Annotated in this window: 53 protein-coding genes (1 of these 53 cut by a window edge); 35 read left to right on the forward strand and 18 right to left on the reverse strand. The window is 71.6% G+C overall.

Annotation, left to right across the window (positions count from 1 at the left end; genetic code table 11):
• Positions 1 to 117 precede the first annotated feature (117 nt).
• Together ADK66_RS25475 and ADK66_RS25480 are read left to right on the forward strand one after the other, a co-directional pair.
• Entirely contained in the window at positions 118 to 1971 is a 1854-nt protein-coding gene (locus ADK66_RS25475; protein ID WP_053659613.1) for a hypothetical protein, read from the forward strand.
• Positions 1972 to 2158: 187 nt separating this feature from the next.
• Complete coding sequence (locus ADK66_RS25480) at positions 2159 to 3850, forward strand: discoidin domain-containing protein (RefSeq protein WP_053659615.1); 1692 nt, start codon at positions 2159 to 2161, stop codon at positions 3848 to 3850.
• A gap of 51 nt (positions 3851 to 3901) precedes the next feature.
• Here the strand turns inward: ADK66_RS25480 and ADK66_RS25485 are convergent, their stop codons facing one another.
• Positions 3902 to 4768, reverse strand: a complete 867-nt coding sequence (locus tag ADK66_RS25485; protein ID WP_053659617.1) for a metallophosphoesterase — start codon at positions 4766 to 4768, stop codon at positions 3902 to 3904.
• A 139-nt stretch (positions 4769 to 4907) separates the two neighbouring features.
• Here ADK66_RS25485 and ADK66_RS25490 point away from each other — a divergent pair, with 139 nt between their 5' ends.
• Positions 4908 to 5759, forward strand: a complete 852-nt coding sequence (locus ADK66_RS25490; protein ID WP_053659619.1) for an alpha/beta fold hydrolase — start codon at positions 4908 to 4910, stop codon at positions 5757 to 5759.
• Between the two features lie 106 nt (positions 5760 to 5865).
• Here the strand turns inward: ADK66_RS25490 and ADK66_RS25495 are convergent, their stop codons facing one another.
• The 5 genes from ADK66_RS25495 to ADK66_RS25515 are packed head-to-tail and all read right to left on the reverse strand — an operon-like array spanning position 5866 to position 10428.
• On the reverse strand, positions 5866 to 6495 hold the full coding sequence (locus ADK66_RS25495) for a hypothetical protein (protein ID WP_053659621.1): 630 nt from the start codon (positions 6493 to 6495) through the stop codon (positions 5866 to 5868).
• Positions 6492 to 7898: a selenium-binding family protein gene (locus tag ADK66_RS25500; RefSeq protein ID WP_053659623.1), complete on the reverse strand. Its 1407-nt coding sequence runs from the start codon at positions 7896 to 7898 to the stop codon at positions 6492 to 6494. The genes ADK66_RS25495 and ADK66_RS25500 overlap by 4 nt, the downstream gene beginning before the upstream one ends.
• Before the next feature lie 15 nt (positions 7899 to 7913).
• Positions 7914 to 8645, reverse strand: a complete 732-nt coding sequence (locus tag ADK66_RS25505) for an ABC transporter ATP-binding protein (protein ID WP_053659625.1) — start codon at positions 8643 to 8645, stop codon at positions 7914 to 7916.
• Positions 8618 to 9451 (reverse strand): ABC transporter permease, encoded by an 834-nt coding sequence (locus tag ADK66_RS25510; RefSeq protein WP_053659627.1) that lies wholly within the window; start codon positions 9449 to 9451, stop codon positions 8618 to 8620. Before ADK66_RS25510 ends, ADK66_RS25505 begins: the two co-directional genes overlap by 28 nt.
• On the reverse strand, positions 9448 to 10428 hold the full coding sequence (locus tag ADK66_RS25515; protein WP_053660027.1) for an aliphatic sulfonate ABC transporter substrate-binding protein: 981 nt from the start codon (positions 10426 to 10428) through the stop codon (positions 9448 to 9450). The genes ADK66_RS25510 and ADK66_RS25515 overlap by 4 nt, the downstream gene beginning before the upstream one ends.
• 180 nt (positions 10429 to 10608) lie before the next feature.
• On the opposite strand from ADK66_RS25515, the gene ADK66_RS25520 reads away from it, so the two are divergent.
• Positions 10609 to 11793: an LLM class flavin-dependent oxidoreductase gene (locus ADK66_RS25520; protein WP_053659629.1), complete on the forward strand. Its 1185-nt coding sequence runs from the start codon at positions 10609 to 10611 to the stop codon at positions 11791 to 11793.
• 111 nt (positions 11794 to 11904) lie between these two features.
• Here ADK66_RS25520 and ADK66_RS25525 read toward each other — a convergent pair whose 3' ends face one another.
• Complete coding sequence (locus tag ADK66_RS25525) at positions 11905 to 12300, reverse strand: hypothetical protein (RefSeq protein WP_053659631.1); 396 nt, start codon at positions 12298 to 12300, stop codon at positions 11905 to 11907.
• Positions 12301 to 12634: 334 nt separating this feature from the next.
• On the opposite strand from ADK66_RS25525, the gene ADK66_RS25530 reads away from it, so the two are divergent.
• Genes ADK66_RS25530 through ADK66_RS25555 form a run of 6 tightly spaced genes read left to right on the forward strand, consistent with a single transcriptional unit; the run spans position 12635 to position 17185 of the window.
• Positions 12635 to 12937: an urease subunit gamma gene (locus ADK66_RS25530; RefSeq protein ID WP_053659633.1), complete on the forward strand. Its 303-nt coding sequence runs from the start codon at positions 12635 to 12637 to the stop codon at positions 12935 to 12937.
• Positions 12934 to 13275 (forward strand): urease subunit beta, encoded by a 342-nt coding sequence (locus tag ADK66_RS25535; protein ID WP_053659635.1) that lies wholly within the window; start codon positions 12934 to 12936, stop codon positions 13273 to 13275. The genes ADK66_RS25530 and ADK66_RS25535 overlap by 4 nt, the downstream gene beginning before the upstream one ends.
• Positions 13272 to 14975 (forward strand): urease subunit alpha, encoded by a 1704-nt coding sequence (locus ADK66_RS25540; protein ID WP_053660030.1) that lies wholly within the window; start codon positions 13272 to 13274, stop codon positions 14973 to 14975. The genes ADK66_RS25535 and ADK66_RS25540 overlap by 4 nt, the downstream gene beginning before the upstream one ends.
• Positions 14975 to 15676 (forward strand): urease accessory protein UreF, encoded by a 702-nt coding sequence (locus ADK66_RS25545; protein ID WP_053659637.1) that lies wholly within the window; start codon positions 14975 to 14977, stop codon positions 15674 to 15676. Before ADK66_RS25540 ends, ADK66_RS25545 begins: the two co-directional genes overlap by 1 nt.
• On the forward strand, positions 15666 to 16430 hold the full coding sequence (gene ureG / locus ADK66_RS25550) for an urease accessory protein UreG (RefSeq protein ID WP_082377661.1): 765 nt from the start codon (positions 15666 to 15668) through the stop codon (positions 16428 to 16430). The genes ADK66_RS25545 and ureG overlap by 11 nt, the downstream gene beginning before the upstream one ends.
• Entirely contained in the window at positions 16430 to 17185 is a 756-nt protein-coding gene (locus ADK66_RS25555) for an urease accessory protein UreD (RefSeq protein WP_053659640.1), read from the forward strand. The genes ureG and ADK66_RS25555 overlap by 1 nt, the downstream gene beginning before the upstream one ends.
• Before the next feature lie 696 nt (positions 17186 to 17881).
• Here ADK66_RS25555 and ADK66_RS25560 read toward each other — a convergent pair.
• On the reverse strand, positions 17882 to 18385 hold the full coding sequence (locus ADK66_RS25560; protein ID WP_082377662.1) for a MarR family winged helix-turn-helix transcriptional regulator: 504 nt from the start codon (positions 18383 to 18385) through the stop codon (positions 17882 to 17884).
• Positions 18386 to 18481: 96 nt separating this feature from the next.
• On the opposite strand from ADK66_RS25560, the gene ADK66_RS25565 reads away from it, so the two are divergent.
• The 7 genes from ADK66_RS25565 to ADK66_RS25595 all read left to right on the forward strand — a co-directional run bounded on the left by ADK66_RS25565 (position 18482) and on the right by ADK66_RS25595 (position 25642).
• Positions 18482 to 19564 (forward strand): substrate-binding domain-containing protein, encoded by a 1083-nt coding sequence (locus ADK66_RS25565; protein ID WP_053660032.1) that lies wholly within the window; start codon positions 18482 to 18484, stop codon positions 19562 to 19564.
• A gap of 505 nt (positions 19565 to 20069) precedes the next feature.
• Positions 20070 to 21314 (forward strand): urea ABC transporter substrate-binding protein, encoded by a 1245-nt coding sequence (gene urtA / locus ADK66_RS25570; RefSeq protein WP_082377684.1) that lies wholly within the window; start codon positions 20070 to 20072, stop codon positions 21312 to 21314.
• 75 nt (positions 21315 to 21389) lie between these two features.
• On the forward strand, positions 21390 to 22277 hold the full coding sequence (urtB, locus tag ADK66_RS25575) for an urea ABC transporter permease subunit UrtB (protein WP_053660036.1): 888 nt from the start codon (positions 21390 to 21392) through the stop codon (positions 22275 to 22277).
• Positions 22274 to 23461 (forward strand): urea ABC transporter permease subunit UrtC, encoded by a 1188-nt coding sequence (gene urtC / locus ADK66_RS25580; RefSeq protein WP_053659642.1) that lies wholly within the window; start codon positions 22274 to 22276, stop codon positions 23459 to 23461. Before urtB ends, urtC begins: the two co-directional genes overlap by 4 nt.
• Complete coding sequence (gene urtD / locus ADK66_RS25585) at positions 23458 to 24405, forward strand: urea ABC transporter ATP-binding protein UrtD (RefSeq protein WP_231640191.1); 948 nt, start codon at positions 23458 to 23460, stop codon at positions 24403 to 24405. Before urtC ends, urtD begins: the two co-directional genes overlap by 4 nt.
• The gene (urtE, locus tag ADK66_RS25590; protein WP_053659644.1) at positions 24405 to 25097 is read left to right on the forward strand and encodes an urea ABC transporter ATP-binding subunit UrtE; all 693 of its coding nucleotides are present in this window, start codon (positions 24405 to 24407) and stop codon (positions 25095 to 25097) included. Before urtD ends, urtE begins: the two co-directional genes overlap by 1 nt.
• Before the next feature lie 59 nt (positions 25098 to 25156).
• A complete protein-coding gene (locus ADK66_RS25595; protein WP_053660040.1) occupies positions 25157 to 25642 on the forward strand; it encodes a molybdenum cofactor biosysynthesis protein in 486 nt (161 codons plus the stop codon).
• A 21-nt stretch (positions 25643 to 25663) separates the two neighbouring features.
• On the opposite strand, the gene ADK66_RS25600 is transcribed toward ADK66_RS25595, so the two are convergent.
• The 3 genes from ADK66_RS25600 to ADK66_RS25610 form a co-directional block, all read right to left on the reverse strand.
• Entirely contained in the window at positions 25664 to 26041 is a 378-nt protein-coding gene (locus tag ADK66_RS25600; RefSeq protein WP_053659646.1) for a nuclear transport factor 2 family protein, read from the reverse strand.
• A gap of 139 nt (positions 26042 to 26180) precedes the next feature.
• Positions 26181 to 26612 carry an ATP-binding protein gene (locus ADK66_RS25605; protein WP_082377663.1) on the reverse strand — a complete coding sequence of 144 codons (432 nt, stop codon included), beginning with the start codon at positions 26610 to 26612 and terminating at the stop codon, positions 26181 to 26183.
• 108 nt (positions 26613 to 26720) lie between these two features.
• Complete coding sequence (locus ADK66_RS25610; protein WP_082377664.1) at positions 26721 to 27563, reverse strand: copper resistance protein CopC; 843 nt, start codon at positions 27561 to 27563, stop codon at positions 26721 to 26723.
• A 99-nt stretch (positions 27564 to 27662) separates the two neighbouring features.
• Here ADK66_RS25610 and ADK66_RS31650 point away from each other — a divergent pair, with 99 nt between their 5' ends.
• The 4 genes from ADK66_RS31650 (at position 27663) to ADK66_RS25630 (ending at position 32227) form a co-directional block, all read left to right on the forward strand.
• Positions 27663 to 28130, forward strand: a complete 468-nt coding sequence (locus ADK66_RS31650; protein WP_053659650.1) for a hypothetical protein — start codon at positions 27663 to 27665, stop codon at positions 28128 to 28130.
• 5 nt (positions 28131 to 28135) lie between these two features.
• On the forward strand, positions 28136 to 29524 hold the full coding sequence (locus tag ADK66_RS25620) for a hypothetical protein (protein WP_053659651.1): 1389 nt from the start codon (positions 28136 to 28138) through the stop codon (positions 29522 to 29524).
• 493 nt (positions 29525 to 30017) lie between these two features.
• Positions 30018 to 31787, forward strand: a complete 1770-nt coding sequence (locus ADK66_RS25625) for a hypothetical protein (protein ID WP_053659653.1) — start codon at positions 30018 to 30020, stop codon at positions 31785 to 31787.
• Positions 31778 to 32227 (forward strand): hypothetical protein, encoded by a 450-nt coding sequence (locus ADK66_RS25630; protein ID WP_157552919.1) that lies wholly within the window; start codon positions 31778 to 31780, stop codon positions 32225 to 32227. The genes ADK66_RS25625 and ADK66_RS25630 overlap by 10 nt, the downstream gene beginning before the upstream one ends.
• Before the next feature lie 475 nt (positions 32228 to 32702).
• On the opposite strand, the gene ADK66_RS25640 is transcribed toward ADK66_RS25630, so the two are convergent.
• Together ADK66_RS25640 and ADK66_RS25645 are read right to left on the reverse strand one after the other, a co-directional pair.
• Entirely contained in the window at positions 32703 to 34343 is a 1641-nt protein-coding gene (locus ADK66_RS25640; RefSeq protein WP_053659659.1) for a hypothetical protein, read from the reverse strand.
• Between the two features lie 150 nt (positions 34344 to 34493).
• A complete protein-coding gene (locus tag ADK66_RS25645; protein ID WP_053659661.1) occupies positions 34494 to 36059 on the reverse strand; it encodes a bifunctional NAD(P)/FAD-dependent oxidoreductase/class I SAM-dependent methyltransferase in 1566 nt (521 codons plus the stop codon).
• A 75-nt stretch (positions 36060 to 36134) separates the two neighbouring features.
• Between ADK66_RS25645 and ADK66_RS25650 the strand changes: the two genes are divergently transcribed.
• A complete protein-coding gene (locus ADK66_RS25650; protein WP_053659663.1) occupies positions 36135 to 36728 on the forward strand; it encodes a helix-turn-helix transcriptional regulator in 594 nt (197 codons plus the stop codon).
• 64 nt (positions 36729 to 36792) lie between these two features.
• Here ADK66_RS25650 and ADK66_RS32785 read toward each other — a convergent pair whose 3' ends face one another.
• The 4 genes from ADK66_RS32785 to ADK66_RS25670 all read right to left on the reverse strand — a co-directional run bounded on the left by ADK66_RS32785 (position 36793) and on the right by ADK66_RS25670 (position 43302).
• Positions 36793 to 39492 (reverse strand): collagen-binding domain-containing protein, encoded by a 2700-nt coding sequence (locus ADK66_RS32785; RefSeq protein ID WP_157552922.1) that lies wholly within the window; start codon positions 39490 to 39492, stop codon positions 36793 to 36795.
• 104 nt (positions 39493 to 39596) lie between these two features.
• On the reverse strand, positions 39597 to 40499 hold the full coding sequence (locus tag ADK66_RS25660; protein WP_053659665.1) for an RNA polymerase sigma-70 factor: 903 nt from the start codon (positions 40497 to 40499) through the stop codon (positions 39597 to 39599).
• A 131-nt stretch (positions 40500 to 40630) separates the two neighbouring features.
• Entirely contained in the window at positions 40631 to 42376 is a 1746-nt protein-coding gene (locus tag ADK66_RS25665) for a sulfatase-like hydrolase/transferase (RefSeq protein ID WP_053659667.1), read from the reverse strand.
• Entirely contained in the window at positions 42376 to 43302 is a 927-nt protein-coding gene (locus ADK66_RS25670) for a CDP-alcohol phosphatidyltransferase family protein (protein WP_082377667.1), read from the reverse strand. The genes ADK66_RS25665 and ADK66_RS25670 overlap by 1 nt, the downstream gene beginning before the upstream one ends.
• Before the next feature lie 93 nt (positions 43303 to 43395).
• Here ADK66_RS25670 and ADK66_RS25675 point away from each other — a divergent pair, with 93 nt between their 5' ends.
• From ADK66_RS25675 to ADK66_RS25710, 8 genes are all read left to right on the forward strand, one after another.
• Complete coding sequence (locus ADK66_RS25675; RefSeq protein ID WP_053659668.1) at positions 43396 to 44379, forward strand: zinc-binding alcohol dehydrogenase; 984 nt, start codon at positions 43396 to 43398, stop codon at positions 44377 to 44379.
• Between the two features lie 2 nt (positions 44380 to 44381).
• Positions 44382 to 44780, forward strand: a complete 399-nt coding sequence (locus tag ADK66_RS25680; RefSeq protein WP_053659670.1) for a 6-carboxytetrahydropterin synthase — start codon at positions 44382 to 44384, stop codon at positions 44778 to 44780.
• A gap of 56 nt (positions 44781 to 44836) precedes the next feature.
• Positions 44837 to 45883, forward strand: coding sequence for a glycosyltransferase family 4 protein (locus tag ADK66_RS25685; protein WP_053660045.1), 1047 nt, complete (start codon positions 44837 to 44839; stop codon positions 45881 to 45883).
• Positions 45880 to 46695 carry a class I SAM-dependent methyltransferase gene (locus ADK66_RS25690; protein ID WP_053659672.1) on the forward strand — a complete coding sequence of 272 codons (816 nt, stop codon included), beginning with the start codon at positions 45880 to 45882 and terminating at the stop codon, positions 46693 to 46695. The genes ADK66_RS25685 and ADK66_RS25690 overlap by 4 nt, the downstream gene beginning before the upstream one ends.
• 64 nt (positions 46696 to 46759) lie before the next feature.
• Positions 46760 to 47698, forward strand: coding sequence for a lysylphosphatidylglycerol synthase transmembrane domain-containing protein (locus tag ADK66_RS25695; protein ID WP_053659674.1), 939 nt, complete (start codon positions 46760 to 46762; stop codon positions 47696 to 47698).
• Between the two features lie 58 nt (positions 47699 to 47756).
• Positions 47757 to 48449: a GTP cyclohydrolase II gene (gene ribA, locus ADK66_RS25700; protein ID WP_053659677.1), complete on the forward strand. Its 693-nt coding sequence runs from the start codon at positions 47757 to 47759 to the stop codon at positions 48447 to 48449.
• On the forward strand, positions 48446 to 49159 hold the full coding sequence (locus ADK66_RS25705) for a dihydrofolate reductase family protein (protein WP_053659679.1): 714 nt from the start codon (positions 48446 to 48448) through the stop codon (positions 49157 to 49159). The genes ribA and ADK66_RS25705 overlap by 4 nt, the downstream gene beginning before the upstream one ends.
• Before the next feature lie 254 nt (positions 49160 to 49413).
• On the forward strand, positions 49414 to 52212 hold the full coding sequence (locus ADK66_RS25710) for an Hsp70 family protein (RefSeq protein WP_053659682.1): 2799 nt from the start codon (positions 49414 to 49416) through the stop codon (positions 52210 to 52212).
• A 19-nt stretch (positions 52213 to 52231) separates the two neighbouring features.
• Here the strand turns inward: ADK66_RS25710 and ADK66_RS31040 are convergent, their stop codons facing one another.
• A complete protein-coding gene (locus ADK66_RS31040; protein WP_231640193.1) occupies positions 52232 to 52699 on the reverse strand; it encodes a Rieske (2Fe-2S) protein in 468 nt (155 codons plus the stop codon).
• Between the two features lie 147 nt (positions 52700 to 52846).
• On the opposite strand from ADK66_RS31040, the gene ADK66_RS25720 reads away from it, so the two are divergent.
• The 5 genes from ADK66_RS25720 to ADK66_RS25740 form a co-directional block, all read left to right on the forward strand.
• Positions 52847 to 53419, forward strand: coding sequence for a nucleosidase (locus tag ADK66_RS25720; protein ID WP_082377668.1), 573 nt, complete (start codon positions 52847 to 52849; stop codon positions 53417 to 53419).
• A gap of 204 nt (positions 53420 to 53623) precedes the next feature.
• Positions 53624 to 54490 (forward strand): S1 family peptidase, encoded by an 867-nt coding sequence (locus ADK66_RS25725; RefSeq protein WP_053659686.1) that lies wholly within the window; start codon positions 53624 to 53626, stop codon positions 54488 to 54490.
• 94 nt (positions 54491 to 54584) lie between these two features.
• The gene (locus ADK66_RS25730) at positions 54585 to 55601 is read left to right on the forward strand and encodes a sugar kinase (protein ID WP_053659688.1); all 1017 of its coding nucleotides are present in this window, start codon (positions 54585 to 54587) and stop codon (positions 55599 to 55601) included.
• A 3-nt stretch (positions 55602 to 55604) separates the two neighbouring features.
• Positions 55605 to 56348: an IclR family transcriptional regulator gene (locus ADK66_RS25735; RefSeq protein ID WP_053659690.1), complete on the forward strand. Its 744-nt coding sequence runs from the start codon at positions 55605 to 55607 to the stop codon at positions 56346 to 56348.
• Positions 56345 to 56899, forward strand: partial view of a bifunctional 4-hydroxy-2-oxoglutarate aldolase/2-dehydro-3-deoxy-phosphogluconate aldolase gene (locus ADK66_RS25740; protein WP_053659693.1) — the 5' portion only. The gene runs 54 nt beyond the window's last position; 555 of the gene's 609 nt are visible here — the first part of the coding sequence; its start codon is at positions 56345 to 56347; its stop codon lies beyond the right edge, outside the window. The genes ADK66_RS25735 and ADK66_RS25740 overlap by 4 nt, the downstream gene beginning before the upstream one ends.

The raw sequence follows: 56899 nt of genomic DNA on the forward strand, positions 1-56899 counted from the left end.
GGCGATGGGGTGGGTGGGCTTGTGGGATGGCGTGACGGCTTGGGGGCGGGTAGAAACGGGGGCAAGAGAGCGCTCTCTTGCTGGGCGCCCGTCTGGCCAGTGGATTGGACGAACCGCATGACAAGCCCGTCCCGACGTACCCTCCTTCTCGCTCTGCTGGTGACAGCCGCCGTCACCATGACCAGCACCGCCGCCACCGCCGGTCGCCCCACGGGCGGCGCTCCCGACTTCGGACCCAACGTGACGATCTTCGACCCGGCCATGCCGGTCAGCGAGATCCAGCGGACCCTCGACGCGGCCCACGCCCGCCAGGTCGACAACGAGATGGGCACCGAGCGGCACGCGTACCTGTTCAAGCCCGGCACCTACGGCACTGCCGAGCGGCCGTTGCAGGCCAAGGTCGGCTACTACACCGAAGTGTCCGGCCTCGGGGCCTCGCCCACCGACGTCACAGTCAACGGCAAGCTGGAGGTCTACAACCGCTGCCTCGCCGACGGCGGCACCGGCAACTGCCTCGCGCTCGTCAACTTCTGGCGCACGCTGTCCAACCTGTCGCTCACCATCAACGCCGCGGGCCAGGACGACTGCCGGTCGACTGCGAACTTCTGGGCGGTGTCCCAGGCGGTGTCGATGCGCCGGCTCAACATCAACGGCGGCGGGCTGTCGTTGATGGACTACTGCACCGCCGGCCCGCAGTACGCAAGCGGCGGCTTCATCGCCGACTCGCGGCTGCCGGCCACCACGAACGGGTCCCAGCAGCAGTGGCTGACCCGCAACAGCGAGGTCGCCAGCTGGTCCAACGCCGTGTGGAACCAGGTCTTCGCGGGCGTGGAGGGCGCGCCCGACGACGCCACGTTCCCCGACCCGCCGTACACCACCCTCGACACCACGCCGCTGAGCCGGGAGAAGCCCTACCTGTTCGTCGACGGCAGGGGTCGCTACAACGTGCGGGTGCCCGCCGCGCAGCGCGACAGCCGTGGTGTCTCCTGGGCCGACGGCATCACGCCGGGCCGGACCATCGGCATCGGCGACTTCTTCATCGCGAAGCCGTCCGACCCGGTGCACGTGATCAACAGCCAGTTGGCGCGCGGTAAGCACCTGCTGCTCACCCCCGGCGTGTACGACATCGCCCGCAGCATCGAGATCCGCCGCGCCAACACAGTGGTGCTCGGCATCGGGCACGCCACGCTCACCGCCGTCAACGGCGCCGTCCCGCTGGACGTCGCAGGTGTCCCCGGCGTGATCGTCGCCGGTGTCACCGTCGACGCCGGCACCGTCGAGTCACCGGTCCTGCTGCGGGTCGGCCGTCAGCACGGTCACCAGGCCAGCAGCCGCACCAACCCGACCACGCTGTCCGACGTGTACTTCCGTGTCGGCGGCCCGCACATCGGCCGGACCAACACCGCGCTGGAGGTCAACAGCGACAACGTGCTCATCGACCACACCTGGGTGTGGCGCGGCGACCACGGGGTCGAGGGCTTCACCGAGGGTGTCAACGGCGACACCGACCGCTGGCGCACCAACACCGGTCGCTACGGCGCCGTCATCAACGGCGACCACGTGACCGCCACCGGCCTGTTCGTCGAGCACTTCCAGCGCTACAACACGGTCTGGAACGGCGAGCACGGCACCACGATCCTCTACCAGAACGAGCTGCCGTACGACCCGCCGACGCAGGCTGACTGGATGAACGGCCGGGTCAAGGGGTGGGCCGGCTACAAGGTCGGCGACCGGGTACGCCACCACACCCTGTACGGCGGCGGGGTCTACGTCTTCAACCAGAACAACCCGTCGATCCGCACCGAGAACGGCTTCGAGGTGCCGAGGCGGCCGGGCGTGAAGCTGCACCACATCATGACCGTCAACCTCAGCGCCGGCACGATCGACCACGTGGTCAACGGAGTCGGCGAGGCTGCCGACATGACGAAGGTCGGTGCGCCGGTCTACATCGCGGAGTACCCCACCCCGTAACGGGTCCGCGTGCCGGAACGGGGGTCGGAGCCGCGGTGGCTCCGACCCCCGCCCCCGTCCGGCAGCTCGATTGAATCTTCCGCTTCACTGGCCGCAAATTGCAACGCCCAGTCAAACTCTTGCGGGTCGACATCCGTTGCTGCCACGATGACCGTCAATGCCTTCCGTCCCGAAGGAGTGGTCACCCATGGCGGTCTCCCGCCGCGGATTCGTCGGATCGGTGCTGGCCGGGTCCGCCCTCGCCGCCACCTCCACCACCGAACTGCTCGGCGCCCTGGCCCGACCCGCGTACGCCGCCAGCCCGGTGGGCGACGTCGTCGGCAAGGTGTCGGTCGGCTACCAGGGCTGGTTCAGCGCCCCCGGCGACTCCGCACCCATCGGCGGCTGGTGGCACTGGGGCCGGGACCGGTTCCAGCCCCCGTCACCTGCCAACACCACGATCGTGTCCTGGCCGGACATGCGCGAGTACACGCGTGGCTACCCCACCGCCTACCCGAACCTCGGCAACGGCTCGCCCGCCACCCTCTTCTCCTCCTACGACCAGCAGACAGTGGACACCCACTTCCGCTGGATGCAGGAGCACGGCTGCGACACCGCCGCGCTGCAACGGTTCAACCCGTTCGGCGACGAGGGCCCGACCCGCGACGCGATGACGCAGAAGGTCCGCTCCGCCGCCGAACGCCACGGCCGGAAGTTCTACATCATGTACGACGTCACCAGCTGGACGAACATGCAGTCGGAACTCAAGACCGACTGGACCACGAAGATGTCAGCGCACACCGCCTCCCCGGCGTACGCCCGGCAGAACGGCAGGCCGGTCGTCTGCATCTGGGGCTTCGGCTTCGACGACCCCGGGCGACCCTTCGCCCCGGCACCCTGCCTGGAGGTCGTCAACTGGTTCAAGGCGCAGGGCTGCTACGTCATCGGCGGAGTGCCGACCTACTGGCGGCAGGGCGTCAACGACTCGCGCGCCGGCTTCCTCGACGTCTACCACGCCTTCAACATGCTCTCGCCGTGGATGGTGGGCCGGACCGGCACCCTGGAAGGGCTCGACTGGTTCCACACCAACGTCAACGTGCCTGACCTCGCGGACTGCGCGGCGCGGGGCATCGACTACCAACCGTGCGTGATGCCCGGCGACCTCTCCTCGGGGCACCGCCGCCACGGGGACTTCTACTGGCGGCACCTCTACAACATGATCCGACTCGGTGCCCAGGGCCTCTACGTGTCCATGTTCGACGAGTACAACGAGGGCAACCAGATCGCCAAGACCTCCGAGACGCAGGCGACGACCCCCGCCGGGGCGGGCATCCGGTCACTGGACGAGGACGGCGTCGCCTGCTCCGCCGACTACTACCTGCGGATCACCGCCGACGGTGGCCGCATGCTCAAGGGCCAGATCGCGCTCACCCCCGTACGCCCGACGCCGCCGGTGCTCGGCGGCACGCCCCCGCCGCCCGGCGGTGACCTGGCCGCCGGCCGACCCACCGCCGAGAGCAGCCACACCCAGATCTACGGCTCCGGCAACGTGGTCGACGGTGACCCGAACAGCTACTGGGAGAGCGTCAACGGCGTCTTTCCGCAGTGGGTCCAGGTCGACCTGGGCGCGACGCGTACCGTCGGTCGGGTGGTGCTCAGGCTGCCGCCGTCGGCGGCCTGGGGCACCCGGACGCAGACCCTCGCTGCGCACGGCAGCACCGACGGAACCAGCTTCGGCACGCTCGTCGCCGCGGCGGGCCGCACCTTCGACCCGGCCACCGGCAACCAGGTGACGCTCACCGTCGCCGCCGCGCAGACCCGCTACGTGCGGATCACCGTCACCGGCAACACCGGCTGGCCGGCCGGTCAACTCTCGGCTCTGGAGGTCTACGCCAGCTGAACCGTCGCAGGGGTGGCCACCGGCTCCGGCCGTTGGCCACCCGATGGCCCGTCAGCCTGTCGTCTGCCGCATCCGGCGCATGTCCTCCGCCGGGTCGATGGTGCGTACCGGGCGGGGCGTGGACCCGCGCCGACGCCACTCGCGCGGATAGCCCAACGAGACCTCCTCGAAACGCACACCGTCGTGGAAGGTCGTACGCGGAATGTGCAGGTGCCCGTAAACCATCGTGGACGCGCCGAAGCGCAGGTGCCAGTCGCGGGTGCGGACCGTGCCGCACCACTGGGCGAACTGCGGGTACCACAGCACGTCGGTGGGCTCGCGGACCAGGGGGTAGTGGTTGACAAGCACTGTCGGCAGCTCCGGGTCGAGCTCGGCTAACCGGCGTTCGGTCTCGGTGACCCGGGCGTCGCACCACGCCTCCCGACTCGGGTACGGGTCGGGGTGCAGCAGCGCCTCGTCGGTGCACACCACCCCGGCCGCGTACGCAAGGTCCAGTGACTCCTGCTTGGTGCGCGCCTCGGGCATCCGGAACGTGTAGTCGTACAGCGTGAAGAGCGGGGCGATGGTGGCCGGACCGCCCGCGCCGTCCCACACCGGGTACGGGTCCTCCGGCGTGCTGACCCCCAGCCGCCGGCACAGCCGCACCAGCTCCTGGTAGCGGGCCTCGCCGCGCAACTGCACCGGGTCGTTGGGAGGCGTCCACAACTCGTGGTTGCCCGGCGCCCAGATCACCTTCGCGAAACGGCTGCTCAGCAGCCCGAGGGCCCACTCGATGTCGGCGTACCGCTCGGCCACGTCGCCGGCGACGATCAGCCAGTCGCCGTCGTGCTCCGGGCGTAGCTGCTGGACGAACTCCCGATTTTCCGGATAGCCGATGTGCAGGTCGCTGACAGCCCGTAGCCGAGGGGGAGGAGTCACCCCCCAACGCTAGGCCGCCCGGCGGGATCGGAAAACCCCTGTTCCTGCGACGTTGGGCGATCCATCGGTCCGCATATCCGGCGGCCTGACGGGAAAGCGCGGACGTCCGACAGCCCCGATCCGGAGCAGGAGACACAACATGCCTTTCATCACCGTAGGGACCGAAAACTCCGCGCCCATCGACCTGTACTACGAGGACCACGGATCCGGTCAGCCGGTGGTGCTGATCCACGGCTTCCCGTTCAACGGGGCGACGTGGGAAAAGGAGGTCACTCCGCTGCTCAACGCCGGATACCGGACCATCACCTACGACCGGCGCGGCTTCGGCAATTCGGCCCAACCGGCGTTCGGGTACGACTACAACACTTTCGCGGCGGACCTCGACGTGTTGATGACCGAACTGGACCTGCGGGACGCGATCCTTGTGGGCCACTCGATGGGCACCGGCGAGGTCGTCCGCTACCTGGGCAACTACGGCTCGCAGCGGGTGAGCAAGGCCGTGCTGCTGAGCCCGCTGCAACCGATGCTGGCCAAGGCCAAGGACAATCCGGAGGGCGTGGACACAAGCCTCTTCAAGGGCTTCCAGGACGCCATCATCAAGGACCGCTTCGCCTACCTCACCCAGTTCTGCGACGCGTTCTTCAACTACAGCGAGAACAAGGGCAAGCTGGTCAGCGACGAGGCGTACCGGGCGCACTGGCAGATCGGCGCGATGGGCTCGGCCAAGGCCACCCACGACAGCGTCGACGCCTGGCAGGAGGACTTCCGCGGCGACCTGCCGAAGATCGACGTGCCGGTGCTGATCGTCCAGGGCGACAAGGACAACGTGCTGCCGTACCCGGTCACCGGTCAGCGGCTCGCCCCGATGATGCCGACGGCCCAGCTCGTCACCCTCAAGGGCGCACCGCACGGTATCCCGTGGACGAACGCGGACGACGTCAACAAGGCGATCATGGCCTTCCTGAAGCAGCCGGCGAAGGCCCGCGCCTGACCGCTCCGGCTCGCTGACACCACGGCGGCGACGCAGCCGCCACGCCCGACCCGTGCTGGCCTCCGGCCGGCGCGGGTCGGGCCGCTTCGCGCCCAGAGGCTGGAGCTCACGCTCGAATCAGCGTGACCACCCCGGCTGCAACGAGCACACCGGCCCAGAGCCGGTCGACGTTGAACCACGCCCGGCGCAGCACCCCCACCCCGAACACCTGGTAGACAAGCACCGCGACGACCAGTGCGGTGCCGAGCATTGCCACTGTGTGCACCCCGGCCGCCGCCAGCCCGGGCAGCGCGCCCATCGGCGCGGCGGACAGGTGCCCGGCGTGGCCCCCGGCCGTGGGCTCGTGCACAAGCACCGGCAGCAGCATCAACCCCGCGCCGTGCGCCGACGACATGAGAAACGACCAGCCGGCGAGCTGCGCCGCTGACATCCGCATCCCCGCCCAGCGGAAGTGCCGCTCGGACAGCAACCGCCACAACCCGAAACCCACAAGGAGTACGCCGCCGGCAACCGCCAGGATGGTGCTCGCCGTCACCGAACGGGTCGCGGTGACCAGCGCGGCGACGATCCCCACCGAGGCCAGATGCCCCGCCGCGATGGGCGGCAGCGAGCGCAGCAGGGCCGTCCTGCTGCGCTCCTGCAGGCCGCGGGCCACCGCGAACAGCCAACCCATCGCCGGATTCAGGCCGTGGAACGCGCCGAGGGCGGCGAGCGTCACCCAGGTGCCGACGGTCACGGGAAGCAGTACGAGTCGGAGGATGCGTCCCCGCCCTGCAACCGCGTCTGGTGCACGCGCAGGCCACGGAACTCGTCGCCGTGCGGGAAGAACCTGACGTCCGGGGTGAGACCGCCGGCTTCCACGTCGACGTCCAGCTTGGCCAGCCAGGCGCCCACCCCGTCCGGATAGAACTGGTCGTCCCAGGCGCCGTAGAGGGAGTTGCTGACGTAGACCCGCCGGCCGTCCCGGCTCACCTCGACCATCTGCGGGCCGCCGGCCAACGCCTCGTCCGGCGCGGACGGGTGCGCAGTGCGGCGGACGATCCCGCCGAGGTGCACCGAGCCCGTCAGCACCGGGTGCAGCGGGTCGCTGACGTCGTACTGGCGCAGCTCCCCGGTGCCCCAGCAGGAGACGTACAGGAAACGGTCGTCGACGGACAGGTCGATGTCGGTCACCAGCGGCGGCACCGCGCCGAACGGCTTGAGCAGGTCGGGCAGGTCCGCGGGCTCGGCCGGTTCCGCCGGAATGTCGATCACCTTGGTGACCGCCCAGGCGTCGCCGTCGCGGTGCCACAGCCAGATCGAGGCGGACAGGTCCTCGACGCTGATCACCACCCCGACGAACCCGTACGACTTCGTCGGGTCGTGCGCCGGGCGTAGCTCCAGTGGCATCTGATACTGGTCGCCCAGGTCGACCCGCTGCACGTGCCGGCGCTTCGCGAGATCCCAGAAGTGGATGGCGTGACCGTAGCGCCGGCCCAGCAGCAGCTCACCGATGATGCCGTCCTCGATCATCGACGGGGTGCCCCACTCGCTTGTGACAAGCACGTCCTGGGTGAGGTGCCACCACATGTCGTACGCCAGGAACTGTGGCCCCCGGTCGACCTCCCACGCCCCGCGTACCTCGAATGTGGTGTGGTCCAGGATGGCGATGCCGCCCGGACCCTCCGCGCCGTCCGCGCCGCCGAGAGCCGAGACGTAGATGCCGTCCGGGCCACAGTGCACCGTGTGCGGGCGGGAGTAGCCGGCGCGCTTGGCCAGCTCCTCCGGCCCGATCACCTTCACCACCTGGGGTTGGCGCTGGTCGGGCTGGGTGTCGATGACGTGGATCCGCGACGAGCGCAGGCCGGGCACGATCAGGTAGCGCCGCTCGACGTGCGGGTGCGGGGCGGTCGGGCAGAGCGCACTGCTGCACGCGTTCCAACCGAAGTGGTGCAACTCGTCGCCCAGGTGCGGCAGGTCGGTCCAGCCGACGACCCGGCCGTAGTCGGGGGAGTCGGGGTCGGTGTCCAGCACCACTATCGCGTCAGGCCGGGTGGCTGTCCGGTCGAACGCCGCCACGTAGGCGAGCTTCTCCGCGGGCGCGTTCACCGCCTCACCGGGGGAGGGATAGAAGGTGGGGTCGGGGGTCCAGCGAGCCATCGAGGTCTCCGCTCGTCAGATGGTGGGAACGCCGAGTTGGTCGAGCAGGTGCCGGCGCAGCGCGCCGAAGGCCGGGTCGTCCGGCGTACGGGTGGGTGCCAGGTCGACAGGCAGGTCCGCAGCGATGCGGCCCGTGTCCAGGAGCAGGATCCGGTCGGCGAGCAGCAGGGCCTCCTCCACGTCGTGGGTGACAAGCAGGGCAGCGAAACCGTGCTCGGCGCGCAGCCGGCGCAGCAGCATCTGCATCCGCAGGCGGGTCAGCGCGTCAAGGGCGCCGAACGGCTCGTCGAGCAGCAGCAGGTCCGGTTCGCGGACCAGCGCACGTGCGACGGCCACCCGCTGTGCCTGCCCACCGGACAACTCGGCAGGCCAGGCCCGGTGCCTGTCGGCCAGCCCGACCTCGGCGAGCGCCCGCTGGATGCGGCCGGCCGGATCGGGGCCGGACAAACCGAGCCCGACGTTCGCCGCGACCCGCTTCCACGGCAGCAGCCGGTGTTCCTGGAAGACCACTGCGGCGGTGCCGTGCACGGCGATCTCGCCGCCGGCCGCGCCGTCCAGCCCGGCGAGGATGCGCAGCAGCGTGCTCTTGCCCGAACCGCTGCCGCCCAGCAGGGCCACTACCTCGCCCCGCGCGATGCTCATATCGACCCCGGCCAGTACTGTCGTCGGCCCGAACGCGCGGCGGACCGCCCGGGCGGTGAGCACGGGCGCCGCACCGGTCAGGTGGCCCGCAGTCCGCGACGCCATGTCAACATCTTCCTCTCCGCAACACGCAGGGCAAGGTCGGATATCAGTCCGAGCAGGGCGTAGACGAGCAGGCCGAGCACCACCACATCGGTCTGGCTGAACTCGCGGGCCTCCATCATCAGGAAGCCGATTCCGGTCTGGGCGTTGACCTGTTCGCCGACGACGAGGCTGAGCCAGGCCGCGCCGATGGCCAGCCGCAGGCCGAGGAACAGCGCGGGCAACGCACCGGGCAGCACGACGTGGCGCAGTCGGGCGGCCTGGCCGAGCCCACAGGTACGGGCCGCCTCGACAAGCCGTTCGTCGATGTCCCGGATGCCGGCGTAGGTGTTGAAGTAGATCGGGAAGAACGCACCCAGGGCGACCAGACTGATCTTGAGCGGTTCGCCGATGCCGACCCAGATGATCAGCAGCGGGACCAGCCCCAGGTGCGGCAGCATTCGGCCCATCTGCACAGGCGGGTCCACAAGGTCGTCGCCGAGCCGCAGCAACCCCGCCACCGTGCCCAGGATCAACGCCAGCACGCCGCCGATCAGCAGCCCGACTCCGGCGCGGGTGAGCGAGTCGACCAGGTGTACGGCGAGCGTCCCGTCACGGGTCAGCCGCCAGCCGGTGGCCAGCACCTCGCTCGGCGCGGGCAGCTTCTCCGGCGCCAGCAACCCGACCCGGGCCGCTGCCTCCCAGCCCAGCACCAGCACGACCGGGCTCACCAGCCGTCGCCACCGCCGGGCCGGCCGCTCACGGCGAGCCGCGACCGGCGCGGCGGCGGGGACCTCGGCGGGGGCCTCGACGAGAGTCGTACGGCTCACCGGAACACCTCGCTGAACCGGTCGTCGATCCGGGACCGCATGTCGACAGGGCCCGGGATGAGGCCCAGCGAGATGAAGCTGTCGGTGATCGCCTGGAGTTCGTCGCCGATGTCCGGGCCGACCGGGGCGAGCGGCTTGGCGCTGCGGGCGAGGGCGCGGCTGGTGACGTCCTCGGGGATCTTCAGCTCCGGCGCGAGGATGCGGGCCCGTTCCTGCGGGTTGGCGATGCCCCAGTCGGTCACCTCGCGGTACCGCTTGAGGAACGTGCGGATCTCGTCGGAGCGGTGTTCGACGGCGTCCGGTGCGGCCAGGACGTACTCGCGGTTGCTGGCCAGCCCCGTCGCGTCCGCGAGCACGCGGACCCCCGGCTGCTCGGCCAGGGCGAAGTACGGATCCCAGATCACCCAGGCGTCGACCTGCCCGTTGTCGAACGCGGGTCGGCCCTCGGCGGGTTTGAGGTACTTGACGTCGATGTCCTGCAACGTCATGTTGTTGGCCTCCAGCAGCCGGACCAGCAGCCAGTGCACGTTGGAGCCCTTGTTCAGGGCGACCCGCTTGCCCTTCAGGTCGGCGAAGGTGCGGTAGCCGCTGTCGGCCTTGACCAGCACGGCCTCACCCTGCGGGATCGGCGCGGAGGTGCCGATGACGGAGAACGGGATCTTGCCGGCCGCGGCGAAGACCGGTGGGGCCTCGCCGACCTGTCCGATGTCGATGGATCCGGCCTTGAGTGCCTCGGTGAGCGCCGGTCCGCTCTCGAACAGCGACCACTGCACTCCGGGGGTGGCGTCGCGCGCCTTGACCAGGCTCAGCCCGCCGAAGCGCTGGTAGCCGATGCGGAGCGTACCGGCGTCGTCCTTGGCGTCGGCGGACCCGCCGCAGGCGCTCAGGGCGGTCGTGGCGATCAGGGCCGCAGCCGTCAGGGCGGCCGTGACCAGCCTGCGGCGATGCAGGTGGCGGCTCGTCGAGGGGGTACGCATGGCGACTCCTTGGGTCGGGCAGGTGAACCGGGCCACGTCGACCGGTAGGGGTCGGGGCGGTCGGTAGCCTACTAACCCGATAGGTTTTATGGGTAGAGTGGCGGCGGGATCGTCCCAACCCTCAGGAGCGGCCCTCCCACCGCAGTGCCTACCGACCACGCACCGAAGGAAAGAGCCGAGATGACCCTCACCTTCCACTGGTTCCTGCCGACAAACGGCGACAGCAGGGACATCGTCGGCGGCGGACACGGCATGCCGTCCGGCACTGCCGGTCGTGCCCGACCAGCAAGCGTCGCCTACCTCGGGCAGATCGCCCGCACCGCCGAGCAGCTCGGCTTCGTCGGCGCGCTCACCCCGACCGGCGCGTGGTGCGAGGACGCCTGGCTGAGCACCGCGATGCTCACCGAGGTGACGGAACGGCTCAAGTTCCTTGTCGCCTTCCGACCGGGTCTGCTGGCACCCACCCTGGCCGCCCAGATGGCGTCCACCTTCCAGCGGCTGTCCCGGGGTCGGCTACTGCTCAACGTGGTCACCGGAGGCGAGTCCCAGGAGCAGCGGGCGTTCGGCGACTTCCTGGACAAGGACGCCCGGTACGCGCGGGCCGACGAGTTCCTGCACATCGTGCGCGGGCTGTGGCGAGGTGAGACAGTCGACCACACGGGCACCCACCTGCGCGTCGAGCAGGCGCGGCTGCACCGGCTGCCCGACCCGACGCCACCTGTCTACTTCGGTGGCTCGTCCGCCGCCGCACTGCCGGTGGCGGTACGGCACAGCGACGTCTACCTCACCTGGGGCGAACCGCCGGCCCAGGTCGCCGAGAAGCTCGACCGGGTACGGTCGCTCGCTGCCGCCGCTGGCCGTGAACTGCGCTTCGGCATCCGGCTGCACGTCATCGCCCGGGACACCGCGGACGAGGCGTGGGCGCAGGCCCGTCGCCTGCTCGACGGCATCGACGAGGCTGACATTCTGGCAGTGCAGAACGGGCTACGCCGCAGCGAATCCGAGGGGCAACGCCGGATGCTCGACCTGCACGGCGGCTCCCGCGACGGACTGGAGGTCGCACCCAACCTGTGGGCCGGCGTCGGGCTGGTCCGTGGCGGCGCCGGCACCGCGCTCGTGGGCAGCCACACCGAGATCGCCGATCGGATCGCCGAATACCACGCGCTCGGCATCGACGAGTTCATCCTCTCCGGTTATCCGCACCTGGAGGAGGCGTACTGGTTCGGCGAAGGTGTGCTGCCGATCCTGCACGAGCGCGGGCTGTGGCGGCACCCCGATGGTCAGCCGGCGACCGAGCACGTCGACGTCCCGTTCGCGGGAGCGCCCGGGCCGCGCCGCGAGCCGGAGCCCGCCGCGGCCCACTGATCCCATCGCGCTCTCGACTGCGGGTCAGGAGTCGTGGCCAGCAGACCCTGACGACGGGCATCCCAACGTCACGCCCGGCCGGGGCGACCCACGTCCCGGCCGGGCCGTGCCCTAGCGGTTCCGGCTGGCCAGCGCCCTGCCGATGCGCCGTCCCGCGAGGCTCACCACAGTGCTGCCGGCGGCCATGCCGACAAGCACCAGGAATCCACCGACCGCCCACAACCCGCTGTCGTCGGTCGACGCGGCCTGCCACGACCAGGCCACAGTGAAGGCGATCGTCATCACCGGCGCCACCAGCCACGGGCTCAGCCGCGTACCGGCCAGGGCGGCGAGCAGCACGAGCGTCAACACGCAGCCGATCACCTGCCACGGCTCGTACGGACCGCTCGTCGAGCTGGTCTCCGGGTCGACCGTGTACTCGGTGTCCCAGCCCAGCCAGAGCAGCCACACCCCGACCGTCGCCACCGCCAGGAACGCAGCGCCGAACAGTTTCTGATTACCCCTCATCGCCGTCACCGGGTGATCATCCCCTGCGCGTCTCCGGACACCCTGAGCACCCGTACCCACCGTCGCGGGCACGGCTGTGATCCCGAACGGACTGTTGCCCCGGCCCGTGGCGGTCCTCTACGGTCTGATCAAGCGGTGGGCGGTGCGGTCCGCATCCGACCGGAAGCCGCCGGGTGCTCGTCGCGCGGGCCGGGATGGTGGAGTCCCGGGTCACCCCGTCGGCAGCGGGCCAGGCGGTCGTGTGACTCCAGCTCGTACCCCGGGATGTTGCTGTCCCGGTGCGGCTCCCTGCGGAGCCGGCGAGCCGGGCACGCCGATCCCACCGGGAGATCCCGTGTTCCTCAGCCCGCACGAGCAGGACCGCCTGCTCGTCCACGTCGCGGCCGATGTCGCCCACCGCCGCCGAGAGCGCGGCCTGCGACTCAACTACCCCGAGGCCGTCGCGCTCATCACCGCGTTCCTGCTCGAAGGCGCCCGCGACGGCCGGTCGGTGGTCGACCTCATGTCGGCCGGCCGGACCGTGCTCACCCGCGACGACGTCCAGGACGGCATCCCCGAGCTGCTGAGGGAGGTGCAGGTGGAGGCGACGTTCCCGGACGGCACCAAGCTCGTGACAGTGCACCACCCGATCCCGTGATCCCCGGGGAGATCCTGCCGGCCGATGGCCCGGTCGAGATCAACGCCGGCCGTCCGGTGACCACGCTGCTCGTGGTCAACACCGCCGACCGCCCGGTGCAGGTGGGCTCGCACTACCACTTCGCCGAGACCAACCCGGCGCTGACATTCGACCGGGACGCCGCCTGGGGGCAGCGGCTCGCCGTACCGGCAGGCACGTCGGTACGGTTCGAGCCGGGCGTCAGCCGCAGCGTGGACCTGGTGCCCCTCGGCGGCCTGCGCATCGTGCCGGGCCTGCGCGGGGAGTGCGCCGGGCCGCTGGACCAGGCCGCACCGACGGCCGACGGGCCGGCGCGGTGAGCGCCGTGCGGCGGGACCGCTACATCGACCTGTACGGCCCCACCACCGGCGACCGCATCCGTCTCGCCGACACGAACCTGCTCATCGAGGTGGAGACCGACCACTGTGTCGGCGGCGACGAGGTGGTCTTCGGCGGAGGCAAGGTGATCCGCGAGTCGATGGGACAGTCCCGGACCACCCGCGCCGAGGGCGCCCTCGACACCGTCATCACCGGCGCCGTGGTGCTCGACCACTGGGGAGTCGTCAAGGCCGACGTCGGGCTGCGCGACGGCCGGATCGTCGCCCTCGGCCGTGCGGGCAACCCGGACACCATGCCCGGCGTCCATCCCGACCTGGTCATCGGTCCGGCCACCGAGGTGATCGCCGGCAACGGGCGGATCCTCACCGCCGGCGCCGTCGACACCCACGTGCACTTCATCTGCCCGCAGATCGTCACCGAGGCGCTGGCCAGCGGCATCACCACGCTCGTCGGCGGTGGTACGGGCCCCGCCGAGGGAACCCGGGCCACCACCGTCACCCCGAACGCGTGGCACCTGGCCCGGATGCACGAGGCGCTGGACACGCTGCCGGTGAACATTCTGCTGCTCGGCAAGGGCAACACCGTCTCCACCGAGGCGCTCTGGGAACAGTTGCGGGCCGGCGCGGGCGGTTTCAAGCTGCACGAGGACTGGGGCACCACTCCGGCAGCGATCGACGCCTGCCTACGGGTGGCCGACGCCTCCGGTGTCCAGGTGTCGATCCACACCGACACCCTCAACGAGGCCGGTTTCGTGGCCGACACCCTGCGTGCCATCGGCGGGCGGGCCATCCACTCGTACCACACCGAAGGTGCCGGAGGCGGGCACGCGCCGGACATCATCACCGTGGCCGGCGAGCCGAACGTGCTGCCGTCCTCGACGAACCCGACCCGGCCGTACACCCGTAACACCCTCGCCGAGCACCTGGACATGCTGATGGTCTGCCACCACCTCAATCCGTCGGTGCCGGAGGACCTGGCTTTCGCCGAGAGCCGGATCCGACCGTCCACGATGGCCGCCGAGGACCTGCTGCACGACCTCGGGGCGATCTCGATCATCGGCTCTGACGCCCAGGCAATGGGCCGGGTCGGCGAGGTGATCCTGCGGACCTGGCAGAGCGCGCACGTGATGAAGGAACGGGTGGGCGCCCTGCCCGGCGACGGCGCGGCCGACAATCACCGCGCCCGGCGGTACGTCGCGAAATACACGATCTGCGCGGCCATGGCCAACGGGCTGGAACGGGAGATCGGCTCCGTCGAGCCGGGCAAGCTCGCCGACCTGGTGCTCTGGGACCCGGCCTTCTTCGGGGTACGCCCACACCTGGTGATCAAAGGAGGCATGATCGCGTACGCACAGATGGGTGACGCCAACGCGTCGATCCCCACCCCGCAGCCCATGCTTCCGCGCCCGATGTTCGGGGCGTACGGGGCTGCCGCGGCGGCCACCAGCCTCACCTTCGTGGCCCCGGCCGCGCTCGACGCCGGGCTCCGCCTCGATGTGCGGCGGAGGGTGGTGCCCGTCGCCGACGTACGGTCCCGGGGCAAGGCCGACCTGCCGGAGAACAACGCGATGCCCCGGATCGAGGTGGAGCCGGACACGTTCACGGTCCGGATCGACGGTCAGGTGGTGGAACCGGACCCGGTGCCCCAACTGCCGATGGCCCAGCGGTACTTCCTGTTCTGATGGCGACGTCCAGCCTGCTCCTGCTGCTTGCCGACGGGCGCTTTCCGGCCGGCGCGCACGCGCACTCCGGCGGCCTGGAGGCGGCCGTCGCGGCGGGCCGGGTCGACGACCTGGCCTCGTTGGAGGCGTTCCTGATCGGCCGGCTGGCCACCGCCGGACTGGTCGGTGCGGCGTTCGCGGCGGCGGCGCACCGGGCGGCAGCGCCAGACGGCACCGGGGCGAATGAGCACGCCGGGGCCGCCCTGGCGCGGCTCGACGCCGAGCTGGACGCGCGGACCGCCTCCCCGGCGCTGCGCGCCGTGTCCCGCCGGCAGGGCCGGGCGCTGCTGCGCGCCGGGCGGGCGATCTGGCCGGACGCCGCGTTCGCCGACCTGCCCACCACCCCCGGCGGAGCGCACCAGCCGCTCGTCCTGGGGCTGCTCTGCGCCGCCGCCGGCCTCAGCCGCACCGAAACCGCGACCGTCGCCGCGTACGGCACGGTGACCGGTGCGGCGAGCGCTGGCGTACGCCTGCTCGGCCTCGACCCGTACCAGGTCCAGGCCCTGCTGGTCGGCCTCGCCGACGCCTGCGACGGCATCGCCGCCGACGCGGCGCGGGTCGCCGACGACCCACCGGAGCGGCTGCCGGCCGCGGCCGCTCCACTCGCCGACATCTCAGCCGAAGTCCATGCCACCTGGGAGGTGCGTCTCTTTGCGTCCTGACACCGCTGTACCCGCGTCCGCCGCCGAGCCGACCGCTGTGCCGCACGACGAGTCCGTTCCGCATACCCACCCGGAACCGGGGGTGGACCCGCACCCGCCGCTGGCGCGGGCCGGCCGGGCGCTGCGCGTCGGCATCGGTGGGCCGGTCGGCTCCGGCAAGACCGCCCTGGTGGCGGCGCTCTGCCGAGCCTTCGCCGGAGAGTTGCGACTCGGCGTGGTGACAAACGACATCTACACGACCGAGGACGCCGACTTTCTCAAGCGGGCCGGCGTGCTCGATCCGGAGCGCATCCGCGCCGTGGAGACCGGTTGCTGCCCCCACACGGCCATCCGCGACGACATCGGCGCCAACCTCGACGCCGTGGACGAACTGGCCGAGACCGTCGGCCCGCTGGACCTCGTGCTTGTGGAGAGCGGTGGCGACAACCTCACCGCCACCTTCAGCCGGGGCCTTGTCGACCGGCAGATCTTCGTGGTCGACGTGGCCGGCGGGGACAAGGTGCCGCGCAAGGGCGGACCGGGGGTCACCGCCGCCGACCTCCTGGTGATCAACAAGACCGACCTTGCGCAAATGGTGGGTGCCGACCTGGGGGTGATGGACCGGGACGCCCGCGCCCGACGCGGTGACCTGCCAACCCTGTTCCTGTCCATCGTGGCCGATCCAACGGCGGGCCGGGTCGCCGACTGGATCCGGCACGAACTGGCCCACCACGCGGCTCTGTACCCACTCGCCGTGTCGCCCGGCACGACCTGATGCGGGCGTCCGCCCGGCTGGTGGCCCGGGCCGACGGGCGGGGTGGCACGACCCTTGTCGAGGTGCACGGCGAGACGCCGCTGCTGCTGCGTCAGACCCCGGCCCGAAACGGCACCCCCACGGTGTACGTCGTGGGAGGCGCCGCCGGCCCGCTGGCCGGCGACGACCTCCGGTTGGACATCGAGGTGGGGGCCGAGGCGGCGGTACGGGTGCACTCGGTCGCCGCGTCGGTCGCCCTGCCCGGCCGTCCCGGTGCCGTGTCCCGGATGGTCGTGCGGGCGGCGGTGCACGCCGGCGCCACGCTGCACTGGTTGCCGGAGCAACTGGTCGCGGCGGCCGGTTGCGCGCACCTCGCCGAAGCCCACATCGACCTGGCCGCAGGGGCAAGCCTGCGCTGGCGCGATGAGTTGATCTGTGGCCGTTTCGGTGAGGCGCCCGGCAGCGCCGTCGTCCATACCCACGTCGACCACGACGGCCAGCCGCTGCTGCGGCAGTCGCTGGCCGTCGGGCCGCACGCGCCCGGCTGGGCCGGCCCGGCAGTGCTCGGCGGAGCGCAGGCCACCGGCTCGCTGCTGGTGGTCGACCCGTCGCGACCCGCCGAACCACCCCAGGTGCTTGCCGACGGAGCCGTCGTGCGACTGCCCCTCGCAGACGGGCCGGCAACACTGTGGACCGCGACCGCCCCGGACGCACACACCCTGCGCGCCCACCTGACCGTTGAGGCTCGCGCGCACGCGGCCGGGTGGGCTTGCTGAGGGCTGGTGCCACGGCGGCGGCAGAGACGGCATGGCGGCTGGGCGGCACGGGCCTCCCGGAGGGCGGCGTCCACCTCGTTGCGCCTCGGCGTCGGCGTGCGCGGCCCGCGGCGGACCTGTCGGCAGCGGCTTTGTCGCCGTCGGTCCCGTCGGCAGCGGTCCTGTCGCGGTGCCCGTCGAGGGCCGCCGGCTGTGACCGCGTGCCGGCAGGCATTGAGCGTGGCACGACGCCGGCGCGCCCGCGGCACTGACGGCAACGACCAGGGAACCACTGACGGCCGCGACCAAGGGGTGCAGTCGTCTCTGCTCGGGCAGGTTGGTCCGAAGCGTGATACCTGTGAGTCATCAAGGTGACTCACAGGTATCACGCTCTAGAACCGTCCCGCCGAGGGCTGCTCCAGGGCGGCCCCCACCCATGGCTCGGACCCGCGCCCGCATCGCTGCTGGGACCCAGGTTCTCGGCATCGACCGGGACCAGGTTTCGGCATCGACCGGCGCGTTCGTTGTGGCGGGATCGGCGCAGCACCCTCGCGGCTGCCTGGGGTGCCGCGATGGCCTGGGAAAGCGCGAGGGGCAGGCGGTGGCGGGCTCTGATGTGGCGCAGACACCGGGCTCTGATGTGGGGCAGGCGTCCGGCGTTCGTGTGAGCGCGGGTATCCGCCGGTGTGGGTACAGGCATCCGGGCGGAGGCGGAGGTCAGCGGTGCAGGCCCGCTGCGGTCGCGCGGTCGTGGTTGTGGTCGCGGTTGTGGTTGTGGTCGTGGCGGGAGGCCGGGTCGAGACGGTCGACCAGGGTGGCGAGCTGGTCGGTCAGGTCGGCCAGGTCGGTGGCGTCCCGGAGGCCCACCTCGGCGAGGTTGGCCCGGATCTGCTGGTCGATGCGCTCGTGCTCGCGGCGGCCCCGGGCCGTCAGGTACGCGCGGATCCGCCGGCGGTCCAGCACGTCTACGCGGCGGAAGACGAGGTTACGGTCGACGAGTTGATCGACAAGCTTGGTGAGGGTGCCGGGCGGCAGGAACGCCTCGGCGGACACCTCGCTCATCGGGTGGCCCTGACCGTCGGCGAGCAGGCAGAGCACCCGCCACGCCTCGATGGTCAGCCCGTCTTCGGCCAGGACGGCGCCCAACCGGCGGGAGAGCAGCCGTTCGGCGCGAGTGAGCGAGCGCAGCAGGTCGGCTGGCGCCCCGGGCACGTCTGACATGGATCTCCCTGGTCCGGTGGCCCTGCCATGCTACCGAGTCGTCCCGGTCAGTGGTGAGGTCTGGTCTTCCGACCAGGGCCGGGCAATCATGTGCTCATGTCCGCGCCGGCAGCGCCGTGGCTCACCGTCGATTCGGCCGTGGTCAGCATCGCGCTGGTGTACCCGATGCGTGGGCCGGCGGGAATGTTCGGCCCGACCTGTGAACTCTGCGCCCAACTGGCGGTCGAGGAGATCAACAGGTGTGGCGGGGTGCTGGGCCGGGAGGTGCGGCTCGTTCCGGTCGACGGCGGCGCCCCGCCCGTCCAGGTGGCCGCCGAGGTCGAGGCGCTCGTGTCGGTCGGTGCCGTGCAGGGCGTGACCGGATGGCACATCTCGTCGGTGCGCCAGGCGCTGGCGCCCAGGGTCGCGCACCGGGTGCCGTACGTCTACACAGCCCTGTACGAGGGCGGTGAGCGTACCGAAGGGGTCTTCCTCACCAGTGAGACGCCGGACGCCCAACTGTGGCCGGCCATGCGGTTGCTCGCAGGGGAGCAGGGCGTACGCCGCTGGTTCGTGGTGGGCAACGACTACGTGTGGCCCCGGCGTACCGCGCGGGCGGCCCAGCGGTACGCGCTGCGAGGTGGTGGTCAGGTGGTGGGACTGGGTTTCCTGCCGCTGGAGACGCACGACTTCGACGAGGTGCTGCGCCGCATCGAGCACAGCGACGCCGACGCGGTGCTGATGCTTCTCGTCGGCGCCGACGCGGTTCGTTTCAACAGGGCGTTCGCCCGGTCCGGTCTGGACCAGCGCTGCCTGCGCCTGAGCACCCTCATGGACGAGAACATGCTGCTGGCCAGCGGTGCCGGTGCGACTCGGCGGCTATACAGCACGGCGGGCTTCTTCGCCGGCCTGGTGACCCAGGAGAACCTCGACTTCCACGGGGAGTTCGCCCGTCGGTTCGGGGTGGAGGCGCCGCCGCTGGGCAGCCTGGGAGAGTCCTGTTACGAGGGTGTGATGCTGCTGGCCGCCCTCATCGGACAGGCACGGACCCTCGACGTGCGGGCGATAGAGACGGCGGCCGACGACGTGGCGTACCACGGGCCGCGTGGGCGGCTGCGGCTGCGGCAACGGCACGTGCGGCAGCGGATCTACCTGGCCGAGGCAGACGGGCTCGACTTCACGGTGCTCGCCCAGCTCTGACCGGTGCAGCACCCGGTCGGCGACGATCGGCGCCTGACGATCGCACCAGCGCGGCGCCGGTGCTTGACAGCGGCACCCGGCACGGCCCTAAGATGCTTCCTGTGTGAAGGATCTGGCTTGCGGGCCGGACCCCACAAATGTGCGCCCACCGCCGGCGGAATCGCCCGCCGACCATTGTGGTCGCACTGATCCGCAGATTCCTTTGACGGGCCGACATCGCTATTCAGCGCGGTGGCGGTCCGTTTTCGCGTATCCGTCGAGCGGTGGCGCGGAAACAGTCAATTAAGGACTGGGAAACCTTGACGCAATGATGCCGGTCGACGCTTTCGGTGCCCATATCCGAGCCGATGCCCGGTCGACGTCCACCCGCCGCACCAGACATCGCCCGCCTCAGCTCCACGGACCGCACCGCACCGTCAGGCACGACATCGACGCAGCCACGACCGCCCGGTCGATGGCGCCGAACGTCCATTCGCCACTTCACGTGCACCGCAGGGGAGAATTGATGTCACTATTCCGGGGCCGCCGCATCCTGGCGGGTGCCATGACCCTGGTCGCCGCGGCCGCGATGACCGCGTGCGGCAGCAAGACCAGCGACGAGGGCGGCGCGGCCGGCGTCAGCGCTGACATCTCCGGCGACACCGTCAAGGTGGGCCTGCTCAACTCGCTGTCCGGGACCATGGCGATCAGCGAGGTCACCGTCCGCGACTCCATCATGCTCGCCGTCGAGGAGATCAACGCCGCCGGCGGCGTCCTCGGCAAGAAGATCCAGCCGGTCGGCGAGGACGGCGGATCGGACTGGCCCACCTTCGCTGAAAAGGCCGAGAAACTCATCTCCGAGGATCGCGTCGCCGCCGTCTTCGGCTGCTGGACGTCGGCCAGCCGCAAGGCGGTCAAACCGGTGTTCGAGAAGAACAAGGCGCTGCTGTTCTATCCGGTGCAGTACGAGGGACTGGAGCAGTCGCCGTACATCTTCTACACCGGTGCGACGACGAACCAGCAGATCGTTCCCGGCCTCGACTACCTCAAGGCGCAGGGCGTCAAATCGGTCTACCTGGTCGGCAGCGACTACGTCTTTCCGCGTACGGCAAACAAAATCATCAAGGCGTACGCGACGGCGAACGGGATGAACGTGCTGGGCGAGGATTACGCCCCGCTGGGTTCGACCGAGTTCGGCACGATCGTCAACAAGGTCAAGTCCTCCGGTGCCGCCGCCGTTTTCAACACCCTGAACGGCGACAGCAATGTGGCCTTCTTCAAGGAGTACAAGTCGGCAGGCCTGACCGCAGCCGCGATGCCGGTGGTGTCGGTGTCGATCGCCGAGGAGGAGGTCAAGGGCATCGGCACGCAGTATCTCGAAGGCCAGTTGACCGCCTGGAACTACTACCAGACCACGCCCGGCGCGGCGAACGCGAAGTTTGTGGCCGCGTACAAGGCGAAGTACGGCGCGGACAAGCCGACAAGCGACCCGATGGAGGCCGCGTACGTCGGGGTGTACCTGTGGAAGGCGATGGTCGAGAAGGCCGGCGCGTTCGACGTGGAGAAGGTTCGTGCTGCATCCGACGGGATCACCTTCGACGCGCCCGAAGGTCTGGTCACCGTCGACGGGGAGACGCAGCACATCGCGAAGACCGCCCGGATCGGCAAGGTCGGTGCCGACGGTCTGATCACCGAGGTGTGGAACTCCGGCAAGCCGATCGAGCCGGACCCGTACCTCAAGAGCTACCCGTGGGCGAGCGGCCTGAGCTGACGATGCCGGCCCGGGCGGGCCGTGTTGCCGCGCGGCCCGCCCAGGCCACCCGACAAGCAGTTCGGAGTACGCACCGTGACAGTCCTCTTCGGTCAACTCTTCACAGGCATCAGCATCGGCGCGGTGCTGCTGCTCATCGCGCTCGGTCTGGCGCTGACGTTCGGGCAGATGAACGTGATCAACATGGCGCACGGCGAGTTCATCATGGCCGGCGCCTACACCACGTACGTGCTGCAACAGAGCATCACCGGCGCCGGGATGTCGCTGCTCATCGCGTTGCCGGTGGCGTTCGTGGTGGCCGGCGCCATGGGTGTGCTGCTGGAGATTCTGCTGATCCGCAGGCTTTACGCCCGTCCGCTGGACACCCTGCTGGTCACCTGGGGCGTGTCGCTGATGCTGCAACAGTTGGCCCGTGACGTCTTCGGCAGCCCGAACGTGCAGACCCGCGCGCCGGAGCTGCTCACCGGCAACGTGGCGCTGCCCGGCGGCCTGACCGTCGCCAACAACCGCCTTTTCATCCTCGCCCTGGCCCTGGCCGCCGTCGCTGCGCTCACACTGGCGCTGCGGCTCACCCCGCTCGGCCGTCGGATCCGCGCCGTCGTGCAGAACCGCGACCTCGCCGCCGTCTCGGGCATCCCCACCGCCCGGGTCGACCGGACGACCTTCTTCATCGGCTCCGGCCTGGCCGGGCTCGCCGGTGTGGCGCTCACCCTGCTCGGCCCGATCGGCCCGACGATGGGCACCAACCTGATCATCGACGCCTTCCTGGTCGTCGTGGTCGGCGGGATCGGTCAGCTCAAGGGCACCGTGATCGTCGCCTTCGCCCTCGGCGTGCTCCAGGCCACGGGGGAGTACCTGACCACCCTCAGCGTCGCCAAGGTGATCGTGTTCGTGGCGATCGTCGCGTTCCTCCAGTGGCGACCACAGGGCCTGTTCACTTTGCGGACCAGGAGCCTCGCATGACCGCCGTGACACCCGCCCGACCGGACACCGCCGTGCAACCGGCACCCGCCGGCGCCGTACCGCCGAACCCGCCCGGCGGCCGGTCGCGGCTACGGGCGGTGGCGGGCTTCGCGTTCGGCGCGGCGCTGCTGTTCGCCGTGGCGCCGCTGGTGCTGTCGGACTTCCGGTTGTCGCTGCTCGCCAAGTACCTCTGTGTGGCAATGGTCGCGGTCGGCATCGGGATCGCCTGGGGCCGGGGCGGGATGCTCACCCTCGGTCAGGGCGTCTTCTTCGGTCTCGGCGGCTACGCGATGGCCATGCATCTCAAGCTCGCCGACGCGGGTCCCGGTGGGATGCCCGACTTCATGCAGCTGTACGGGCAGCTCGACGAGCTGCCGGTGTGGTGGCGGCCCTTCGCCAGCCCGTGGTTCGCGCTGCCGGCCACGGTGCTGCTGCCCATGGCTGTCGCGTTCGGGCTCGGCTCGCTGGTGTTCCGCCGACGGGTGCGGGGCGCGTACTTCGCGATCCTCAGCCAGGCCCTCGCCGCCGCCATGGTGATCCTGCTGATCGGCCAGCAGGGCACCACGGGCGGCACCAACGGGCTCACCGACATCGAGGGCTTCTTCGGCTACGACCTTGACGACCCGGTTAACCAGCGGATGGTCTACTTCATCATCGCCGGTGTCCTGCTGGCGCTGCTCGCGTTGGCCCGTCAACTCATCCACAGCCGCTACGGCGAGCTGCTGGTGGCGGTCCGCGACGGCGAGGAACGGGTCCGTTTCCTCGGCTACGACCCGGCGTCGGTCAAGCTCGTCGCGTACGTGGTGGCCGCCGGCATGGCGGGGTTGGCCGGGGCGCTGTTCGTGCCGGCGGTGGGCATCATCTCGCCGGCGCTGATCGGCATCGTCCCGTCGATCGAGTTCGTCATCGGGGTCGCTGTGGGTGGCCGGGCCACCCTGCTCGGCCCGGTTCTCGGCGCGGTCGCTGTGGCCTGGGCGCGTACCGCCCTCTCCGAGCGGTTCCCCGGCACCTGGACGTACCTGCAGGGGTTGCTGTTCGTGGTGGTCGTCGCGTTCCTTCCCGGCGGCCTGGCGTCGCTGTGGGCGCTGGCCCGCCGCCGCGACGGCGGCGCGCAACCAGGCCGGCGCACGTGGTCGCCGCTGCGTCGACGGCGGGCGGAGCGGACGGAGGTGCCGGTGGCATGAGCGAACGCACCGAGCGCAGGGAGGGCCGTGAGCGCGTGCCCAGCCAGCACAGCATGAGCGAACGCACCGAGCGCAGGGAGGGCCGTGAGCGCGTGCCGAGCCAGCACAGCATGAGCGAACGCACCGAGCGCAGGGAGGGCCGTGAGCGCGTGCCCAGCCAGCACAGCATGAGCGGCGAACGGTTGGACGGGTTGTCCGTCCGTGACCTACGGGTCAGCTTCGACGGGTTCACGGCCGTCGACGGTGTGTCGCTGGAGGTGCCCGCCGGTGACATCCGGTTCCTCATCGGGCCCAACGGCGCCGGCAAGACCACCCTCGTGGACGCGGTCACCGGCTTGGTCCGGGCCACCGGCTCGGTCCGGTTCGGCGACCAGGAGCTGCTCGGCCGCCCGGTGCACAAGATCAGCCGGCTGGGCATCGGACGGACCTTTCAGACCTCGACGGTCTTCGAGGAGCTGACGGTGGTGCAGAACCTCGACATCGCCGCTGGCGCCCGGCGTAGCTGGGCGACACTGGTCCGCCGCCGCCGGAGCATTCCCGACGAGGTGGCCGCCGCTCTGGAGACGATCGGGCTGGCCGGGCGGGCCGACCAGCTCGCCGGGACGCTCGCGCACGGCCAGAAGCAGTGGTTGGAGATCGGCATGCTGCTGGTGCAGGACGCGCGGCTGCTGCTGCTCGACGAGCCGGTCGCCGGGATGAGCCACGAGGAACGCGACGCCACCGGCGCCCTGCTGGAGACGGTGAGCCGCGACCGCACTGTCGTCGTGATCGAGCACGACATGGACTTCCTGCGCCGGTTCGCCCGCAGCGTCACAGTGCTGCACGCCGGTCGGGTGCTCAGCGAGGGCACTGTGGCGCAGGTCCAGGCGGACCCGCGCGTACAGGAGGTCTACCTCGGCCACCCGGTCGACGCCGGGTCGGCCACCAGCGGTCTGGAGGCATGATGCTGACCCTGCGTGGGGTGCACGCCGGATACGGGCGCAGTCGGGTGCTGCACGGAGTCGACCTGGCCGTCCCGCCGGACGGGGTGGCCGCGGTGCTCGGGCACAACGGCGCCGGAAAGAGCACGCTGCTGCGGGTCGCAGCAGGCCTGCTGCGTCCGAGCGCCGGCACTGTCGAGCTCGACGGCGAGGACGTGACCCGCCTCGGGCCGCACGAGCGGGTGGCGCGCGGGATGGCGTACGTCCCGCAGGGCCAGCAGTGTTTTCCGCACCTGACGGCGGCGGAGAACCTGCGCCTGGTCGCCGACGGCCGGCGCGACGGTCCGGTGGCCACGGCGGAGGTGCTGGACCTGTTCCCAGCGTTGCGTCCACTCCTGCGTCGACGGGCCGGGCTGCTCTCCGGCGGTCAACGCCAGCAACTGGCAATCGCCCGCGCGCTGATCACCCGGCCGCGGCTGTTGATGCTCGACGAGCCGACCGAGGGCATCCAGCCGTCCGTCGTCGCGGAGATCCAGGAACGGATCGTCGAGTTGACCCGGCAACCCGGTTTCAGCGTGCTCCTCGTCGAGCAGCACCTGGGTTTCGCGTTGCGGGTGGCGAGCCGCTACCACGTGCTGGAGTCCGGCCGGGTCACCTCGCGCGGCGACGGCGGCGCTTCGGCGGAACGGGAGGTCCGGGCCGCACTGGCGGTCTGAGATGACGGGGAACACCGAGCCGACCCGGGACGCGAGGTCTGGTTCGTAGAATGCGGGCCATGTCGCGGATCGTGGAGTTGCTGGCCTCACCGGTGCACCGCTTTGTGGGCCGGCCCGCCGATGGCCCGGCCCCGGCGCCACGCGGCGAACTGGTCGACGTCGTCCAGATCCAGGCCGGCCTCGGCATCGTGGGCGACCGCTACTTCGGAAAGCCGGCGCACCGCGACGCCAGCGTGACGATCATCGCCCAGGAGTCCCTGCCCGCCGGCATCGGCCTGGCACAGGTGCGGCGCAACATCCTCACCACGGGGCTCGCTGTGGACGAGATGATCGGAAAGGTGCTCGTCCTCGACTCCGGCGACGGCCCGGTCAGCCTGCGGGTCAACGGCGCCGCCCGCCCGTGCGCGTGGATGGACGTCACTGTCGGCCCCGGGGCGTGGAAGGCGCTGCGCACCACCGGTGGCGTCCGCTGCACACCTCTCAACGACGGCGTGCTGCGCGTCGGGCCGACCGTCGCCACCGTCGAACGGGCGCTCGCGTCCTAGCCCTCACGTCCACCAGCCGGGTCAGACGATGCTGATGTGGGCGGCGAGGACGCGCCACCCGTGCGGGTCGTCGTGGACCCATGTCCTGGTGTAGCGCAGACGCGCCGCGAACGGCTCACCGTCGATCACCCCTGCCACCCGGCCGAGGAAGAACGTCACACCGGTCGCCCCGACGACCAGCAGATCCAGCCTCTCCTCGACCAGCTCCTCGATGACCGAGGTGCGGTCCCGGTGCGTGGCCAGGTCCTCCGACTTGGTGTACTGGCGACCGTCGGGACCGACAGCGATCAGCTGGTCGACGAGCAGTTGATCGAGGGCGGCGACGTCGCCGGCCCGCTGCGCGGCCTGCAGTGTGCGCTCGGCGTCGAGCAGTTCCGCCTCGCGTTCGCTGTCCGGCATGCTGCCATCCCTCCGGGTCTGCGTCCCCCGGCGCCGCCGTCCGGGCTGACCGCATTGTGGCAGCCTGCGCGGCCCGTACGCGGACGGATCGCCGCCGAACCCGCACCCCCGGTCGGTACCCGTGCCGCCCGCGGCCGGCTCAGATGCCCAGCCGGATCCGCACCACGGTGCCCTCGGGGTCGCTGAGCACGGCCACCTCGTCGCAGACCTGCTCGACGATGGCAAGCCCTCGGCCGCGTACCGCGTCGGCGGCGGGCATGCCCCGACCGAACACCCGCACCGGCCCCTGGTCGACAACGTCGCAGACCAGGTGGCCCTCCTCCGCCCAGAGCCGCACCCGGCCCCCGCCGGTGGTGTGCTGCAACGTGTTCGTGGCCAACTCGCTCACCGCGAGCGTCAGCAGTTCCACCCGCTGCGGCGACAGCCCTCGCGCCAGCGCCTCGGCGTGCACGAACGTGCGCAACGCCCGCAGGTCGGTCGCAATCTCGTACGTCATGCTGTCGACGATCGGGGGAGCGGACTGCTCGGCCACGGTGCGGGTCTCCCGCCGGTCGGCCTCGAAGCGCGCCATGAGACAGCAGCACCTTCCTCGTCGCGAGAGCTGTTGTCGGCACATCATGTCATCCGGCGGTCGGCGGCTCGCTTCGTCCGTTCGGCGACGGTACGGGAGGCGGGCTGTTCAGCCCTGCGGGCGGCCGCGGCGGGCCGGCTTGCGGCTCCCACCCGGGCGCTGTCGGGGCGCGTTGCCGGACCGCGACGGCGTGCGCTTCGTCGCCGCGCGCGGGCGGGCTGCGCCCTGTCGTGGTGAGGCCGGCTTGCGGCGGGCCGCCACGACGATGATCGCGCCGACGGCCACCACGACAGCGGCGGGCACCAGCCAGGGCGCGAGCCCGCCGTCCGGCTCGGACGCCTCCGGCTGCGCCGCCGGGGTGACAGCGGCGGCGGTCGCGGCCGGCACGGCGGACGCCGACGAATGACCTTCGACCTGTGCGAGCAGGGCGGGGGACGGTTCGTCGGCGGGGGGCGTCCAGCCGGCCGGTGCCGCCGTGCTCGGGCCCTGGTAGTCGAACGTCACTGCGCCCCGCACCGCCTCGCCGTCCGAGGCGACCGAGAGGTAACTGGCGGTGTACCTACCCTTCGCCGGCCAGTGCGCGACAGCCACCATGGCCGGGAAACCCGTGTGGTAGAGCCGTGGTTCGAAGACACCGTTGACCATGAAGTACTCCTGGACGGGCTTGTCCAGGCGCTTCGGCTCGCCGTTCGACCAGCCGTTGTCCACTCGGGTGCCGTTCGGGCCGGTGACGGTGAAGTGCGCGTTGTCGGCGGGCTTTTCGGTGAAGTACAAGCCGAGCTGGGCGAGCGGCTCCCGGACCACGGTGCCGGTCAACGGGGTGGAGGTGGCCAACTGACCGTGGGCGGACGCCGCGGAGGTGGGCCACAGCAGCGTCACCACAAGCATCGCGACCAGCGCCGCCGTGGCACGGCCCAGGACGTGACAGAAAGTGGCAGGCCTCGATCGCATTCGTTCATCATGTCATTTCCCCGGTGCCGAACAAGACGTAGAGTTCACCTCCCCGACGATCATCTCCACCCCGTCCCCCGCGTCGTTCGGAGTCCGCCCGTGTTCGTTCGCGCCCCCGGTTCCCGCCTTCCCGCCCTCCTCGCCACCGGCCTGCTCACCACGCTGCTCGTCACGGGTTGCGGGCAGGACGACGACCCGTCCGTGGCCGCACCGTCGGCGGCACCGACGTCCGCCGCCGCACCGACCACCACCCCGACGGTGACGAACAGCCCCACTCCCAGCGCCAGCCCCAGCACACCAGCTGTCGACCGGGAGATCACCGTGACCATCGCCAAGCGGCGGGTCAACCCGCCGACCGGCCGGGTCACGGTGGGCAAGGGCGAGTCGATCCGGATCACCGTCACCTCGGACGTCGATGACGAACTGCACGTGCACGGGTACGACCTGGGTGCCCGACTGCCGGCCGGCGTTGCAGGCTCGGTGGAGTTCCGCGCCGACAAGACAGGCCTGTTCGAGGTGGAGACGCACGACAGCGAGCTGGTGCTGTTCCAGCTCGTCGTGCGCTGAGCGGGATGAGCGGCGCTCCGTCGCTGCTGGCGCACGGCGTCGGCGGCCGTCAGGACCTGCCCATCACGCTGGGACAGCTCGTCGTCGCCGCGGCCCTGACCCTTGTCGTCACGTTCGTCGCGCTGGGCGTGCTCTGGCGCGAGCCCCGCCTGGGCCGGGACGCGATCGGCGGCCGGCCGGTGCCGGGGTGGCTGGCCCGCCTCGTCGACGCCCCCGCGTTCCGGGCGGTGCTGCGCGGGCTGGGGCTGCTCGCCGCCGCCTGGTTCTGCGTGGGCCTGCTCGCCGGGCCGGACACCGCCGACAACCCGACGGCCGGTGCGCTCTACGTGCTGCTCTGGGTCGGGCTGGTGCCCGTCTCGTTGCTGTTCGGCCCGGTATGGCGTGCGGTCAACCCGTTGCGTACGGTCCACCTGCTCGTCGCGCTTGCCGTGCGGCGGGACCCCGAGCGTGGCATCCGCCAACTGCCGCCCGGCCTGGGCCTGTGGCCCGCCGCCGGCACCCTGCTCGGCTTCGTCTGGCTGGAACTGGTCGCCCCGGACCGGGCCACACTGCCGGTCATCGGCGCGTGGCTCGCCGGGTACGCCGTGCTCATGCTCGCCGGAGCGGCACTGTTCGGCGCGGGTTGGTTCGACCGGGCCGACCCGTTCGAGGTCTACAGCGCGCTGGTCGGCCGGCTCGCCCCGATCGGCCGGGCCGCCGACGGCGTGCTGGTGTGGCGCAATCCGCTGGACGGCATCGCCGGGCTTCGGCCCCGCCCCGGGCTGGTCGCCGTGGTTATCGTGCTGCTCGGCTCGACAATGTTCGACAGTCTCTCCAACGCCCCGGCCTGGCTGCGCTTCTCCCAGGAGAACGGCCTGCCCCCGGCGGTCACCGGCACCGCCGGGCTGGCCGTGGTCATCGGTGTCGTCGCCGTCGCGTACCTCGCCGCCGTGACCGCCGCCGCCCGCATCGGCCGGACCGGACAACCCGGTGACACGGTCCCGACTGACGGTCCGGTCCCGGTCGAGGGTGCGGGGTCCGTCCGGCGGGCGCCGGGGGAGATCGCCCACTCGATCGTGCCGATCGCTGTGGGTTACGTGGTGGCGCACTACTACTCGCTGCTGATCCTTGAAGGCCAGCGCACCGTCGCGCTGCTCTCCGACCCTCTGGACATCGGCGCGAACTGGCTGGGCACCGCGGGCTGGCAGCCGCACACCGGGCTTGTCACACCGTCCGGAGTGGCAAGTCTCCAGATCACCGTCATCATCCTCGGGCACCTGCTCGGGACGCTGCTCGCCCACGACCGCGCCCTGTACCTGTTTCCCCGGGCACGCGCGGTGGCGGGCCAACTCCCGCTGCTGGCGCTGATGGTCGCCTACACCGTCGCCGGCCTGCTGCTGCTCTACGCCGGCTAGGACCGGCCTTTTCTGGGCGCGCCTTGATCGGCGTGATTCGCCGATTCTGGGTTGAGAGTGGCGAGGTTTTGTGCTTTGCGGCTGAACGATGAGTGGCTGTCGCGCAAGTACGACCAGTGGCGACGTTGGTGCAACACTAGGTTTGATCAATTCACCTAACAGGGTCAACCGTGCCCGATCATGCTAAGGCCACCGAGCGGATGAGCTGCGTATGTCAGCCCGAATGGATGAGGTGGGCAAGCATTTGCATAACGATGCCGTAACGGCAGCCGCCGATCGATGTTGGGCAATCGCAGATGGTGGTGCTCCACTATCGGTGGTTGACGTGCAGAATTGATTTGTGGAGCGGAATTGTTTCCCCAGCGGTCCGTCGCCATGTGGGGTCGACAGGTGCGCAGCCCTGTAGCAAAGTGTATTTCCCTGAGTACGCTTCGCTGTTGGCGGGTGGAGGGCGTGGTCCGTGCAGGAGCGACGTAGCACCCGAAAGACGTTGATGAACCTCGGCATCTTCATCGTGGCTCTACCTCTCGTGATGCTGGCGGGCAGCACGGGCTGGCTCCGGTACCGGTTTGAGGCGCGCGGGGGCTGGGTCGGCCAGCATGGAGACCTACTCGAAGCGGTCGCGCGTATTGTCTTCTTCCTCCTTGCGGCCGGCGTCGGAATATTGATCTTCAGGCGGCTGCGTGATCGGTTGAACCATGAGACCGTTGACCCTGAGCCGCCCGTCCAGCCAGATGTCGCGTGGCTACAGAGCCTGCAGAGTTCGGCGGCCAGCCGGATCACCGAGGACGACCGCAAGGCGATCGCGATGTTTGTGGAGTTGGTCGTCGACCCGGCCCGACGCCGTTCCCGTCTGACCGAGACCATCGATCTCGACGAACGAGCCGTGGTGCAGCAGGTCTCGATATCCTTCTCCCTGCCCGACGCCGACGATGGCGGCCGAATGCTGTACGTACCGGTCCTGCAACCGCTCAAGGGCGAGTTGGTGGACAACTTCCACCTTCGGTCCGCGCGAGGGGAATCGTTAACCACGATGTCGTACGAGGAATCCGTCCGGCTGGCGTCGGCCGGATTGCGGCTGCTGGTCGAGATGTCCGCCGGTCAGCAGCCCACTCCTGCGCACCGCATGCTCGAGGAGGTGGAACGCGCAGCGGAGCTTGCACTCCTGCAAATCGTGGCCACTCGCGGACCGATGAACAGCCAGATCGTCGATCGACGGATGGACGTCATCCTAGAGAAGATCAAATTCCGTGACGATGAGAGCCGGCAGCGGGTCCGGAAGTACGTCGCCGCGCTCAGTTCGTCGTACCCCATCGTCGCCGTCATCCCGACAGCCGACCTGTCCAGCGGCCGCCTCCTGCTCAAGTATGAGCGCACCTTCATCCCATCCTCGCTCGTGAGGGGGTGGGGGGGATTGCTCCGCCTCGGCCTTGGCCTCAAGCCCGATCAGGTGGCGGTCCCGGTGGAGTTGGCGCTTACCGCCGACAGTTACCACCTGAGGGTCAACGCACCGTCCAACAAGTACGTGCTCAAACAGTTCCTTCAGTGCCGCCACTGCCGTACGTTAGCGACACGGCGGTGGCGCGGTAGGCGTCCACACGGCCAGCAGGATGAGCACGACAAGAAGGGCCTCTGCGCGCACGAAACTGGTCCGACCGCCGAGGTGGACCACCACTTCCGGGTGCGTCGGAGGCGCGGGCAAAGCTTTGTCCATGTATATATGCGTGGTTATGCCCAGGAGTCACCGAAGATGCGGGACCTTCAGTTGATCGCCCGGTTCAAGGAGGTGCCGCCTGGTGCCAGAGGCCGCGCAGTGGTCACCGCAGTGGCGACGACGCTGCTCATCGCGGTTGCCGGGAACCTGATCACCAGCCCGCAGGGAGCTCAGGTGGGCGGTCTGCCGGCTCTGATGCTCGCGCTGCCCGCGGTTGCCGCGGGTTGGTTCGGGATGGCGTCGGACAACAACGCCCTCGTCGGAGGCTCAATGCTCGCACGCCTGTCCCTTATCGTCAGCGGTGCAGTCTCGGTGGTCGCGGTCATTCTTTACCTAGGCTCTCCGCCGCCGGCTTTGCCAGCCCCGCAGGGGAGCACCCTCGAACACCTCACGTTCGTTGGAATCACCGACTGGCGGTGGGTTGTGCTCTGCGTGATCTCAGCCCTGAACCTGACCTACGTCTCCTACCGCTTCACGCTGAAGCTCGTTCACTACAACGACCTGCTCAAGCGGGAAGACCTTGGCGCGGGGGAGTTCGCGTGGAGATGACGAAGAGAATTGGAGGAGCATTGGCACCATCGGACGAGCACGAGCCGCAGCCGGCGCAGCCTGAGCAGCGGTACGTGGTGGAGGACGCACTCTGGGTCGTGCCGTCCAGCAACTACGTCGATCCCTCACCCCCGTTGGAAACGAGCATCTTCGACGACCCGAATCGACTCGGCAACGCCTGGCTGCTCACCGTGTCAACTCTGAAGGCCGAGGCCCGGGAGTCGAAGGAGAAAAAGCGGCAGATCGAAGAGAAGGCGCGCGCACTGATCGAGGAGGCCGACCGGGCGGTCGTGCCGCCGAACGACCATCAGGCAGACAGATCGACCGAGGTCAGTCAGCCAATCACCAAGGCCAAGGGCGAGGGCCCCGATGGTCTGTTCGACCGACTCGACCGGCTCGCCCAGGCTGCCACCAAAAGGCTCACCCTCCGGCACGGGTGACGCCGGCCGTTGGAGTGGCCCGCTCCGAAGACCCATCAGGGCGCAGCCGAGGTCCCCGACCGGCACCGGCGCCGACGGCGGTTGTTTGACCTGGGCGAACAACGTCGGCTGGCTGGCCTTGACCAACACGTACCGGTGCCCGCCGGCAGCCGCTACGGCCCGGACGTGGGCGGCGCGTCCGCGAGGATCGCCACGCCTGCAGGACCATCCAACCGCACCTTGACCTGAGCCAGGACCGTATTGGTCGACGTGTCGTAGGTCGATAGCAAATGAACCCGCCACTCGGGCAGAACGGGCACCTCCTCCATGCCGTCGACAGCGATGACCCACCGAGCCGCGAGCGGCGCCACCGGTAGTCGGGAGCACAGCCAGTAAGCCGGGACCGCCGTCAACAGCCTGCCTAGGTAGGGACAGCGACTGCCGGCCCGACTCCGCGTGCGATCGCCGCGCGGGCCGGGCCGGGCCGTCATCGAGGTCAGTGCCGGCCGGCGCCGTTCTCGCTGACCGGCTGCCCGAACGGTAGGAACGGCACCGGAGTCGGGTCAGCGTCGAGCCGGCGCGGGAACGGGTCGTCACCGCCGTGTTCCCCGGAGACGACCGAACGCTCGGTGGACGGTGCCAGGTCCGCCCGTTCGTCCTCGGGCTGGTCGGGTGGCGCCTGGTCGTCGCCGGGCTGGTCGGTTCGCGTCTGGTCGCCGCCGGCCTCGTCGGTGTGTGACTGGTCGCCGTCGGCGCGGGCGTCATCGCCGTGGTCGCTCACCGGCCGGTCCGCCGAGGGACGGTCGGGAATCAACCGCTCGACAAGCGGATGACCGGCAACCGGCCGGTCAGCGTGCGGACGGGCGCCGACCATTGGGTACTCAGCGGTCTCCGTACCGCCGGCAGCGGCGGCCATCACGGCGGCGGCGGCCAGGTCGGCCACCCGCTTCGCCTCCCGCTGCACCCGGGCGCGGACGTCCTTGGCGTGCCGCTCGGCGGAGTCGCCGGCCCGGCGGGCCTCGTCCAGCCGGGCCGCCTCGGCGGTGAGGTCCCGGCGCACCTCGACGAGCCGCTGCTGCATGCGGGACAGCTCGTTCTCCAGGGTCTCGCCCTCGACACGGATCTCGGCGAGTTGCTGCTCGGCGGTCTCCAGCTCGGTGTGCAGCTGGGTCGACTCCCGCTGGCGTTCCTCGATTTCCTGCTGAAGCGCCGCGAGCTGCTCCCGGTGGCTGGCGGCCTGCTCGTCGGCGCGGTTACGCAGCTCGGTCACATGCTGCTGCGCCTCGGCCAGCAGCGACGCGATCTGCTGCTCGGTCGAGCTGCGCTGCTCGGCCAGTTCCTCCTGGGCGGCGGCCTTCAGCTCGGCGATCTCCTGCTCGGCGGCGCTGCGCCGCTCGGCGACCTCACGCTCCACCCCCGCCTGCCACTGGGCCATCTCCTGCTGGTTCTTGGCCCGAGCGGACTGGACCTCCTGCTGGATCTGGGTACGCGCCGACTTCATCAGGGCGTCGGCGGCCACGCGCGTCTGGTTGAGTTGCTGCGCGCTCTGTTCGGTGATGCGCTTCGCCTCGTGCTGCGCGCGCTCGTACGCGGCCTCACCGTCAGCACGCAGTTGCTCCGCGCGTTCCCGGATCGTGGTCAGCTCCGCCTCGGCGACGCTGCGCCGCTCCTCGTACGCCTGCTCCTGCTCGGCGCGCCGCGCGGCCACCTCCTCGGACAGGTCCTGGCGTGCCTGCGCGGCCCGTTCGCGGGTGTCGGTGAGGATCCGCTCCGCCTCGGCGCGCAGCTCGTTCGCCCGGTCGGTGGCGGATTCGGTGATGAGAGCGGCCTGCTTCTCGGCGAGGGTCAGTATCTCACCGACCATCGGGCCCAGATCCTGGAACGAGGCGCGGTCCACCTGCACCGGCTGCTCGTGCAGTTCGGCCAGTTCGGCACGCAGCCGCTGCACCTCGGCGGTCAGCTCCCGGACCCGCACGGCGGACCGCCCGTGCTCGCCGCTGAGCATCGCGATCTGACCATCGAGCTGCTCCAGGTGCCGGTCGACCTGGCGTTTGTCGTAGCCGCGCAGGGCGAGTTCGAAGGTCGGCCGAGAGGCCGCGTCGTCGCGTGCTGCGAGCGGCTCAGCGCCGATGGACATGCACCATCCTCCGTACGATCAAGGGGCACCGGGCCGGCGGTGCACCGCCGGCCCGGCCGCGAGTGTGGCGCAACGCTACCGCCGTACGCGCCCGGTGCGAAGGCCCGCCCCGACCCCGGTTTCCGGACCTGCCCGTCCTCGGTGGATGGATCAGCGGCGGCGGGCCACGAGGACCGCGTCGTGGAAGGTGAGGTCCGGCTCCGGCCCGGGGCGACGCCGGGCCTCGGCGGTGAGGACGTCCCACTCGGCCGGGTCCAGCCCGGCTGCCACCTCCTCGGCGGTGTACATCATGTGCGGCATGTGCATGCGGTGCCCCGGGGTCCACAGGTCCGACGGGTGGTGCCCGACGATCAGCAGGACGCCACCGGGGGCCACCGCGGCGGCCAGCCGGGCGAACAGCTCCTGCCGGGGCTCCGGGGGCAGGTGCATGAACTGCGCCGACACCAGGTCGTACGCCTGCTCGGCCGGCGGCTTCTCGCGCAGGTCGGCGTGCGTGAACTCGATGCGGTCGGCGACGCCCACGGTCTCGGCGTGCTCGGCGGCCCGGGCCAGCGCCGTGGTCGAGATGTCCACAGCCGTCACCTGCCAGCCCCGCTCGGCCAGCCACAGCGCGTCGGCGCCCTCCCCGCAGCCGACGTCAAGTGCCCGACCGGATGGCAGGTCGGCGGCCTCGGCGACCAGTTGCGGGTTCGGCCGGCCGCTCCACATCGCCGGCTTCGACTGGTAGCGCTCCTCCCAGGCAGGCTCCTCCATGACGGTGGCGAGCATCTGCCGGTACGCGGTCACCGCGTCGCGGGTGTCCTCGGCGATCAGATCCGCATTGATAGCCGCGCCAGCCGTCAGGCCCGCCGCGGCAGAGGTGATCACCTGCGCGCGGAAGTCGGCCACATTGCCGGCCACCCACACGCCCGGCACCGTCGTCGCCCCGGTGGCGTCGGCCGGGATCTGGGTGCCGATCACGTGCCCGCCGACCATCACCTCCTCCGGAGCCAGGCCCAGCGCGACGAGCAGGTCGGCGCGGGCGACGGTCCGGGGTGCGACCACTACCGCGTCCAGCGCCACCACCCGCCCGTCGGCGAGGCGTACGCCGGTGAGCGCGTCGTCGGTCACCTCCAGCGCGGCGACCGGCACCGGCACCACGGCGATGCCCCGTGCGGCGAGCCGTTCGGCCGTCTCCTCGTCCGGCGCCGGCGCGTCGTGCAGCAGGAGCAGCACCTCCGAGCTCCACTGTCGCCACATCTCGGCCTGGTGGACGGCCATCGGCCCGGTGGCCAGCACACCGATCCGTCGGTCCTGGACCTCCCAGCCGTGGCAGTACGGGCAGTGCAGCACGTCACGGCCCCACCGCTGCGCCACACCGGGCACGTCGGGCAGTTCGTCGACAAGCCCGGTGGCCACCAGCAGCCGGCGGGCCCGGACGGTGTCCTCGCCGTCGAGGTCGAGCAGGAACCCGTCGTCGTCCCGGGTGACGGCCGCCACCCGTCCGGCCCGGAACTGCCCGCCGTAGCTCGCCACCTCGGCGCGTCCGGCCGCGATCAGCTCGGCCGGCGGCGTCCCCTCGCGTCCCAGGTAGTTGTGGATGTGGTCGGCCGGCGCGTTGCGCGGCTCACCCGCGTCGATCACCAGTACCGACCGTCGCGCCCGGCTCAGCGCCAGAGCACCGCTGAGCCCTGCGGCGCCACCACCGACCACCACCACGTCATATGTCTCGCTCACCGGAATGTCCCCCTACTTGTCGGCTGAGCTCCACCATCCGCTCCCCCTGCCCGGGCGGCAACTATCCTTGCCGTTATGGCAAACGAGGACAGTGTGGCGCTGGCCGCTGTCGGCCCCCGGCTACGCGCCCTGCGCCAGCAACGCGGGACGACCCTGACCCAGCTCGCCGAACTGACCGGCATCTCGGTGAGCACCCTCTCCCGGCTGGAGTCCGGAAACCGCAAGCCCACCCTGGAGTTGCTGCTCCCGCTGGCCAGGGCCCACCAGGTGCCCCTGGACGAGTTGGTGGACTCTCCTGTCGCCGGCGACCCCCGCGTACGCCCCAAGCCGATCGTCCGGCACGGCATCACCTTCCTGCCGCTGACCCGCCGGCCGGGCGGCGTCCAGGCGTTCAAACTGATCTTCCCCCCGGACGCCTCCGCCGGTGAGCGGAACCAGCAGTCCCACGAGGGCTACGAGTGGCTCTACGTGCTCTCCGGCCGGCTACGCCTGCTGCTCGGCGAGAACGACCTGACGCTGACCGAGGGTGAGGTCGCCGAGTTCGACACCCGCATCCCGCACCGCATCCTCAACCCCGGTCCCGGCACGGCCGAGGCGCTCGTCCTGTTCGGACCGCAGGGGGAGCGGCTGCACGTCCGCGCCCGCCCCGCCACCGGCGAACAGCGGTAGTCGCTGGCAGGGCGCGAGGGCCGGACCGGTTCCCCTCCGGTCCGACCCCCGCGATCACCTCGCGCTACGCGCGGATCCTGCGTTGCCGGGCCACCAGCAGCAGCGCGGCCCCCAGCAGTACGGCCAGCACGCCGGCACCCATCCAGTTGACCGGAAGGGACTCACCGGTCACCGGGAGCATTCCCTTCACCCGGATGCTGATTGTCGACTCGGGCGACACCGGCGCCGGCCCCTGCGGCGGTGTGCCGGTGGCCGTCGCTGTGTTGCGTACCGAGCCGTTGCGGATGTCGGCCTTGCTGACCGTGTAGGTCGCCGTGCAGGTCACGACCGCACCTGCGGCCAGCGTGACGGATCCGTTGGGCGTCCGGTCCGGACCGCAGGTGATCGCGCCGAGGTTTGCCGACGACGCTGGCGGGGTCGGGGTGTCGGTGACCGTCACGTCGGTAAGCGTCACCTGCCCGGTGTTGGTGACCACGAACTGGAACGGCACCTCTTGGCCAGGTCGGGTGATCACGTGGGTGGTGCTGGACTTGACCACCGTGATCCCCGCGGCGCCCGGCCTGGCCGTCACCTCTGACGAGTCCGGCTCGGAGCGGACCGGGCCTGGCGGTTCCTGGCCGGGGGTGGTCGGCGGCGTACCGACCGCGACCGCCGTGTTGGTGATGCGTCCGGCTTCGACGTCGGCCGCGGTGACCGTGTAGCGCGACGTGCAGGTGACGCTCTCGCCAGGCGCGAGGGTGACGCTGCCGTTTGCCACCGGCGGAGTGCCGCAGGTGATCGTCCCGCGCGTACCGGTGCCGGAGAAGGCGGTCTCCTCGATCGTCACCGAGTTGAGTGTGGTGGTGCCGGTGTTGCTGACGACGAACCGGTACGTGACCACGTCACCTGCGGCGGACACCACTGTGGGCGTCACCGACTTGTCGATGGCGATGGCCGGGTGCGGAATCGGGATGTCCAGCGGCGACGGCGGCGAGACCGGCGACGGGCCGGACGGCGGTGTGCCGGTGACGGTGGCGACGTCGCGCAGCGACGAACCGGCGAAGTCCTCCTCGGTCACCGTGTAGGTCGCCCGGCACTGGACGGACTCACCCGGTGCCAGCACCACAGTGCCGTTCGGGACGTTCTGCGGCCCGCAGGTGATCGGTCCGAGCACACCACGCTCGGACGGCGGCAGCACTGTGTCGTTGACTGTGACGTTCCGGAGCGTGACGCTGCCGGTGTTGACCACCAGGAAGGTGTACGGAACCTCCTGGCCGACCGACGTGATGGACGTGGTGGTGGTCGACTTCACCACCGAGATGTCGGCGGTCAGCCCTTCGACAGGGATCGTCTCGGTGTCCGGTTCGGAGACGACCGGGGGACCGGTTGGTGGGGTGCCCTGCGCGGTGGCCGTGTCGGTGACGCTGCCGTTGTCCAGGTCTGCCTGGGTGACGGTGTAGGTGGCCGTGCACTCGGTCTGCGCTCCGGGCGCGAGCGTGGTGGCGGCGCAGGTGATCGGGCCGAGGTTGTCGTTCGACGACGGTGGGGTCTGCACGTCGGTGATCGTGACGCCGGTGAGCGGGACGCCGCCGGTGTTGATGACCAGGAACGTGTACGGCACCTGCTGGCCGACTGTGGTGATCGTCGTCGTGGTCGTCGACTTGATCAGGGCGATGTCGGCCGGGGCGGCTCCCTGGCAGGAGAGGGTGGTGCTGAACGGGAAGTAGTGGATCTCGCCGCCGCGGTGGTCCAGCGTGCGCGTGATGATGGTGCCCTCGGCGTTTGTGGCCGAGAGTTTGGTGAACGTGGCGTTGGGCGCGTAGATCGTTCCTTCCACGGTGGCCGCCTCCGGGGTGAGGGTGAGCGCGGTGGCGGTCGGGAAGTTGAACAGGATGTACGGTGCCTGCGGTCCACCGATCCCGGCGAAGTTCGGCGCGGTCCATTCGAAGGTGTCGCCGACCCCGCTGGTGTCCACGTTCACCAGCAGCGGCGTTGCCGCTGTGGGCGCGTCGGCGAAGGTCAGGACCGCGATGTTGGCGAGGTCGGTAGCGGTCAGGTCGAGCACGTTCGTCACGCCCGGCGTCAGCGTCACCACGGCGTTGCTGCCCGGCGGGATCGGTCTGGGCAGCACCTCGCCCTCGGGCGTACGTAGCACCACTGTGTTGTTGCAGGTGGCCAGCCCGCTGGAGGTGGCCCGGAAGGCGGCGAACGCCTCGGTGAAATTGATTGGTGACGTCGGCCCGACGCTGTCGACGGGTTGCCGGGTGACCAGCTCGACCCGGGGCGAGGCGTCGTAGTTGTCCGCCGGCAGGATCCGGGTGTTGACCTGGGCGCCGTTGTTGTCGATGTTGCGGACGAACGCGCCGGTGAGGTCGCCGACCTTGGCGTACCCGTTGTTGAGCACCTGGAGGCGCGTGCCGGGGATGCTGCCGGCGAAGTTGACCCGACCCCCCACGACGAGGGCGCTCGGGTTGGCGTCTCCCGGGACGACGAATGATCCGGCGGTGGCGGCGGCCACCTGGTAGTTGCCGAAGGTGAGGTCACCACCGGCGGCAAGGGTGCCTTCGTTCTCGCCGCTGCCCAGGTTCGCGTTGCCCTCGGTCATCACCCCGAAGCTGAGCGCCTCGGCGACCGGATCGAGCGGCCCGATGGCCGCGGCGACCGCCGCCTGATTGACCGGTCGCGGTGCGGCAACTGCCGGCACCGGCGGGCCGCTGACTGCCAGCAGGCCACCCACGGCGACAAGCGCCGCCATCCGCGACCCGCGGCTACCATGCCACGACATCCTCATCCTGACCCCCGTATTAGTTGCGCTAGGGGAGCCTAACGAGGCATTTGTCTATCTTTGGCAAGTTTGAGACAAATGTCAGGAGCGGGCTGGTCCGTCGGTCAGCGGCGCAGGGCGGTCTCCTGCCGCATGTGCGAGAGCTTCTCCGGATTGCGCACGGCGTACAGCTCGGTGATGAGCCCGTCGTCGATGCGCAGCGCGACGACCGCGTCGATCTCGCCGTCGAGTCGCAGAACCAACGCCGGATAGCCGTTGGCCTCGACCGGCTCCGCCGACAGGTCGGCGACCAGGTCCGGCCTCGCGGTCAGCAGGCGGGCCACCTTGACGGCTCCGGTGATCGGCCGCGGGATCGCCTGCCGGATCCCACCACCGTCGCCGATCAGCACGACGTCCGGTGCGAGGATGTCGAGCAGCCCCTGCAGGTCACCGGTCTCGACCGCCCGGCGGAACGCCTCGACCGCCTGTCGGGCCTCGGCCCGGGAAACGATCCCGCGCGGCCGACGCGCCGCGACATGTGCCTGCGCCCGGTGCGCGATCTGACGGACCGCCGCCGGACTCCTGTCGACGGCTTCGGCGATCTCGTCATAGGCCAGGTCGAACACCGTGCGCAGGAGGAACACGGCCCGCTCGGTGGGGCCGAGCGTCTCCAGCACCAGCAGCATCGCCATCGAGACGCTCTCGGCCAACTCGACGTCCTCGGCGACGTCGGGCGCTGTCAGCAGTGGCTCGGGAAGCCACGAGCCGACGTAGGACTCCCGGCGCCGGCCGAGGGTCCGCAGCCGGTTGAGCGACTGACGCGTGGTGATCCGGACGAGGTAGGCGCGCCGGTCCCGCACAGTGGAAAGGTCGACGTCCGCCCACCGCAGCCACGTCTCCTGGAGGACGTCCTCGGCGTCGGCGGCCGAGCCGAGCATCTCGTACGCCACAGTGAAGAGCAGGTTGCGGTGGTCGACGAACGCCTCGACGGCCGGGTCCGGACACTGCCCATCCGACGTGCTGGTCACGCGCGGCTCCTGTCTCCTCGATCGGGACGTCTCCGATAAGACACCGGTCCGCCGCCTTCTGTGACACCGTGCCCGCGCGGGGGAGGAGGCACCCGCGACACATCGACAGTCCTGCCGGCGTCCGGCCCAGGTCAGCGCGGCGCGGCGAGCGGCGGCGGCGAGGTCCCGAACGTGGTCAGGAAACGGTCGCGGAAGGTGTCCATCGGCCACACCGGAGCCTGCGGGCCGGGCCGTAACCCGTCCTGCCACTCCCAGCCCGCCACCCGGTCCAGCACGGCCCGATCCCGGGCGACGATGGTGATCGGCACGTCCCGGCTCGCGCCCTCGCCGGTGACCACCGGGGAGGGCTGGTGGTCACCGAGAAACACAAGCACCAAGTCGTCGTCCCCGTACGTCTGCACGTAGGAGATCAGCGTCTGAAGCGAGTAGGCGATCGCCTGCCGGTAGCCGGCGCGAGCCCGCCCGGTGTCCCGGTCGTCGGTCTCGCCGTCGTCGGCCGCGGCGGCGTCATTGTGGTAGACGGAGCCGTCGCCCACCTGGTCCCAGCCGATCATCTGAGGCACCGCCGTCCACGGCGAGTGGCTGGAGATCAGCGGGATCTGCGCCATGATCGGGCGGTCCGCCGCCGCCCGGACCTGCCGCTGGAAGAACGACAGCGTGTACTGGTCGGGCATCGGGGCGTAACTGAAATTCGGGCCCCGGTAGCCGAGCGCCTCGGCGTCGAAGTAGCGATCGTAGGAGAAGAAGCCCTGCTCCGGCCACGGCTGGGTGGCTGCCGGCAGCACCCCGACGGTCTGCCAGCCAGCCCTGCGGAACGCGCCGTTGAGGGTCAGCCGGTCACTGGCCAGCAGGGCGCGGTGCCGCTGCTCGTTGTCCGTCCACAGCCCGGACAGCAGTGTGTCGTGCGCCAACCAGCTGCCGCCGCCGAACGTGGGGGAGGTGAGGAAGCCGCTGCGGCTGCCGTACCCGGCCGCGCGTAGCGCCTCGGTCCCGGCGTCCAGGACCGCGTTGACCTGCGGCGCCAACTCCGGGTTCTCCACCGCGTCACGACCGTAGCTCTCCACGAACGCGAGGACGACGTCCTTGCCGCGCAGCCCGGTCAGCAACTGCTCACCCGGGACATCCCGGAACGGGTCGCTGCCGATCTTCGCGGTGAACCGCCCACTGTCGCGCAGCCGGTCGTCCACCTGGCGGGCGTGCGCGCCGACGAGCGCGGTGGCCCCGGCGTCGGCCACCGGCACGCCGGGCACGATCCGCACCTCGACCACGGCGCACGCCACCCATGCGACGGTGAAGGCCGCCACCACCCGCGTCGCCGCCCGCTCGTGACCCGCCAGCAGCGCCGCGAACCGCCGCAGCGCCACTGTCACCACAAGCACCAGCACGACGATCACCAGCACGACGCCGACCGCCGCGCCGAGGGCGCCGGCCCGGCCGGCCGAGTCCCTGACGAAACCGAACGCGTCATCGAGCAGCAGCCAGTCCAGCACCAGGTCGAACGGCCGGTCGAGGGCCGTGCGGAAGCCCAGATCGGCCAGCTTCACGACGGCCAGCAGGCCGAGCACCGGCCCGACCACGGCCACCACCGCCCGCCGGGGCCGCGTCGGCAGCGCCAGCAGAAGCGCGGCGAGGAGCAGCCCCTCCAGCGGGATGCGGACGAACGCGCCGGGAGTCAGCTCACTGAGCCGGTCCGGGCCGACAAGCACGCCGTACACAAGCAGAACCGCGACCGCCGCGCCGAGCGCCCGCCGCGTCCGGCCGCGACGGCCGTCGGACCCGGCCGGCACTTCTGGGGTACGCGGGGAGTCGTCGCCGGTGCGCGCGGGGCGCGGACGCTGCGGGACGGTCAGCCGGCGCAGCCGGTCGGGAAGGCGCATCATCGCGTCCAGTGTGCGGGGACCGTGGCGCCCGAGAGGGTGGCCATCGCGGGTACGGGCAGCAGCGGCGGCACGATGACAGGCGTCTGCCCGTCGGTCAGCGGCAGCGCCACCGGAGTGTGACCGGGCGCACGGGCCAGCGGCGTGGCCCCGGCCCGACCGGTGACCAGCCGCGCGGCCGGCGCGGGAGCCGGCGCCACAGCGACCCGGGGACGTGCCGCCGGCTGACGTCGGGACGTCGGGCGGCGTCGCCACAGCCAGGCCACGTCCCTGCCGAACGACTCGATCAGCAGCGCCAGCGCCGCCACCAGCACAAGCGTGGTCCACGACCGCGGCAGCACCTCCGCGGCGGCGACCGCCAACAGCACCCCCTGCGCGGCGGCCACCACCTTGCGCCAGAGGCGCGGTGGCAGCGACCCACCCAGCCAGGGCAGCACCGCGCTCGCCGCGACAAACACGTACCGCATCAGGCCGATGGCCAACACCCAACTACCGGCGGCCGGGGCGACGTACACGCTGAGCACCAGGATGAGGAACGCGTCGACCTCCATGTCGAAGCGCGCACCCAACGCGCTCACCGTGCCGGTGCGCCGCGCGACCTGGCCGTCCACCGCGTCCAGCAGCAGGGCCACCGCCGTCACAGTGACCAGCAGCCCCACCGGCGTGGGCCGGTCGAACGAGTCCACCACCAGCGCGGTGACGGCGCCGACCAGGACGGCCCGGGTCAGCGTCACCCGGTCGGCCGGGCCGAGACCTGACGCGCCGGACCGGCGCAGACCCCGGCTCAGGGCGAGACAGGTGACCGCCGCGTAGCCCAACCCGGCCAGCCAACCGGCCCCGGTCAGACCCACTGTGGCGGCGAGTGCTGCGAGCACGACCAGTTGGGCGGTGAGCCCGATCACCGGACCGCTTCGAACTGTGGGCACCGTACCTCCGTGTTTATGATCGACGACCCCGACAGGGAACACGGAAAACACGGCCGTTCGGTTCGGTCCAGAGCGAAGGTGAGGTGCGCGACGGTGATCCGCGAGGCGTACGCCTGCTGGGTGCGCGAGCCCGGCGTGGCGGAGATCCGGCCGCTGTCGCTGCCCGAACCGGGCCCCGACGAGGTGCTGGTACGGGCCCGTTACTCCGGCGTCAGCCGGGGCACCGAGACGCTTGTCTTCGCCGGCCGGGTGCCCCCCGACCAGTACGCCTCGATGCGCGCCCCGTTCCAGGAGGGCGACTTCCCCGGCCCGGTGAAGTACGGCTATCTCAACGTGGGCGTTGTCGAGCAGGGCCCGCCGGAGCTGCTCGGGCGTACCGTCTTCTGCCTGCACCCGCACCAGAGCGCGTACGTCGTGCCGGCCAGCGCAGTGGTGCCGGTGCCGGATGACGTCCCGCCGGCCCGCGCGGTGCTCGCCGGCACCGTGGAGACCGCTGTGAACGCGCTGTGGGACGCCGCGCCGCTGGTAGGCGACCGGGTCACGGTGATCGGCGCGGGCATGGTGGGCTGCTGCGTCGCGGCGCTGCTGGCCCGGTTCCCCGGGGTGCACGTCGAACTCGTCGACACCGACGCCCGGCGGGCCGGGGTGGCCGGGGCGCTCGGCGTCGGGTTCGCCAGGCCGGACGACGCGGCCGGTGACCGGGACCTGGTGGTGCACGCCAGCGCCACCGCCGCCGGGCTGCAACGCTCGCTTGACCTGCTCGCCCCAGAGGGCACTGTGATCGAGCTGAGCTGGTACGGGGACCGCCCGGTGCAGGTGTCGCTGGGCGGGGCGTTCCACTCCGGACGGCTTACCGTACGCAGCAGCCAGGTCGGCATGGTGGCACCCGCGCGGCGGGGTCGCCGCAGCTACGCCGACCGGCTGGCCCTGGCCCTGGACCTGCTCGACGACCCTGCCTTCGACGCGCTGATCACCGGCGCGTCCCGGTTCGCGGAGCTGCCCGACGTGCTCGCCCGCCTGAGCACTGGCGAGTTGCCCGCGCTGTGCCATCTCATCACCTACGACGACGGGGAGTGACAGTGTTCAGCGTTACCGTTCGGGATCACATGATGATCGCCCACAGTTTCCGGGGCGAGGTGTTCGGCCCGGCCCAGCGCCTGCACGGCGCGACGTTCGTGGTGGACGCGACGTTCCGCCGGCCCGACCTGGACGCCGACGGCATCGTGGTCGACATCGGCCTGGCCACCGAGCTGTTGCGGGAGGTGGTCGGTGAGCTGTCCTACCGTAACCTCGACGACGAGCCCGCGTTCGCCGGGGTGAACACCACCACGGAGGTGCTGGCGCGTACCGTCGCCGACCGGCTGGCCGAGCGGGTGCACGCAGGCGCGCTGGGGGAAGGGGCACGTGCGCTGGCCGGCATCACCGTCACCCTGCACGAGTCACACGTCGCCTGGGCCAGCTACGAGCGGTCACTGTGATCGGTGCGGGCCGGGCGGCGTCGCACGACCGGCCCGCCGCCGACTCCGCACCAGCCCTGGATGAGCGCCGCCGGGTGGTGCACGTCGTGCTGCCCGGCGACATCGACGACCCGGCCACGCCCAGTGGTGGCAACTCCTACGACAGGCGGATCTGCGCGGGGCTCGACGAGCACGGCTGGTCGGTGCGCGAGCACCCGGTGCCGGGGGAGTGGCCGAATCCCGACCCGGGAGCCCGTACGGCGCTGACCCGGCTGCTCGTCGATACGCCGGACGACGCAGTGGTGCTGCTCGACGGTCTGATCGCCTCGACAGTGCCGGACCTGCTCGCCCCGCACACCCGACGACTGCGCCTTGTCGTCCTTGTGCACATGCCGCTTGACGACGAGGCCGAGGCCCGCGCGCTGGCCACCGCCCGCGCGGTGGTCACCACAAGCGAGTGGACCCGGCGCCGGCTGCTGACCCGTCACCGCCTGCCCGCCGACCGGGTCCGTGTCGCCCCGCCGGGGGTGACACCCGCGCCGGTGGCGACCGGCTCGCCGAGCGGGGACCGGCTGCTCTGCGTGGCGGCCGTCACCCACCACAAGGGGCACGACGTGCTTGTCGACGCCCTGACCACGATCGCCGGACGACGCTGGACACTTGTCTGTGCCGGCACGCTGACCCGGGAGCCTGACCTGGTCCGCCTGCTGCGGGAGCGGCTCGCGGCGGCCGACCTCGACGACCGGGTCCGGCTGGCCGGTCCGCTGACCCCGGTGGCGCTGGACGCCGCGTACGCCGCCGCAGACCTGTTGGTGCTGCCGTCGCGCGGGGAGACGTACGGCATGGTCGTCACCGAGGCGCTGGCGCGCGGCCTGCCGGTGCTCGGCACCGACGTCGGTGGCCTGCCGGAGGCGCTCGGTCACGCCCCCGACGGCACCCGGCCCGGAATGCTGGTGCCGCCGGACGATCCGGTCGCGCTGACCGGCGCGCTGACGCGGTGGCTGGACGACGGACCGCTGCGTGCCCGGCTGCGGCACGCCGCGCTCGCCCGGCGCGACACCCTTTCCGACTGGCCGGTGACCACAGCGCGCCTGGCCGCAGTGCTCGAGGAGGTGGCGGAGTGACCGCCGAGACCCTGCCGTTCGCCGACTGGCTGCGCCTGCGCGAGCCGGCCGACGCGGCAGCCCGCGCCGAGGACCTGGTGGACGCCGTCCGGCCCCGGCTGACCGGCGGCACCCCGACGCTCATCCACGACCTGGGCAGCGGCACCGGCTCGATGAGCCGCTGGCTGGCCGCCCGACTGCCAGGCCCGCAGCACTGGATCCTGCACGACCGCGACCCGGACCTGCTGGCCCGCGCCGCCGAGGGCATGGTCGGGGTGAGCGCCGCCGACGGCGCACCGGTCACAGTGGACACCCGCTGCGGCGACCTCACCCGGCTCACCACCGCCGACCTGACCGACGCCGCGTTGATCACCGCGTCCGCGCTGCTGGACATGCTGACCGCAGACGAGGTCGACCGGGTGGTGGACGCCTGCGTCGGCCGTCCGACCCTGTTCGCGGTCTCGGTGACCGGGCTGGTTCGGTTGACACCGACCGACCCGCTGGACACCGTCGTCCAGGACGCGTTCAACGAGCACCAGCGGCGTACCGTCGACGGCCGGCGGCTGCTCGGCCCGGACGCCGCCGTGGCCACGGTCGCCGCGTTCACCAGGCGGGGCGTGACCGTGCGGGAGCGGCCCAGCCCGTGGCGGCTCGGCCCGGAGCAGGCCGACCTGACCGCCGAATGGTTCCGCGGCTGGCTGGGCGCCGCCTGCGAGCAGCGCCCCGACCTGGTCGGCCCGACGCAGGCGTACGCCCAACGCCGGCTGGCCGACGCGGCCGCCGGCAGGCTCGACGTGCTGGTCGAGCACTGTGATCTCCTCGCGGGCGGATGAACCGTCGACACCCTGGGTACGTGCACTAGGGCAAGTGGACGATCTTCAGGAAGGACCGGCGCCGATGGTGTGGGCCTGGGCACGAGTGGTCGGCGGGGTGGGTCTGCTCGCTGTCCTGCTGTGGCAGGTGGGCGGCGGTCCGTTCCTGGCCGGGGTGCGGCTGATCGACGCGCCGGCGCTGACCGCGGCACTGCTCATCGGCGTCCTCACGACGGTCTGCGCGGCATGGCGGTGGAGTCTCGTCGCGGGTGGCCTCGGTGTGCGGCTGCCGCTGGCGACCGCTGTCGCGCACTGCTACCGGGCGGTGTTCCTCAACGCGACGCTGCCCGGCGGTGTGCTCGGCGACGTCCACCGCGCGGTGCGCCATGGGCGCGACGCCGGCGACGTGAGCCGGGGCATCCGCGCTGTGGTCTGGGAACGTGCCGCCGGCCAGGTGGTGCTTGTGGGCGTCGCGCTCGTGGTGCTTGCGGCGTTCCCCTCGCCGGTGCGGCAGTACCTGCCGGTCGCCGCCGCGGTGTTGCTGACCGCCGGGTTGGCCGCCGTGCTGCTGGCTCGGGTCCTGCCCCGGACCGGCGGCTCGCGGTGGGCACGGGGTTTGCGCACTGCCGTCGCTGACGTGCGGTCCGGGCTCCTGTCCCGGCGGACCTGGCTCGGTGTGCTTGTCGCCTCCGCCGTCATGGTCGCCGGCCACCTGGCGACGTTCCTGGTGGCGGCACGTACCGCCGGCTCGGACGCCTCCCTGTCACGGCTGCTGCCGCTGACCCTGCTGGCCCTGCTCGCCATGGGTCTGCCGCTGAACGTCGCCGGTTTCGGCCCGCGCGAGGGGGTGGCTGCCTGGGTGTTCGGCGCGGCAGGTCTCAGCGCCGCCGAGGGCGTCGCGACCGCCACCGTCTACGGTGCCCTCGTCCTGGTGGCCAGCCTGCCCGGCGCCGCCGTTCTGCTTGCCCGCCGTGCCCGCAAGCCCACCACCGCACGGGAAGTCGTCACCAGTGACGGCTGTTGAACAGGTGGTGAGACGGTACCCGTCGCCGCGTGACGGTGACGCCGGACAAAGGAGTCCCATGCCCGAAGCACTGCCGGTCGCCACGATCCGTACCCAGGTCACGGTGCCTCTGGCGTTCCCTGACGGCTACGCCACGACGGTCCGCGTGTTCTCGTTCAAGGGCCTGGTCGACGGCCGGGAACATCTCGCCCTCGGCGTCGGTGACTGGGCCGGCGCGCTGGACCGGCTCGCCGCCGGTGGTGAGCCGCCGCTGGTCCGCCCGCACAGCGAGTGCCTGACCGGCGACGTGTTCGGCAGCCAGCGCTGCGACTGCGGGCCGCAGTTGCGCGAGGCGGTGCAGCGGATCGCCGAGACCGGCGGGTTCCTGCTGTACATGCGTCAGGAGGGCCGGGGTATCGGCCTGTACGCCAAGCTCGACGCGTACGCCCTTCAGGACGCCGGGTTGGACACCTACCAGGCGAACGTCGCGCTCGGCCGTGGCGAGGACGAACGTGACTACAGCGCGGCCGCGCAGATGCTCGCCACCCTCGGTGTACCGCGCGTCCGGCTGCTCAGCAACAACCCCGACAAGGCCGAGCAGTTGACCCGGCTGGGCGTGGCGGTCACCGAGCGTGTCCCCACGAGCGTTTTCCTGTCCCCGGCAAACGCCGAATACCTGGCGGCGAAGGCGGCGAAGGCGGCCGAGATCGAGGCGGCGGAAGCAGCCGGGTCCGAGGCGGTCCTGACCCCTGACCGGCCCGTCTCCCGGTGAGCTGCCGGCCGGCGCCACCGCGGCCGTACGTGCTGCTGAGCTGCGCCACCTCCATCGACGGCTACATCGACGACGCCTCCGAACAGCGGCTCATGCTGTCCAACGACGACGACCTGGACCGTGTCGACGCCGTCCGTGCCTCCTGTGACGCGATCCTGGTCGGCGCCGCCACGGTCCGCCGCGACGATCCCCGCCTGCTGGTGCGCTCCGCGGCACGTCGCGCCGAGCGCGTGGCGTGTGGCCGGCCCGCCTCGCCGACGAAGGTGACGCTGACCGCCCGGGGGGACCTCGACCCGACCTCCCGGTTCTTCACCGCAGGCGATTCGGCCCGGCTCGTCTACTGCGCCACCGGCGCGGTGGAGAAGGCGCGGGAACGCCTCGGCCGGCTGGCGACAGTGGTGGACGCAAATGAGCCGGTCGACCCGGCCTGGGTCCTTGCCGACCTTGCCGACAGGGGCGTACGGCGGCTGATGGTGGAGGGCGGCGGGACTGTGCACGCCCAGTTCCTCACCGCCGGCCTCGCCGACGAGCTGCACCTGGTGGTCGCCCCGTTCTTCGTCGGTGACGGCCGGGCGCCCCGGTTCGTCGGTGAGGGACGTTTCCCCTGGCACCCGGGCCGTCGCGCCCGGCTGGCCGAGACCCGCCAGATCGGCGACGTGGTGCTGCTGCGCTACGCCCTCTCCGACCGCTGCGCCGACACCGACGGCTGACCGCATCGGGGCGCCCAACCCGACGGCGTCGAACAGTTCCGAGACCACTGCGAGCCGCCCGGCCCGGGGCAGCCTCGCTGGAAGCCTGATGACTCTGAGGCATATTGATGCCTCAGAGTCATCACCCTCAATCGCGGGACCAGGGCCGTGTGCGGTCGACAAATGCGCGCTGCGCACCGTGTGATCAGCGCACCTGCGTCGGCTGCGTACCATGCGGGGCTGGGTTTCCTCGTCGCGGCGGAGGTATCGGGCAGATGGCAGGCCAGCACGACGGTTTCGCCCTCGGCGTCGACCTCGGCACCTCCAACACGGTCGCGGTGCTGCGCTGGCCGGACGGGCGGACCCGGCCACTGCTGATGGACGGGCAGCCGGTCAGCCCGTCCGGCGTGTACGCCGACCCGGACGGCACCCTGCACGCCGGCTGGGACGCCCGACGGTTGGCGCAGGCCGACCCGGCCCGGTTCGAGCCGAACCCGAAGCGCCGGGTGGACGAGCCGGCGGTGGTGCTCGGTGACCGCTCGTACCGCCCGACCGACCTGCTCGCCGCGGTGCTGGCTGCCGTCGGGCGGGCCGCCGTCAACACGGTGGGCTTCCTGCCTCCGGCGGTGCTCACCTTCCCGGCGGCCTGGGACGCGACGCGGCGGCAGGTCCTCGCCGACGCGCTGTTGCAGGCCGGCTGGCCGCCAGCCGCCGAGCACACCCTCGCCGGGCCGACGCCTCCGGGCACGCGGCTGCTGCGTGAGCCGGTGGCCGCCGCTCGCTACTACACGCAGGTGCTGCACCGGCCGGTGCCGGTCGGCGGCGCCATCGCGGTGTTCGACTTCGGTGGCGGGACACTCGACGTGGCGGTGCTGCGCAACGAGGGCGCCGACCCGTGGGGCGACTCGGGGTTCAGCGTGGTGGCCGACGGCGGCCTGCCCGACCTCGGTGGCCTGGATCTCGACGCGGCGCTGATGCGGCGGGTCGGTGAGCTGCTCGGCGAGCGGCACGCCGCGCAGTGGGCCCGGCTGGTCGGGCCGTCGGACCCGGCGCAGCGCCGTGACCAGGTCCGACTGTGGGACGAGGTCCGCGGCGCGAAGGAGACGTTGTCGCGGTCCCCAGTGGCGCCGGTCGCGGTACCTGGGGTGCCCGAGGCGGTGCAGCTGACCCGGGCGGACGTCGAGCGGGCGGCCGCGCCGCTGCTGCGACGCGCGGTGGACCGTGCCCGGGAGGTCATCGCCGCCGCCGGGCTCAGCCCCGACCAACTCGCCGGGCTGTTCCTCGTCGGCGGCTCGTCGCGGATCCCGCTGGTGGCCCGCATGCTGCACGCCGAGTTGGGAGTGGCGCCGACGGTGCTGGACCAGCCGGAGCTACCGGTGGCCGAGGGCGCGCTGACGGATCTGCCGCTGCGTCGACAGTTGCCGACGCCGGCGTACGCGGGAGCACCCGTCGCCCCGCCGGTATCTCCCGTGCCGCCACCGATCGGCCCGCCGCCGGTGCCGTCGTCGCCCGCGTCGACCATGCCGTCGTCGCCCGCGCCCACCGCGCCGACCGTGCCGTCATCGCCCGGGTCCACGGCGCACACCGTGCCGTCACAGACCGGGCCGCCGGGGTGGCCGCCGCACGCGGGGCCGACAGTGCCCGGGCCGGCGGGCCTGCCCCGGACCCTTGTCGGTGGGAACGCCGGAACGCCGCCGCCTCCCTCGACCCCCCGGTCGTCCTGGCGTCGGGTGCGCTGGGTGGCGCTCGGCGCGGTGCTCGCCCTGGCCGGCGTGGTCACCGCGGCGACCCTCTACCTGACCCGGGACCGCTACCCGGACCTGGAGTTCGGGTCGCTGCGTGAGCTGGCGAGGCACCAGGCCGGCGCCGAGCGGCCGCGCGGAATGTGGACGGCGGTGCTCGACGACCGCGCCTACCTCGGCTACCCGCTGCCGGACAACCGGCTGGAGGTGGTCGCGGTCGACGCCGGCACAGGCGACCAGCTGTGGCGCAAACCGACGAACCTCACCGCCGACAGGTGGACAGGGTTGGTCGCCGTCCCGGGGGCGGTAGCGGTTCTCGCCGACGGCTCGGGTAGCACCCCTGGTGCGGTGGCGGTCCTCGACGGCAGCTCGGGCGCGCAGCGCTGGCAGCGGTCGATTCGAGGCGACGACGACGTCCACCTCTCCGGCGACATCGCTGTGCTTGTGGACCGCACCGCCGGTCAGCTGGTCGGTCTGCGTATGGGCGACGGCACCGAGAAGTGGAACACGCCGAGCCCCCGGGACCAGAGCGGCGGGTTCCGCACCGCCGTCCGGCCGGTGGGCAGCGACAAGGCCGCGAGCGGGCCGGCGTTCCTCGACGGTACGCCCCGCGACCCGTGGGCGGGCAAGGGGCGGCGGCTCGTGCAGATCGGCGCGGACCGCTCTGCGCGGCTGCTCGACGTGGCAACCGGCGCTGTGCTGCGCGAGTGGGGCAACGTCGCCGACCTCGACGACCTGGTGGTGGCGCACGAGGACCGGCTCTACGTGGCCGGCAACGAGGGTGGGTTCCAACTGCTTGCGTACGACCTGGGCTCCGACGCCGCCCCGGTGGTCCTCTACCGGGCCGACAACGACCAGCACCGGCCGAAAGGGCTGGTGGCCTGCGGCGAACGGCGGGCGTGCCTGGTGCAGGTGCAGAGCGGCGACGCCGAGCGCACCGAGGTGGTGGCGGCCACCGAGGGCGAGACAGCGGTCCGCTGGTCGGCGCCCGGCACCACAGCTCTGGTGCCTTTGGGCGAGCACATGCTCACCCAGCGGGAGTATCCGAAGCCGACCGTCACCCTCTACGACGCCGCCGGCAAGCCGCTGGCGCTGCGCGACCGCCCCGGCGTGGCAGCCCGGCTGGACGCCGGCAACCTGCTGGTGTTCGCCGAGGCGCCGAGCACGGTGGCGGACAACCGCAGCGTCGCCGGCGTGTGGGCCGGGTCGGGCGAGTTCGACGAGTTGGGGGAGCTGCGGGACGTCCGCAGCGCGTCCTGCTCCTGGAATACCCGGCTGATCGCCTGCGGCGCCGACAAGGACTTCGTGCTGTACCGCTTCATCGACGGCTGACCGCGTCGCCCCACAACAGTCAACCGCGGACGATGTTCGTGCCGTCGACCCGGATGGGAATTTCGGTGAGGCCCGTGGTGGCCGGGCCACCGAGGCGGGCGCCGTCGCCGACGGCGAACGTCGAGTTGTGCGCGGGGCAGGTGATCACCCCGTCGCGGGGAGCGCCGACGCGTACGCCCTGGTGCGGGCAGGTCGCGTCGTACGCAGTGAAGGTGCCGGCCTCGGGCTGCACGACGAGCACCCCGCCGACGAGCGTGCCACCGCCGACCGGCACGTCGCCGGTGCTGGCGAGCACCGCGCCAGGTTCGGCAGCCGGCTGAGGGGAGGATTCGTCGCCGGTGCCGCAGGCGCTCAGCACTCCGGCCGCGCCGATCGCTCCGGCACCGGTCAGCAGCGCCCGCCTGCTCAGGCACCAGCGCTTGTCGCGGAGGAACTCCTGCCCGTCGTACACCTCGTCACCTCTTTCGTCGGCGGACCGGACCGTCAAGGTCGTACGTCGCGGTGGTCCGCTGCGCCAGCCTGCCCCAGCCGGCTGGACGCGGGATGCGACGAAGCTGGACGTTGCCTGTACGCCGGCCGGTTCGCGCCCCGAGGCGACCGGCTGCCCCTGCGGCGGCGGCCGTACGATGCTCCGGTGAATCTTCGAGGTACGGTCCGGGCCGATCGTCCACTGGTGGTGCTCGCTGTCGGGGAGGAGGCCCGCTACCTGCCGCCCGACCTGCCGGTGCTGCTCACCGGGATCGGCAAGGTGAACGCCGCCAGCGCTGTCGCGACGGTGCTGGCCGTCGGGCCGCGCCCGAGCCTGCTGCTCAACCTGGGCACGGCCGGGGCGCTGCGCCCCGGCCTGGCCGGCATCCACGAGATCGCCACAGTGCTCCAGCACGACCTGGACACGACCCTGCTGCTCGCGCTCACCGGCGAGACCTACGGGGCGCCGCTGGCGTTGGCGACCGAGGGCGCGGTGCTGGCCACCGGCGACACGTTCGTTGCCGACGACGCCGCCCGGGACAGATTGGCGCAGCGTGCCGACCTGGTCGACATGGAGGGGTACGCGGTCGCGTGGGCCGCGGCGCAGGCCGGTGTGCCGTGCCGGCTCGTCAAACAGGTGAGCGACGAGGCGGGGGAGGGTGCGGCCCGTACCTGGCAGGAGGCGGTGGACGCGTGCGCCCGGGACCTCGCCGAGTGGGCCGGTCGACACCTGGTCTGACCGTTGCGGTCAGGTGCCGGGCCCGCGTGCCTGCGCCGCGGTCTCTCCGGTGGTCATGCGGCCTCCCGTGTCTCCGGAATTATCGGCGGCGCCGGCACGGCCCGTCCGGGGATCGACGATTCCGCCCGGCCCGCTGTTGCCACGGCCACGGCTGCCGGGCGATGCTCGCTGTATCCACGTATCTCGATTTCTGCGGAGGCTCGGATGCGCCGCTCGCCGCTCGTCGCCGTCGTCCTGACCGCCCTCCTGCTCGGCGCGCCCGGCGTCGCGCGCGCCGCCGTCCCCGACCGTGCCGCCGTTCCCGACCGGGTGGGCGAGGCCGTCACCGCGCTCGCCGGGGTCCGTACGGCGGGCACCGCATGGGGATTCGACCCGGCCACCGGCCGAATGACCCTCACTGTCGACGACACCGTGACCGCCGCTGAGGTGGCGACGCTGCGGACGGTCGCCGACCGGACAGGCGTCCTGTTGCGCCGGGAACCCGGCACGCTGCGCACCCTGATCGCCGCCGGGCAGGGCATCTACGGCGGTGGTGCCAGGTGCTCGCTGGGCGCCAACGTGCGCAGCGGCAGCACCTACTACGTGGTCACGGCCGGGCACTGCACCGCCGCCGCCAGCACCTGGTACGCCGACAGCGCGCAGACCACAGTGCTCGGCACCCGCACCGCCACCAGTTACCCCGGCAACGACTACGGGCTGATCCGCTACACCAGCAGGATCGCCCACCCGAGCGCGATCCACACCTATCCGGGGCTGCTGACCGTCAACAGCTACGGCAATGCGTACGTGGGTCAGGCGGTCTGCCGCAGCGGGGCGACCACCGGGGTGCGGTGCGGCACCGTCACCGGGCTCAACCAGACCGTCAACTACGCCGGTGGCTCCGTCTCCGGCCTGATCCGGACCAACATCTGCGCCGAGCCGGGTGACAGTGGCGGGCCGCTCTACGTGGCGTCCACCGGCGTCATCCTGGGCATCCTCTCCGGCGGCAGCGGCAACTGCACCTCCGGCGGCGTCTCCTACTACCAGCCGATCTCGGAGGTGCTGGCGGCGTACGGGCTGACGCTACCCTGACCATCGTTGCACTCAGCGCAACGGTTGCTCAGGCAGCGCAACGGGCCTAGGCTCGGCGGCACCCCGGACCCCTTCCGCGAGGACGTGTGCCCCCATGTCGACCGAGCCCCGACCCCATGACGCCGCAGTCCCGGCCGGCTCCCCGCCGGTCGAGGTGGTCACGGTGGGGGAGACGATGGTCGTGCTCTGCCCCGCGCCGGGCGAGCCGCTGGAGCACGCCGAGCGGGTCGCCCTCTCCGTCGGCGGCGCGGAGTCCAACGTGGCCGGCTACCTGGCCCGGCTGGGGCACGACGCGGCGTGGGTGAGCCGGGTCGGTGACGACCCGTTCGGCCGTGCGGTCGTACGGCACGTCGCTGCCGCAGGCGTCCACGTCGACCTGGTGACAGTGGACCCAACCGCCCCCACCGGCCTGTATGTCAAGGACCCAGGGCCGACGGCCACCGCCGTGCACTACTATCGGGCCGGCTCGGCGGCCTCCCGCATGGGCGCCGACGCGCTGGCCGACCCTCGGCTGACCGGCGCGCGGGTGCTGCACCTGTCCGGCATCACCCCGGCGCTCTCCGACTCGTGCCGGGCGCTTGTCGCGCACGCGGTCACCGACCGGCCGGTTCCGGGCGCGCTCGTCAGCTTCGACGTCAACCACCGGGCCCGGCTCTGGCCGGCCGAGCAGGCCGCGCCGGTGCTGCGGGACCTGGCCGACCGCAGTGACCTCGTCTTCGTCGGTCAGGACGAGGCAGAGGCACTGTGGGGCACCGGCGACCCGCTGTCCGTACGCCGGTTGCTGCCCGGTCCGCGGACTGTCGTCGTCAAGGACGGCGCGGTGGGCGCCACCGCCCTGCGTCACGACGCCGAACCGGTGTTCGTTGAGGCGCCCCGCGTGGCGGTGGTGGAACCGGTCGGCGCCGGTGACGCGTTCGCCGCCGGATACCTGGCCGGGGTGCTGCGCGGCCTCGATCCGGTCCGCCGGCTGCGCCTCGGGCACCTGGTCGCCGCGCAGGCGCTGGGCAGCAGCGGCGACAACGCGCCGGTGCCGCAGTGGTCGTGGTTCGACAGGCTGCTCGACGACCCCTGGTCGCCACCGGACCTGACCGGCGTACGGGCCGAGGGCTGAGGCGTGTCCGAGGGCGTCGACAGGGCGATGCGGGTGCTCGAACTGCTGGCACGTGAGCCGGCGCAGCTCGGCGCTGTGGCCACCGATCTGGGCGTGCACAAGTCCACAGCGCTGCGCCTGCTGCAGACCCTTGAGGCGGGCGGGTTCGCGCGGCGCAGCGACGGCGGCTGGGCCGTGGGCCTGCGTCTGATCGACCTCGCCCAGCAGGCACTGGACTCCCTGGACGTGCGCGCGGTGGCCCGTCCACACCTGGCGGCGCTCGGCCGCGACTGCGGGCACACCATCCACCTGGCCCAGCTCGTCGACGACGACCTTGTCTACGTGGACAAGATCGAGGCCCGTGGTCAGGTGCGGATGTACTCGCGGATCGGTCGCACCGCACCCTGGCACGCCAGCGGGGTGGGCAAGGTGGTGCTCGCGTACAGCCCGCAGTCCCGGCTGACCCGGCTGGTCGACGGTGCCGAGCTGCGCGCGTACACCCCGGCCACCATCTGTGAGCCGGCCGCCCTGCGGGCGGAGCTGGCGACCGTCGCGGAGCAGGGCTGGGCCGCTGACGACGGCGAGTTCGAAACGCTCATCACCTGCGTGGCGGCGCCCGTGCGGCAGGCCGACGGGTCGGTCACCGCGGCGGTGTCGGTGACCGCGCCGACGGTGGTGGCCACCCTCGCCGACCTGCGCGGGCTGCTGCCCCGCCTGCTCGATACCACCCGGCAGATCTCCCGCGACCTCGGATGGAGAACGCAATGACCATGACGGACTTCGACCACATCTTCGGCAGCGCCCGGGTGATGGCCATCCTGCGCGGGCTTCCGGTCGCCGAGACCGTCCGCCTCGCCGAGCGCGCCTGGGATCTCGGTATCGACGTGGTGGAGGTCCCGGTGGCCACGTCCGACGCGGTGCCGGCGCTGCGCGCCGCCGTCGAGGCGGGTCGGGAGCGTGGCCGGATCGTCGGCGCCGGCACCGTGCTCGACGAGTCGCAGGTCATCGCCGCGGCGGACGCGGGAGCCGCGTTCACCGTCGCGCCCGGCCTGGACCTCGCGGTCGCCGACGCCGCCGCCGCACGCGGCCTGCCGCACCTGCCCGGCGTGGCCACCCCGACCGAGGCGCAGCAGGCGCTGCGGCACGGCCTCACCTGGCTCAAGGCGTTCCCGGCCATCTCGCTCGGCCCGGCCTGGTTCAAGGCCATGGCCGGCCCGCTGCCGCAGTTGCGCTTCGTCGCCACCGGCGGCCTCGACGCCGGCAACGCCGCCCAGTTCCTGAACGCCGGCGTACGGGTGGCAGCCGTGGGCTCAGCCCTG

It is taken from the genome of Micromonospora sp. NRRL B-16802 (assembly GCF_001279555.1).
Lineage (GTDB): Bacteria > Actinomycetota > Actinomycetes > Mycobacteriales > Micromonosporaceae > Micromonospora > Micromonospora profundi.

Excerpts from the sequence above, each read along its gene's own strand:
- ADK66_RS25475 (WP_053659613.1), top strand. The coding sequence starts at position 118 with ATGACAAGCCCGTCCCGACGTACCCTCCTTCTCGCTCTGCTGGTGACA.
- ADK66_RS25480 (WP_053659615.1), top strand. The coding sequence starts at position 2,159 with ATGGCGGTCTCCCGCCGCGGATTCGTCGGATCGGTGCTGGCCGGGTCC.
- ADK66_RS25490 (WP_053659619.1), top strand. The coding sequence starts at position 4,908 with ATGCCTTTCATCACCGTAGGGACCGAAAACTCCGCGCCCATCGACCTG.
- ADK66_RS25500 (WP_053659623.1), bottom strand. The coding sequence starts at position 7,898 with ATGGCTCGCTGGACCCCCGACCCCACCTTCTATCCCTCCCCCGGTGAG.
- ADK66_RS25505 (WP_053659625.1), bottom strand. The coding sequence starts at position 8,645 with ATGGCGTCGCGGACTGCGGGCCACCTGACCGGTGCGGCGCCCGTGCTC.
- ADK66_RS25515 (WP_053660027.1), bottom strand. The coding sequence starts at position 10,428 with ATGCGTACCCCCTCGACGAGCCGCCACCTGCATCGCCGCAGGCTGGTC.
- ADK66_RS25520 (WP_053659629.1), top strand. The coding sequence starts at position 10,609 with ATGACCCTCACCTTCCACTGGTTCCTGCCGACAAACGGCGACAGCAGG.
- ADK66_RS25525 (WP_053659631.1), bottom strand. The coding sequence starts at position 12,300 with ATGAGGGGTAATCAGAAACTGTTCGGCGCTGCGTTCCTGGCGGTGGCG.
- ADK66_RS25545 (WP_053659637.1), top strand. The coding sequence starts at position 14,975 with ATGGCGACGTCCAGCCTGCTCCTGCTGCTTGCCGACGGGCGCTTTCCG.
- ADK66_RS25555 (WP_053659640.1), top strand. The coding sequence starts at position 16,430 with ATGCGGGCGTCCGCCCGGCTGGTGGCCCGGGCCGACGGGCGGGGTGGC.
- ADK66_RS25560 (WP_082377662.1), bottom strand. The coding sequence starts at position 18,385 with ATGTCAGACGTGCCCGGGGCGCCAGCCGACCTGCTGCGCTCGCTCACT.
- ADK66_RS25565 (WP_053660032.1), top strand. The coding sequence starts at position 18,482 with ATGTCCGCGCCGGCAGCGCCGTGGCTCACCGTCGATTCGGCCGTGGTC.
- urtA (WP_082377684.1), top strand. The coding sequence starts at position 20,070 with ATGTCACTATTCCGGGGCCGCCGCATCCTGGCGGGTGCCATGACCCTG.
- urtC (WP_053659642.1), top strand. The coding sequence starts at position 22,274 with ATGACCGCCGTGACACCCGCCCGACCGGACACCGCCGTGCAACCGGCA.
- urtD (WP_231640191.1), top strand. The coding sequence starts at position 23,458 with ATGAGCGAACGCACCGAGCGCAGGGAGGGCCGTGAGCGCGTGCCCAGC.
- urtE (WP_053659644.1), top strand. The coding sequence starts at position 24,405 with ATGCTGACCCTGCGTGGGGTGCACGCCGGATACGGGCGCAGTCGGGTG.
- ADK66_RS25595 (WP_053660040.1), top strand. The coding sequence starts at position 25,157 with ATGTCGCGGATCGTGGAGTTGCTGGCCTCACCGGTGCACCGCTTTGTG.
- ADK66_RS25600 (WP_053659646.1), bottom strand. The coding sequence starts at position 26,041 with ATGCCGGACAGCGAACGCGAGGCGGAACTGCTCGACGCCGAGCGCACA.
- ADK66_RS25605 (WP_082377663.1), bottom strand. The coding sequence starts at position 26,612 with ATGGCGCGCTTCGAGGCCGACCGGCGGGAGACCCGCACCGTGGCCGAG.
- ADK66_RS25610 (WP_082377664.1), bottom strand. The coding sequence starts at position 27,563 with ATGCGATCGAGGCCTGCCACTTTCTGTCACGTCCTGGGCCGTGCCACG.
- ADK66_RS25620 (WP_053659651.1), top strand. The coding sequence starts at position 28,136 with ATGAGCGGCGCTCCGTCGCTGCTGGCGCACGGCGTCGGCGGCCGTCAG.
- ADK66_RS25625 (WP_053659653.1), top strand. The coding sequence starts at position 30,018 with ATGAACCTCGGCATCTTCATCGTGGCTCTACCTCTCGTGATGCTGGCG.
- ADK66_RS25640 (WP_053659659.1), bottom strand. The coding sequence starts at position 34,343 with ATGTCCATCGGCGCTGAGCCGCTCGCAGCACGCGACGACGCGGCCTCT.
- ADK66_RS25650 (WP_053659663.1), top strand. The coding sequence starts at position 36,135 with ATGGCAAACGAGGACAGTGTGGCGCTGGCCGCTGTCGGCCCCCGGCTA.
- ADK66_RS32785 (WP_157552922.1), bottom strand. The coding sequence starts at position 39,492 with ATGTCGTGGCATGGTAGCCGCGGGTCGCGGATGGCGGCGCTTGTCGCC.
- ADK66_RS25665 (WP_053659667.1), bottom strand. The coding sequence starts at position 42,376 with ATGCGCCTTCCCGACCGGCTGCGCCGGCTGACCGTCCCGCAGCGTCCG.
- ADK66_RS25695 (WP_053659674.1), top strand. The coding sequence starts at position 46,760 with ATGGTGTGGGCCTGGGCACGAGTGGTCGGCGGGGTGGGTCTGCTCGCT.
- ribA (WP_053659677.1), top strand. The coding sequence starts at position 47,757 with ATGCCCGAAGCACTGCCGGTCGCCACGATCCGTACCCAGGTCACGGTG.
- ADK66_RS25710 (WP_053659682.1), top strand. The coding sequence starts at position 49,414 with ATGGCAGGCCAGCACGACGGTTTCGCCCTCGGCGTCGACCTCGGCACC.
- ADK66_RS25725 (WP_053659686.1), top strand. The coding sequence starts at position 53,624 with ATGCGCCGCTCGCCGCTCGTCGCCGTCGTCCTGACCGCCCTCCTGCTC.
- ADK66_RS25730 (WP_053659688.1), top strand. The coding sequence starts at position 54,585 with ATGTCGACCGAGCCCCGACCCCATGACGCCGCAGTCCCGGCCGGCTCC.